We start from the raw sequence: 56929 nt of genomic DNA, 5'->3' as shown, positions 1-56929 counted from the left end.
TCACCGGCGCCGTGACCGCTTTGACCTTGTCCCAGATACCCGAGAAGAAACCCGCGACCGGTTCCCACAGCGCTGCCAGCGTTTCCAGCGGTCGCCAGTCGAGTACCGAGCGCAACGTCGCCATTGCACTGGCCCCGGCATTTTTCACGCCCTCCCACATTCCGGTGAAGAACGCGGATATCGGTGTCCAGTTGGCCACGATCAGTCCGGCCGCCACGGCAATGCCCATGGCGATCAGCATGATCGGGTTGGTCTTGAGCACCATGCTCATGACGTCCATCACCTGGGTCATACCGGTGACGGCGGTTTGCATGGCGGAAAACGCAATCGCCCCCGCTGCCAGGCCTTCGACCAGTTTCGGGTTGTCGGCCAGCAGGCTGCCGACCTGGGTCAGCATCGGCTCCAGTCCGACCACCAATGCACCCACCGCCGGCACCAGTGCGGCATCCACTGCAGCGGAGACTTTCTCCATGGACGCACTGAATACGTTCATGTTCTGCGCAGCGGCTTTGGGCGTTTCCGGCAGGTCGACGGTTTTTGCCGTCTCGCTGACTTCGCTCAGTTTGCCCTGAAACGCCGCAGCCGATTTGATGCCGTCCACGAACGGTGTAATCACGCTGCCGCCCTTGAACAGACCGCTGATGTCCAGTTTGCCGAGGCCGGTCTGTTCGAGGTTTTTCTTGAAGCTCTCGACCTTTACTCGCAGGGCACCGAGCTTGGGCGACAGTTCATCGATGCCCGTCAGCAGCACCGAGGTTTTCTCTTTCTTTTCTTCGTCTGCCATCACTGCACCTGCTGCATCGCATTGATCCGTTGCGCGTGCTCCAGCGATTCGCGAAGCACATCCAGTGGCCTGGCCATCATCTGTTCGGGGTCAACCTTCCAGAACCAGGCCAGGTCATAGGCGACCGAAATCAGGTCGGTGATGGCTCCGACGCCGCACTCATGAAAAAACTCGCAACGGCCCAGCTCAGCGCGTTGAGGTCAGCCAGGTCCAACTGGTTGACCGACGACGGCGGAATGCCGGCGCACACGGCGATGTATTTGGCCGCCACGTCCATGTCGAGGCTGACCTCTTCGCTCTTGTCGATCTTGTACGGCAGCGCCTTGATCGCTCGCACCTCCTGCACCGTCGGACGGCGCAGGACGAGTTCGGTCAGGGGCTCGCCGTGAGCTTCGATCGCAACTTGAAGCTTCACGGCGCCGCTCATTGCCAGGTCCCCTTGATGCCTTCGAATTTCAGTTCGATGGTGGCGTCATCGCCTTTGGAGACTGGTTCTTCGACCAGGTAGGCACCGGCCAGTACGTAGACTTTGCCGTTGCTGAATTCGCAGGTGACGGTGATGTCGGTGCCTTCGATCAGCTTCTTCAGCGGGAAGTCGGCGGTGTGCAGCGCGGTCACCTTGAACGATGGCGCGATGTCGGTTTCCTTGTAGAAACCCGGCACGACGGTTTCGCGTTTGACGGCCATCAGCGGGGCTTCGCAGCCGCCGTTGATGGTCAGTTGTGCGCCGTCGACCTTGACGTAGCAGGTGCCTGCAATCAGTTGACCCATGGTGTTACTCCCTTCAAATAAAAAGCCCACGCAAGGTGGGCTGGATTCACAGATTCAAACGGGCCGATCAGGCGACGTCGTCGTACTGCAGACGGAACTGGTTGAGCAAAGCGAACACGCGCAAACCGTTGATGTAATCCGGCGGGAACAGCACGTTCACGCGGCTCGGATCCTGCACGTCACGCTCGACGATCAGGTGCTCGGCGAACAGCTCGGCGTTCTCCACGTGGCCTTCCAGTTCGAGCTTGGCGTACTGGGCAATCAGCTCACCGCGAATGGTCGCCGGGGTGACGATCGGCTGGCCGGCGCCGAAACGGGTGCCGTCGGAGGCCAGTTTGTGGCGACCGTACTTGCTGGTGATCACGCTTTGCAGACGACGCACGATGAACGCCGACTGGTGCATGGTTTCGCTGTCCAGGTACGAGTTGTCGGCCTGGCCGTAGGCGTTCTTCTGATAGGTGGTGATCGAACGCTGGATGCGCACGTAGCCGCCTTCGTAGTACGCGGTAGCGATGCCGTAGTTGAGCAGCGACTGACGCTCGGTCAGGGTGAAGCGCTCGCTGGCCGGAGCCGGATCGACACCCGGCAGGCTGCCGCTCTGGGTCGGACGGCTGGCATCGGCGGAGATGAACACCGAAGTGCGTGCAGCCAGTGCAGCGGCTTGTACCCACACCGGTTGCGGAACGCCCGGCTCCAGCGCCTGAATGGTCATGTGCTGGTCGTTGCGCGCCTGACCGGCTGCCACCAGAGTGCCGACGGTGCCACGCTTGGCGCTGTAGACGTGACCGAACAGTTGCTTGGCCCAGGACCAGCGACCGGTGCTGTCGTCCATCACCGCTTGCCAGGTGTTGAGAGTGGCCAGGTCGGACCATGGCAGCGCGATGAATTCGAACGGCTCGTCACCCAGTGCGGCAACGGCCGCCACTTGATCCGGGACACCGACGCCGCCGGTCATGGCAGTGACGGCAGTGGTCAGGCCGGCCGGGGTTTCTTCGCCGTTGCTCTTGCCCAGGCGATTGAATTGCAGGCTGATGTCGTTGCCGCTCTCGCCGGTCCATTTGGCGTTCAGGGTTACCACGCCTTCGGCAGCCGCAGCACTCACCGGCAGATCGGCGGTGGCGTTGATTTTCTGTGCCAGGGCAGTGGCCGCCTGGGCAGCGGTGGCGCCGTTGACCACGGTAGCCTGCACACGCACGCCGCCGACATACAGGTTGAGCAAGCCAGCCTGGGTCGCGGTGCCGGTCAGGGTCAGCACGCCTTTGGCGATGGCGCCGGTGGCGTTGTGCAGCGGCAGGCACCAGATCTCACCGATCGGGTCGGCCTTGCGGAAAGTCTCGTACATCGACGCCAGCATCGAGCCCTGGCCGCCAATACTCTTGGCCAGTGCCACGCTGGAAACCAGCACCAGTTTGCCGACTTCGCTCGGGGCGATGTTGTCGTTGACCTGCGCCACGATCAGCCGGCGCATGGACGACGACGCGCTATTGGCGGCCGAGTTGTCCATTTCGGCATAGAACAGCGGTACACGAATGTCCGCAGGAATGTTGCTGAATCCGATCGCCATTATTTGGCTCCCTTTTGTTTAGCTGTTGCGGTTTTGAGGGTGATATCGCCGTCGGCCAGACGCCGGCGCCACCAGGCGCTGTCCAGCACTTCACGGCCTTCCAGTGGCAGCAGGTCGCCTGCTTCCGGGTCCGGCACGGCACGGCCGGCGGCCGGCACTACAGTGATGCGGTTGCTCATGGGGTTACGTCTCCAGAGAAAGTCATTTCCACGCGCCCGTCAGGGCCGGGGTGTTTCAGGTTGGGGTCGGCCGGGTCGATCGCATCGACCCGCACGGTGACCCCGGTAAAGGACGACAAACCGTCCAGTTCGCGTTCGTGCCAACTCTCCGCAGGCTGACTTGGCAGATTGCGGCCCAGCTGGAACTCGGCAAAAAAGCGCAGCCGGTAGAACGCGCGGCTGCTGTTGATCGAGACCGTTTCGCCGCCGTCATAAACGATGGCGCTGTAGTCGGAACCGGGTTTGAAACCCACCAGCGCACGCCAGATTTCGGCGCGCAGGTCGTGCAACAGATCCAGCGCTTTTGTGGCGTCCGCGGCGTCGAGCACCAGGATGATTTCGAAGCGGTCGCGGATCGGCTGGCTGGCGGAGTTTTGTGCGGTACTGGCGCTGGCCAGATCGGCCAGGGGTAAAACATGGGCCGACGGGGTCGGCAGATTCGGGTTGCCTTGCAGCAGCGCCAGGTCGACACCTGTCGCGATATGGCCGGCAAGGCTTGGGCATTGCGCACGCAGCTGCGTGAGGATCGGGGAGATCTTCATGGGGAGCGTTCCAGGTTTTGGGAGTGACCACCGTGAGGGGTGTGGTGGTGAGATCGGGGGATCAGCCCTTGGCTTTTGCCTCGGGATCCCGGCCGTTTGCTTCGATCAGGCAGCGATAGCTTTCTTCGGGCTTGCCGCTGGCAGTCACCTTCTCGATCGACCAGCGACCGCGCATGAAGTCCGGCCAGGTGTCATCGAGCACCAACAGCCCTTCGGCAACCAGCAGCGGATCGCCCGGACAGGTGACCTTCAGCTTGTATTTCTCGCGCAGCATCTTGCGCACTTCGGCTTCGCCGATAGCTTTGGCTTCTTCCACACTGGCCTGTTTCTGACGAACGACCTTGTAGGGCGCCGAGCCGGTTTTGACCTCCACCTGTTTGCCGGCATTGGGGTCCCAACAACAGACTTTACAACCCTGATTCTGGGTGCGGGCGGTCTCTTCCAGCGTGGCGCTGATGAAGGCGTGATCGCCCGGCCGATTGTTGTGGGTCACCGACAGCCTCACATCCGGTATCACCTGACCCGACAGGTTTTTGAGCTGCGCCGGTTTCGCCAGTACGTAGAGGTCGTTGAACGGCTTGGCCACCGCGTCGTACTTCTTCGCCAGTCGTGTGATGAAGCCCATGTCGGTTTCGTTCGACTGGTCGACATGAGCGATCCTGATCAGCGCCAGTTCGGGATCGACGCGCGGCGAGAAACCGTGCGGCTCGACCAGTTTGCGAAACAGCCCGCCAAGCGTCGTGGGGCCATGACTGGCCGTGCGCCGTTCCTTGAATCCGGTTTCATCCTTGCCGCTGAAAGGCGCGGCTGTCGCGACCAGCGTCAGGCGCAGCGGGAACAGCGTCGGTGTCAGTCGAGTGACCTTGAACTGGCCCTTTTCGACCAGTCCGGTCTCCAGATACCCCACCCGCAGGCCGATGGTCCCGCCCAGGGTCGGCAAGCCTTCAAGTCCTTCCAGGTCGAGTACCAGCGTCAATTGATCGGACTCCATCCCCGCGGCATCGATGTGTTCCCAACTGATCAGGCGCTGGTTCAGCAAGTCCTTGTTGGCGCCGTAGATTTCAATCGCCGGTGTAAATCCCTGTGCCATGCAGCCTCCTTAATCCCAGGCCAGAACCGGTCTGATCGCCGCCGGTTTGCTATCGAGTTCCGGGAGTGTCACCCAGACACCCGCCGACAGGATCGGACCGTGTTCGGCCAGTGTCGGGTTGAGTGTCCACAGGGCTTCTTCGGCGCTGTCATCGCTGCGACCGGTTTCGCGGTACAGCAGCAGATTCACCGAATCACCGGCCACGCTTCGTACCTTACGCATTGTTGAACTCCGTCAATACGATCACCCACTTGACCACCATCGCGGTGCCGTCATCGATGACCTCGCTCTGGTTTTCGTCGATGCTGGTGATCCGCCACAAACCCCAGTTGCGACCAATGCCGTCAATCAACGGCAGTGGCACTCTCAGCGCTTGCAGCGCACGCAGTTCATCGAGCCGTTCCATTGCCACGGCGTACATTGAGGTGCCGGAGATGGTCAGGGTTTCAGGTTTCTGTCCTGTCTGGTGGGATCTGGGTTTGCTGTTGAGGATCTGCAGCTCGGTCCAGCCGCCATCGGACTTTCGCGACAGCGTGCTGTACGCAAAATCCCGGGACAGTCCGAAGATGAAACTGCCCAGTGCCATTTGTTGTTTCATCGGGCGACTCCATCGGTCAGGGCTGCGTCACGGCGAGTGGCGAGCGGGTTGTTGGTCAACAGCGGCAGGAACTGGCCGTGGAACTGCCCGCTCAGTTGCTGCCCGATGATCGTGCGAATCTGCTCGGCAGTATCCGGTGCCGGGCAGGTGACCTGGATCAGTGGGGAGAAGGTGACTTGCTGGTTTTGACTTTGGGTGGGAGCGTTGACCAGGTTTTTCGCGACATCTCCCGGCGCAGCGAGTTTGTCGGCGGGCGGGTCTGCGAGTGCTTCTCCCACCAATGAGCCGAAATATCCACCCGCGATACTCCCGATGGCAGTACCGAAACCTGGAAGAATAAACGAGCCGACCAGAGCGCCAATGGCTGTCCCCGCCAGCTCACCTTTTGCGCTTCCAACCGCTTTTTCATCGCCTTCACGCACGCCTTTGAGCCCTGTGTAAGCGGCGTGCGCCACCATTAACGGGACAGCGACCTTACCCGCCAAGGGGCTCATCCGGGACAGCATCGGCATGACCTTGGCTCCGAAGCTGCGCACCGCTGGCATGACCTTGGCTCCGAAGCTCCGCACTGCAGGCAAGACCCTGGCAGACGCACGTTTGATCGAAGGCATGACCTTCATCGCGGCACCGCGCAATCGACTGCCCAGGCTTTGACGAACAGCGGGCGTGCGGGGTCGAGCACTTTTCGCAGAGGTTTTGGCCTGCTTGCCCTGACCCGACTTGCGAGCCGATCGTTTCTTTTTGCGACCGCCGCCGTTGTCATCGACACCGGTGATCATATCGCCGATTTCAGACGGTAAACGTGCCGCGGCCAGGCGCAGAAGTCTCGTGGAGACCGCATCAAGCACGGCCGACACGCCGGTTTTCAGAGCGCCCGCCACGAACGGCGTGGCAGCCACACCAAGCAATGTCAGTGCAGCGGTGACGAACGGGAAAGTTTCGGCGGCTGCGCTCAGTCCATTGACCACCGCAGTGAGCCCGATGGCAAAGCCGTCCGTCACCGGGGCCAATGCATTGCCAACTGCCGTGGACAGCCGGTTGAGACTCGCATCCAGCGCATTCCAGCGTCCCTGCGATGTATTGCCATAAGCCTCAGCGGTTTTTCCCGCCGAGTCTGCATACAGGGACTTGTCAGCAACCAGCTTGAACGCCGTTTGAACATCCTCAGGTTTCTTCAACAACTCGAGGATTGCATCGTTGTTGCCAAACAGCGTTTTAGTCAGCGAAGCCTGTTTCTCTTCAGGCTGTTTCTTGAGTTGTTCCAGAACCAGCTTGATCGTTTCGGGTGCATCGCCACTCAATCCACGCGCGAGCGACTCCGGGTTCAGACCTATGTCGGCCCAGGCCGAACGCTGTGCCGACGATGCGGACTCTCCCTTGCCCAGAACCGTCGTGAAATTCTTCAGCGCCGCTGCGGCATCTGTCTTGCTGGCGCCGCTGTTGAGGAACGCCGCCGCCAGCGCAGCCACTTGCTCGGGTGTCATCCCTGCCGCCTTGGCGCCCTCGCCGGCGATTTGAACGACGGAGCCGATGTCCGCGGCTTTGACGTTCAGGCCACTGTTGCCAAGGTAGTGGGTCGCGTCTGCCAGATTCTGGCTCTGCACCCGATCAAGCTTCAAGGCGGTGCGCCAGCCCGACAACATTTCGCCAGCCGCCTTGACGTCAATCTTGAAGGCCGAGGCATTGATGGCCGCATCACGGGAGAATTCCTGTAACGCCTCCGTTTTCTGCTCGCCCTGCAGGCCATCACTGATGCCGGACCGCAGCCCTGCGAGCTGCACTTGCAGCAGATCCGCGCCAGTAACCCCGCTGGGGGCAACCCGTTTGTCACTGGCGATTTCCAGGTTCTTTTCCGAGAATGCCTGAAGTGATTTGTTGCTCAGGTGCAGCACCTGATTCAACTCAACCAGCGCCGTCTCGTTGGCCATCGCCGATTGCAGTGTTTTCGGTGGTGGGCGCTGCTCGATTTCCGCCTTGAGTTTTGACTTCGGCTCACTATTGGCGGCTGGCGGTGCCGTGACGACCTTGAACAACGACTGCTGGCTGACCAGCAGTTCCCGCAGCTTGATCTGTTCCTGCGTGAGCAAGCGAATATCCACGCTGGCCAGGGACAGCGCCAGGTTCAGATCCTGCAGCGATTTGCCGGGGTTGGCCGTGAGTGCGTCCGCCGTATTGCCACTCTCACCGGCGTTCACGAGCGCATATCTGCTCTGTGCCATGCCGCACTACTCCTGTTTCACGCCAAGGCGAGTGATCGCTATGTCGTAGCGGCGCAACGCCTTTTCGGCGTCCCACTCCAGAATTTCCGCCTCACTTACCGGGTAAATGAGTGGCACGATATCGAGGATTACTTCGATGTCGCGTTCTGAAAGAAGGCCGCCGGCTGGTTTAAAAAATCGTCGATGCGCACCTGCAATTGCGTCCAGTCAGGGACGCTCATCAGAGCCAGATCGGGGATCATCAGGCCGGTGCAATGGGCGGTGATGAACTCGGCGCGTTCCTTGGCCGTTTTCAGTTTTTTCATCACTTTGGTGGCCCGCAGCGCCGGCATTTCCAGGCTCAGCGAGGTCACGGTGCGGCCGGTCACGGCGAGCGGCTGCAGCAGTTGCACCTGGTCAGGATCGTCGGATTTTTCCGCGTCTTCGACCTGGTCGAGAAAGTACGACGCCGGACGGGTCGACATCTCGTGTACGTACTGCGCGATGGTCACGTAGTCCGGGCGCTTGAGCTGGTCGAGTTCCTTGACCGACAAGCCGGTGGCCAGCAGCGCCAGTTCGAAGAACTGATCGTCCTCATCGTCGCCGGCGCGCTCCAGCGCTTCTTTCTGGGCGGCGTAGAACAGGGGCTTGAGCTGGATCGATTCGATCTGCGAGCCGTCGTCGCCGGTGATCGGCGACAGCAGGTCATGCTTGGGTGGCATCCACGACATGAATGAATTCCTTGGTGATTCTTGAGTACAACCTGTGGGAGCCAGCCTGCTGGCGATGGCGGCGGGTCAGTCAACATTGAATTTGAATGTGATGGCCTCATCGCGAGCAGGCTCGCTCCCACAGGGTGGGTTGTTGCCTTTCTGGCCGAGTCTTACGGCATCAGTACCGCACGACGGGCATCACCGAGGATGTCGACGCCGTTGAGTACGAACTTCTGGGTGCGCACGTCGATGTCGATCACCGGGATGCCGTTTTCCAGGCGGGTGTAGGTGCGGCAGGAGAGCTCCAGGGTGGTCTTGGGTTTCTCGCCCATTTTGATCGTGCCCTCATCGAGGATCTTCAGCTTGCCGCCCACGGTGTGGTAGGTGAACCAGGTGTTGCCGTCCTGATCCTGACCGGCTTCGCGCACGTTCAGCAGGATGTCTTCGCCCAGCTTCACACCCAGTGCAAGCATGATTTCCGGGCCGGTGCCCTGCAGGATCAGCTTGGCGCCGAGGGCCTTGGCGCTCTTGGCCATCTCCTCGACGATGAAGCGGCCGCCGGTCATGTTTTCCACGTCGAATTCGATCTTCGGCGGAGTGAATTCCTCCACGGTCGCCGACAGCGGCAGGCCCTGCAGGGTGGCCGCGATGGCCTGGCGATTACGGTTGGTAAACATTAGAGAACGTCCTCCAGGAACTGCTCGATGATTTCATCGCGGGCGTTGAGTTGATAAACCATGTGTTCGTTCGGCGCGTAGCGGCCGTAGTCGATGACCACGTACCAGGTGCCGTTCTTGTACTTCTCGACGCTGTTGAGTTCCGGGTGCAGGTACACACTGCCGCCGGGAATGGTTTCGTCGGCGACCAGGGTCTGCAGCCAGTCGTTGATGCGTTTGACTTCCTGATCCATGAACGACTTGGTCAGGTTCTTGGCCATGGCTTTCTGGCCGGCCTTCACCAGCTTGCGGCTGATGGCGTCTTCCAGACCGACGTAGCTGATGAACTTGCCGGTGATCGAGCGGTTGCCCAGCAGCGAGAAGCCGCCCAGCACGGTGCGGGCGTAGTAGCTGACACCGTAGCGGTTGAGCAGATCGCCTTCGGTGGAAGTGTCGAGGATGTTGTACTCAACGACCCGGGACACGTCTTCGGCGTAAGTCACCTGGTTGCCCGGGCTTTCCCATTGCTTGACCTTGGCCAGCGCGGCAATCGCCAGACTGGACGGCGCGAGGAAGACGTTTTTCTTCGCCGCTTTCGAGTAAACGGCAGGCATGTTGTGCACCACCAGGCAACGGTCGAAACCGAGGTCGGCGCCGCCCAGTTCCTGGCTGTAGGTCACCTGGTCGGCGACCGAAGCGTCCTTGCCGTCCAGCACCACACGGGCCTTGATGCGCTTGCCGAACGAGGCGAACTCGCTGGCTACCGCTTTAGTGCCGGTGAAGCCCGGCGCGCCGATGATGGTCAGGTCTTCCGGGACGCTGCCCAGTGCGGCCAGACCGAGCTTGCGGCCGGTGGTTGGATCAACGCCGCCAATCACTGCGTTGACGGTGTCGGACGGGGTCGCGCCCGCCTCGACGATCACCACGTACACCGGCACCTTGACCACTTTGAGGATCTGGTAGACCGCGTGGTACAGGGTGCCCTCTTCCGCACCGGTCGGATCGAGCAGCGCGTGGGTGGTGAAGCTGTTGATGCGAAACGGTGCGTTGCGCGGAATCAGCGGATCGGCTTTCGGCGCAGTGCCGACCAGACCGATGACGTTGTCACCCAGGCCACCCATGGCCTCGGGAGATTCGGTGGCATTGACGGTAATGCCGTTGTGCTCGAAGTTCAGAACCTCAGCCATAGTCAGTCAGCCTTCTTGGCAGCGGCCTTCACGGCCTTGGTGGTAGATGTTTTCAGCTCCAGTCGACCGGCGCTGTGCAGCGCACTGGCCTCGACATCGAGCAGATCGAGTTCCTGGCCGACGCTCGACCAGTGCCCACCGCCGGTGGGGAATGGAACGAGCACGGTGTAGGTTTGGCGGGTTGCCATTTTTCGTTTCTCCATAAACGGGAAAGCCCCTCAAAGGGAGGGGCTTGGCGGGTGTTGAGCTCTTTTGCGGATAAGAAAACGCCCCGGGGTACGGGGCGTTTATTCGAGATCAGCGGTATCGGGCGACGATGAATCCGGCCAGCCTTCGGCCAGCATTTCGTCGTGGTACTCGTCTGCCTCGATTGCGCGTAACAACGTCAGCTCGCGGTCAAAGCAGGCTTGCACGTGCGCACGCACGGCTTTCGCAATTTCGATGATCTGGGCAGCGCCAATCTCGACAAACCCCTTCACTGTTTTGAAATTGCAGCGGTATTCGGGATCGAGAATGGCTGAAAGCCCGGTGCTTGCGATCAGCGCCTGGCTGTCGCGGGTTGTCTCGATCAGAAGCTCACCGACCGACACGCCAGAGGCTTCCCGGCGGAATCGCTCGGCAGCGATGACGTCTTCTTTTGAGACCGGGATATTTCCGGTTTTTGAAGCGATATAGGCCAGATAGCGCTCATCGTCATCCGTAACGACGCCCTGGTTCGGCCAATACGCCTCAACTTGCGGCTCTGCAAAAACCGCCGTCACGGCAAGCTGGTGCTCGTCCGTAAATTGGACATAGATGCTCATAGGTCAGCCTTAAAATGTATATGCCGAGATGTTGATGCTAAAGGTTGCGATACCCACATTCGCCGTCAGGGTGTGATACAGCGTCTGAGGACTTGTCAGTGGCAGAAGCGGAAAAGGACTTTGAGGGCCGCCGTTTGCAGCGCCCGAGGGATTGCAAGCGAACTGTACGGAGCCCACACCATTTTCGCCGCCCAAGGTTCCATAGGTATTGGCACCAGCCGAGGCGTTGGAAAGCCCAATGAAGCCTTGACACTGCTTTGCATTCATCGGAACAGCGGAAGCCACCGAGAACGGCGTATAGCTGGACCTGCCGCCCTGTGTCGACAACACTTCCTTGCTATTACCGGAGAACATTCGGTTTTCCTGATAACCATTCGGAAACTGGCCGCTGGCGTTCGTTGGCCACACCCCGATCAGCGCCGAGTAGGTGTAACCCGCTGGTGGAGCCGATCCACCGTACATAACAGGCGCCACAGCCGACGTGCAGTTCCACGCCATCACGCCCTGAGCCTCGGTTACCGGGTTGTAGAAGGCATAGAGGGCCACATAGCCATTGACTGGCGCAGCCCCTGCATCCATGGCTCCGAGGCCCTTGGCTGCCGATGCCAGATCAACCAACTGGCTGAAGTTTCGCAGGGTGCGCGTCTTGCCATTGGCATTACCGACAACAACCTCCGCCACCTTGATCGTTCCGGACGACGACGCGACCGGAATCTGCATCTTGTCACCACGCATGCTCCCAACAAGCGGGCCATTGCTGGAGGCGGTTTCAATGGCCGCTGCGAGTGCGGCGATATCGATCGTTCCCTGATTGACCGGTGCGTTCCAGGCTTTGATGCACCACATCACCGCCAGGTTGCGAGGGCGGGTTTCTGTTCCGCCTCTGACACCCGTATTACCCATTTGTAGCGACTCACCCGAATACGCAGGCAACCCCGAAGAGGAAGTACCGTGATATGTCTGAATATTGGGGAACTCGTTACTCATGAAACCGGGACGGTTATTACCCGGTGGATGATTGTGAGACTTGAAATCATCCTCTTGATAGGTGCCAACACCTCGCCCGGTGTCAATGTTCCGACCATGATCCCAGCCTCGCAGGAATTCCCCACGTGACTCTGGCAATCGGAAATTCCCCGCCCCCTCATTTCCTTTGTTAAAGGTGGTGCCGAGATAAACAGCCAGATCCGGATAGGTCGCAATGCTCTGCACACTGCCATCCAGCTCAAGGTAACCGGCAGGAACGACACCTGTTGGAAACGACAAAACAGCACCTACAGGAACAGAAGACTTCAGCTGCGAGACTTCCTTCGCCAGCGCGGCTACGTCGATAGTTCCCTGATTGATCGGCGCGTTCCAGGCCTTTATGCACCACATGACAGCCAGGTTACGGGGACGAGTTTCACTTCCGCCTGTATTCGTCGTAGACCAGTTAGGCGTGCCCGTTGCAGAAAGAATGATGCCTGAGGAGCCACCAGATGCGGCGATGGATGTCGGGGCAGAGAAAGTGTGATTGTGAGATTTGAGATCGTCAGCCTGATAGCTACCCATCGCACGACCAGCATCCACACCGCGTCCATGATCCCAGCCGCGTAGAAATTCGCCACGAGACTCCGGCAACCGGAAATTCCCGGTCCCCTCGTCGCCCTTGTTGAATTTCGTACCGAGATACGCCGCCAGATCCGGATAAGTCGCAGTGCTCTGCACACTGCCATCCAGCTCAAGAAAACCGGGCGGCACAATCCCCGTCGGGAACGCCATGACAGCGCCCACCGGAACGGCAGATCCCAACCGCGAGACTTCCTTGACCAGTGCTGCTACATCAATGTTTCCCTGATTGACCGGTGCGTTCCAGGCTTTGATGCACCACATGACGGCGATGTTGCGAGGGCGGGTTTCCGTAGAAGTACGAGCTACCTTTGAAGCATCAAAGATCACACTGTGATAAGCGTCTTTCTGGGTAGTCTGCGTTAAGGACTTGCTCATGTTGCCTAAGCCGAAAACACCATTTGCGGTGGTGATATCGAGATAGCCATCAAAGATGCCGTAGAGGTTCTGCAGCGTGTCGCTCTGAGAGCTGCCGACTGCCCGGCTGCCATCGATGCCACGCCCATGATCCCAACCGCGCAAGAACTCCCCACGCGCCTCAGGCAACCGGAAATTCCCGACACCCTCATCGCCCTTGTTGAACTTGCCGCCCAGATAGGCGCTCAAGTCCGGGTAAGTCGCGCTGCTCCTGACGCTGTTGTCCAGCTCCAGAAAACCCGGCGGCGGTGTATCAACCGGGAACGCCACAATCGATCCCACCGGCAACGCCGAGGCCTTGGCAATCAGCGCTTCGACTTCAGCCTTGGTGTAGGAGTCCTTGATGCCGAAACCGGCCAGCGTGTCTGGATTCGAGCCGGCCGTCGCGCGGCCATATTCGTCGACGCTCAGACTTTTGTAGGTACCGGCAGCAATCCCGGTGCGCCCCGCGAGCATCTTGAATGTCAGCGCAGTGGTGCCGAGGGTGATCGGCGCGTTGGTGGTCAGGTGCCACAGCGAATCGCCGTTGAGCGTGCCCTCTTCCACCATCACCGTCAGGCCCGGAGTGACCTTGGCGCTGACGTTGGCATCGTTGGCTCGAACCCAGTCACCGTTGGCGACGATCCACAGGCCGTTGTCCTTGGCCAGGGTCTGGTTCGGCAGCAATACGCGGTCGCCGGCAATCACCGCCACACCGTCGATCTGCTGCGCACCGTTCAACACCACATTGGCGGTGGCGGCGACACGCACCGATTGCTTGCCATCGAGTTTGCCGAGTTCTTCGGCGAGGTAGCTCATGACCCACGCACGAGTGGCCTTGACCACGGTGTCGTCGATCAGCAGCGTCACCAGCGAGGCATTGCTGGTCTCGAAAATCGAGCGGATGTAGAACTCTTTGCCCGAGCCGGAGGTGGCCAGCACCGGTTTGAACGACTCCGGGTATTTGACGATGGCATAGAGAATCCCAGTGTCGGTCCACAGCCCGGCTTCGCGCACATACCAGCCGCCGACGTCCGGCGGAATGGTCACTTCGGCGAGCAGCCAGCTCGGATTCTTCTCGTCCTGGAACAGCGCGTTGAGCGGTCCGCGCCAGACTTCGCGCTTCAGCGCAGTAGCTGTCGCGGCCGGGTTGTAGACCGCGCCGCCACCATCGCCGACGGAAATCTGCGTCAGCTTGATCGGCACGCCCGCGGCCTTGCACGCCGTTTCGTAGGCAATCCCTGCGTTGGTGAGCAGGGTGTAATAGTCAGCCATTCAGGCCCCCTGAGGATAAATAGTGGATGTTTCGACGGTGTAGAGACCGGCCGCCATGAAGGCTTCACCGGAGGTTTCGAGGCCTTCGAGGAACACCGGATAGACCGTGGTCAGTTCGCCGCAGAAGGTCGCGGCGCCGATCACATGAGAGCCGAAGGCGCTGAGGCCGACCGACACCGACAGCACGTCCCGTTCGCTCTTGGCATCGGCCAGGCGTCGGTCGAGACGGGCGTCGATTTCTTCGCTGTAGGGTTGTTCGCTGAAGGCCCGCACCGAAAAACTGTAGGGTTCGCCGGGCGGAGTCTGTTCGTACCAGGCCCGGACTTCAGGCCTCAGTTGCAAACCCTTGGCGGCGTTCTCCAGCGCCTTGCGAGTGCCGGCCTGGCGCGCGGTGGGCCACGCCAGTTCGACAGTCAGGCGCTTTTCCGCCTCCGGTGCGTCGGTGCTCCATTCGGCCACGCCGCGATCCGCTGCGAGATACGGCAGGAACGCGACTGGCGTAGCGCTTGGATTCATCAGTTCGGGAAACGGCGGCACGATGCGGTCAAGCAAGGTGCCGAAACCGATATCGAGTGCCCGTTCCAGCGCCGAGCTGTTGGCCGGCAGCAGGGTCGGACGCGGTGTCTGGTCCGTCATAGCGTCTGCACCTCGACCTCGACCGCCGTGCAGTACGGTGCTTGAAACGCGGAGCACACGATGGGTGTCAGCGGTTCAAGAATCTGCAACTGAACGGCACCGGCGCTGTGCAGCGTGTAGTCGATCCAGCTCGGGTCGACCCGGCCTTCCAGACGATGGCAACTGTCGGCGTAGGCCTGCAAATGCTGCTCGGCAGCGACTTTGGTCAGGCCCGAATCCGGGCCGGAATTGATCTTCGCCACCACGCGGATCCTGTAGCGCTGAATATCGGCGCCCTTGACCGTGACCTTGTCGGTTTCCGGGCAGACATCGGGCCGGGCGAAGTGTTGGCGCACGCCGTCGAGCAATGCGGCGGACGGTGTGCCGTCGGCGTCGCGGGACAGCACAGTCACCTGCACTTCTCCGGGGGCTGTGCGACGGCCATTGCCATCCTTGACCTGTGCGGCGAGGCCGTCCGGGGCGAAGGTGTAGGTGACGTCGACGACGCCGGCATCGGTGGATTCGACTTTCACCACCGGCCGTTCACCGAGGGTGAAGACTTCGCGGCGGTACTGCATCCGCGAACCCGCCGCCGGCGCATGGGGCGCCAGGTAATAGCGCAACCGGGCATCATCGTCGCTTTCGTAAATTGCCGGCACCGGCGGGAATGCCGCCGGGTCGCCCGGATCGAGCAGCTGTCGCACCAGGCCCATGTCCGCCAGCCGCGCATCGAGGTTGCTGCCGGTGGCCCACCACGCCAGCATCTGCTTGATCCGGGCGTTGTATTTGCGTTCGTGGCTTTGCAGGCGAACGCAAAACGCTTCGAGCGCCATCGTCAGCAATTCGCTCTCGTTTTCCAGGCTGGTCTTGAGTTTCGAAGCACTCTGCGGCGAACGGGTACCGACGTACTCGAGGACGAAGGTCTTGAACTCGGCGAGCAAATCCTCGAAGGCCTCGACCTTGATCAGCGAAGGTTCGGCCAGCTGGTTCTGGCCAGGGATCAACATGCTCATGTCACGACCTCGAAAGTCTGTTGGCGGTTTTTCCAGGTACCGGCGAAACGCAACAGCAGGCCGGAGCCCTGTCGGGTGGCGACGATCACGCCGGGCTGGAAATCGCCGATGCCGTTCTGCGGGTTGTAGAACGCCTGCGCAGCGTGACTCTGGGCCAGAAGCAGTACGTCATCGCCGAGGTTCTGCCCCAGCAGCGTGGGGATCAACGAACCATAAAGGGGCCTTTTTTGCCGGGTGCCCAGCGGCGTGGTCAGGGCTCGTGTCGCGCGCTGCACGAATTGCAGCCAGTCGTCGACGGTGGCCCCGCTGTCTCTATCGATTCCGATCATGGGAGGCTCTTGATTCAGGGGCTGATGACGCGACCCTGGTGATCCACCAGCGGGCCGCTGAAGTGCACGCCCGAGGCGTCGATGGTCAGGCCGGTGGCGCCCAGTTGCAGGTTGATCGCTTGCGGCGTCATCGCCAGCCGCGCCGGGCCGATACTCAGTTCAAGCGCTTCGCGGGAGCCGCTGAAAGCCACAGGACCGTTTTGCCAGTGCAAGGTGTGAGAAGCGTCGTCGTAGCCGCTTTCGCTGCCATCGACATGTACCCGTCGCGTCAGCGTGGGGATGGTCGCAACAGGTGGAAAACGGTTACTGTTCAAGCCGAACAACGCCACGCTTTGCGCACCGCTTTCGCCGCTGCCGTAGTTGAACAGCAGACACTGCTCGCCCACGCTGGGAATCCGCGATTCGCTCTGGGCGCCGGCGCTCGGGTTGAAGAACTTGATCGCCGGGGTGAGCAATCCTCCGTGGCTGACCTTGCAGGTGTTGCTCGCAGCGTCGACCTCCTGACAGAGGCCGATACGGCAAAAACTCTCGGCGCGCCGGTGCAGGTCTTCGATCTCCGCTTCCATCTCCGCCAGGCGTTCGATGATCGGGCCCAGTTGCATGCGCAGTAACGCGTCGAACATCGGTCAGGCCTCCAGCGAGGTGTATTGGTCGGGGTCGTCGATGTCGCTGACTTCCCAGGTCCGGGCGAATTTCGGGGTGCCGAGCGGATCGTCGAGCAAGGTCGGGCCGAGGTAGAGGGTCTGGTTGAATGTCAGGGTCCAGGCCTTGTTGGGCTGATCAGCGCGAATCGCCAGTGACGGCAAACCATCAAGATTCACAGGCAGATCGCACTGATCGCCGGGCAGGCCCCAGCGGTTATCGGTGATCAGGTTTTTCAGGGCGGCGATCAGGTCACACGCGGCAAACGCGGTGGCGGAAACCGCCGGAATGACCTGCAGCGACAGCGTCAACACATGGGCAATCCGCCCGTTGGCAGCGCGTTCTCCCGGTGCATTTCGTTCGATGTCGATCAACACCCAGGCCTTGTCGCCGGGTGCCGTGAAGTCGTCGTGAGTGCCGACTTGCACGTTCAGGTCGGCGTTGTTGCGCAAGACTGTCGCCATCGCCGTGAACAGCTGCGAAGGCTGCTGAACGGGTGTGGGCATGCTTGACCTCCTTTTCTGATGTCCACGCGAAGTCCCGCCGCACAAGGTGCAGCGAGGCAGGAAAGTGAAAGATTTACTGTGAGTCGCGGGGCGGGATTTCGCAGACGCCGATGCGCTTGGCGGCCCAGCGTTCATAAAGACCGATGGCCACGTCGGCGCCGGCCATTGCCGTCAGGCAACCGATCGCACACGCGGCCCAGATGGACATACCGGCGGCATACAGCAGCATGATCGCCGACACCCCGCAGATAACGCAGGCCCCGGAACGCAACGCCAGACGCCTGATCAGCGCCCAGCCACGCGCGCCCTCCTTGTCGGCACGCCACATTTCGCCGGATACACCGCCCACCAGGGCGAGCAGGATGACCAGCCAGATCGGCATGTCCGCCAACGCTTGTTGCTCGTTTGTCATGTCACGCCTCCGTGGGTGATTGATGAGTGATGTGTGTTGGATTCAATCGTTTTCTCTTGAGGCAGGCATTCCAAAAAGCCCGGCGACGGGCCAGGCTTTTCAGCAATGCATTCCCGGAGGCGGGAATTGATCGGCGCTACGAATCAGAAGGGAGCAACCGGCCAGGTCACCGTGTAGGGGTAACCCGATTGTGTTTTCACTTCACAGACCGCTACGTAGTACTGCTTGTAAGCCAGTAGAGAGGCTTGCTCTTCCGGTGTGGCAATGCCCATATCCAGTTTGTATTGCAGCGGGTTGAGCATCAGCCAGCCTTCTGCGGCTCCCAGCAGGAAGCGAACGCGATTGGCAACGATATCGACTTGATCCTGGTAGGTTGGCTCGGAGAAGACCCAACCATTCACCGTGTACTCAGCTTTCCACCCGATTTGAATGGGCGTGTCGACGCTGGTCTCGACCCAGAAGCCCGATGCTCCTGGCGGGATCGATGGCATTTGCTCGGCATCCACAAATTGCAAAACCTTTGCAAAGGGGATCAGGTTGTTCGTTTCGATCAAGACATAACGAATCATTAATTCTTCCTTGTTGCTGATGATCAGCGCGGTTGTTTTCGAACTCTGCGAACCGGTGGTGCAAGTGACCATTTCAGGCAGGCATTCCAAAAAGCCCGGCGCAATGGCCGGGCTTTTCAGTAATGCGCTCCTTCGCCTTCCTTCAATCCTGTGTACGTGAAGGAAGCTGACTTTTCGGCGCTACTGGCGCGGTACGAGTCCGTTCAAATTGTTTTTCCGACCGCGGTCCCTGCCCGCCGGATAACTGCTTCTGGTGCTTTACGCTGCACACCCGGGTCAGTTGCCAACCCTCTGAACCGTTGAGGCCGGTTCATCGCTGCCTGTTCTTGTGGAACTAAAGAGCTGTTGTTGCCAGCCGCTTTGTCGAGCGGCTTGATGGCAAGAATATGCATGTATGCATATCCAGTCAATGCGTAAATGCATTTATTTATACATGAGAATTGCGCAGATGCATGGAAGCCCCGCCAATCAAGGGTTGCCCGGTTTTCTACAGGCGAAAAAAACCCCGCCGTGGGCGGGTTTTATCTGAGAGAGAGATCGTTACCGGGCGTACATGCCCCACCAGAAGACATGACCGAGGATGACGATCTGCTCTTCCTGCATATCCTGGAAGCTGTAGTCCTCATCCGGATGCTCGTCGCGATTGAAGCTGCGCAGGCGGATACCGGTTGGCAGGCGATAGAGCTGTTTCACCCGCAACTGACCGTTATGGTTGATCGCGTAAAGGTCGCCATCAATGATGTCGCCGATCCCGCACTTGCCCGCGTTCACACCAACGGTGGCGCCGTCACGCAGCACCGGCAACATGCTGTTGCCCCGTACGGTCACGCATTTGGCCTGGTCGAACTGCACGCCATTATGGCGCAGGCTGCGTTTGCCAAAGCGCAGGCTGGAGCGCTCGCTCTCTTCGATGACGAATCTTCCTGATCCAGCAGCCAATTCAACCTCGCGAAGGAAGGGCACCGACACCTCGTCGTCATCGACGGGCGTGTCATCGTCCCACAGGCTTATGTCCTTGAGTTCGGAATGCAACTCCTCGCGCCCGCCGCCCGCGACCGGCGCAACATCCGCGCGCCCGCGCAACTGATCGGTACTCACGGCGAAGTATTCGGCAATCTTCGAGATGTGCTTATCCGAAGGATCGACGATCTTCCCGCTGAGAATCCGCGAGAGAGTGGATTGAGGCACGCCGGTGCGACGGTGGAGCTCCGTGGGGGAGATCCCGTGCTGATCGAGCAGTGCCCTTAAGACGGAGGATACGTTGCGTTTTTGCATAACGCGCATAGTGCTTGAAGTTTTTCGGGAAGACAAATGCTGATTTGCATAAATCGTGCATAGTCGACCTTTTTACGCCAGATAGATGTCACCCGGCCGCGATGCCTGCGTCCGACAGACTGCCCATGGTAACCTTGCGCCCATCGCGGAAAAGCCCGGCGACTGCCCCGCTTTTGCCCCACACCTTCCAACGAGTTACCTGACAATCCGATGAATAAAGCCGTCTCCGACCTGTCCTCCCACACCCCGATGATGCAGCAGTACTGGCGCCTGAAGAATCAGCACCCGGACCAGCTGATGTTCTACCGCATGGGCGACTTCTACGAGATCTTCTACGAAGACGCGAAGAAAGCGGCCAAGTTGCTGGACATCACCCTGACTGCCCGCGGGCAGTCGGCGGGTCAGGCGATTCCGATGTGCGGGATTCCGTATCACGCGGCGGAAGGTTATCTGGCAAAACTGGTCAAGCTCGGCGAGTCGGTCGTGATCTGCGAGCAGGTCGGCGACCCGGCCACCAGCAAGGGACCGGTGGAGCGTCAGGTGGTGCGGATCATCACCCCGGGCACGGTCAGCGATGAGGCATTGCTTGATGAGCGTCGCGACAATCTTATTGCGGCGGTGTTGGGCGATGAGCGTCTGTTCGGCCTGGCGGTGCTGGACATCACCAGCGGCAATTTCACCGTGCTCGAGATCAAGGGTTGGGAGAACCTGCTGGCGGAGCTGGAGCGGGTCAACCCGGTCGAGTTGCTGATCCCGGATGACTGGCCGAAGGACCTGCCGGCAGAAAAACGCCGTGGCGTTCGTCGCCGTGCACCGTGGGATTTCGAGCGTGATTCGGCACTGAAAAGTCTTTGCCAGCAATTCTCGACCCAGGATCTCAAAGGCTTCGGCTGCGAAACGTTGACCCTGGCCATCGGCGCTGCCGGTTGCCTGCTGGCGTACGCCAAGGAAACCCAGCGTACCGCCCTGCCCCATTTGCGCAGCCTGCGTCACGAGCGGCTGGACGATACCGTGGTGCTGGACGGCGCCAGCCGCCGCAACCTGGAACTCGACACCAACCTGGCCGGTGGCCGCGACAACACCCTGCAATCGGTGGTCGACCGTTGCCAGACCGCCATGGGCAGCCGCCTGCTGACCCGCTGGCTGAACCGCCCGCTGCGCGATCTGACCGTGCTGTTGGCTCGCCAGAGTTCGATCACTTGCCTGCTCGATCGCTATCGCTTTGAAAGCCTGCAACCGCAGCTCAAGGAGATCGGCGACATCGAGCGGATTCTGGCGCGGATCGGTCTGCGCAATGCCCGTCCTCGCGACCTCGCTCGCCTGCGTGACGCACTCGGGGCCCTGCCTGCACTGCAAGTGGCGATGACCGACCTGGAAGCACCACACCTGCAACGCCTGGCCACCACTACCAGCACTTACCCGGAACTGGCGGCGCTGCTGGAAAAAGCCATTATCGACAACCCACCGGCGGTGATCCGCGACGGTGGCGTCCTGAAAACCGGTTACGACAGCGAGCTCGACGAGCTGCAATCGCTGAGCGAAAACGCCGGTCAGTTCCTGATCGATCTGGAAGCCCGCGAAAAGGCCCGCACCGGCCTGGCCAACCTGAAAGTCGGCTACAACCGCATCCACGGCTACTTCATCGAACTACCGAGCAAGCAGGCCGAATCGGCACCGGCGGACTACATTCGCCGTCAGACCCTCAAGGGCGCCGAGCGCTTCATCACGCCAGAGCTGAAAGAATTCGAAGACAAGGCGTTGTCGGCCAAAAGCCGTGCCCTGGCTCGCGAGAAGATGCTTTACGAAGCGCTGCTGGAAGACCTGATCAGCCAGTTGCCACCGCTGCAGGACACCGCTGGCGCATTGGCTGAACTGGATGTGTTGAGCAACCTCGCCGAGCGTGCGTTGAATCTCGATCTGAACTGCCCGACCTTCGTCAGCGAACCGTGCATGCGCATCACCCAGGGTCGCCACCCGGTGGTCGAGCAGGTGCTGACCACGCCGTTCGTGGCCAACGATCTGAGCCTGGACGACAACACCCGGATGCTGGTGATCACCGGCCCGAACATGGGCGGTAAATCCACCTATATGCGCCAGACTGCATTGATCGTGCTGCTGGCTCACATCGGCAGCTTCGTGCCGGCAGCCAGTTGCGAACTGTCGCTGGTGGACCGGATTTTCACCCGGATCGGCTCCAGCGACGACCTGGCCGGCGGCCGCTCGACCTTCATGGTGGAAATGAGCGAAACCGCCAACATCCTGCACAACGCCACCGAGCGCAGCCTGGTGTTGATGGACGAGGTCGGTCGCGGCACCAGCACCTTCGACGGTTTGTCGCTGGCATGGGCGGCGGCCGAGCGACTGGCACATTTGCGTGCCTATACTCTATTTGCAACGCACTATTTCGAACTGACCGTGTTGCCGGAAGCCGAGCCTCTGGTGGCCAACGTGCACCTCAACGCCACCGAGCACAACGAACGCATCGTGTTCCTGCACCATGTGTTGCCGGGGCCGGCCAGCCAGAGTTACGGCCTGGCGGTGGCACAACTGGCCGGTGTACCGAGCGAAGTCATCGTGCGCGCACGCGAGCATCTGAGCCGACTCGAAGACACCGCACTGCCCCATGAGGCGCCAAAGCCTGCCGCCAAAGGCAAACCGGCGACACCACAGCAAAGCGACATGTTTGCCAGCCTGCCGCACCCGGTACTGGACGAACTGGCCAAACTGGATCTCGATGACGTGACGCCGCGTCGGGCACTCGAAATGTTATATGCACTTAAGAACCGGATCTAAGCACCGAAGAACCGGATATAACGCAAACGGCTTCAAGCTGTTAGAATCTCGCGCGGTTCGGGATGCTGCTGGCTATTAGCCTGGCTGGCAGCCATCGCTCCCGAACCTGGCGACCCCAACCGTGAAGGGGCAACGCTGCCGCCGCCTGAGGAGAAAATTAGAAATGACCTTCGTCGTCACCGACAACTGCATCAAGTGCAAGTACACCGACTGCGTAGAAGTCTGTCCGGTGGACTGCTTTTACGAAGGCCCGAACTTCCTGGTGATTCACCCGGATGAGTGCATCGACTGCGCCCTGTGCGAACCGGAATGCCCGGCCGTCGCGATTTTCTCCGAGGACGAAGTTCCGGAAGAAATGCAGGAGTTCATTCAGCTGAACGTTGAGCTGGCCGAGATCTGGCCGAACATCACCGAGAAGAAAGAATCGCTGCCGGACGCCGAAGAGTGGGATGGCGTCAAAGGCAAGATCAAAGACCTCGAACGCTGATCTGTCCCGCGTTTGAAGAAAAGGCCCCTTGCGGGCCTTTTTGTTTTTCCGGGTTTTGCATTTCTGTGGGCAAAAAAAAGGGGCGGTTTGACCCGCCCACATTTTTTCCCTATTCCCTGTGTTCCTTTTCATCGTCCTGATGAATCGCGTCCTGCGATGTCCATTCCCTTCCTCCTTGAAGGGCGTGTCTATCCGTCGACACAACCCAGATACTAAAGAGTTCCCCGTTTCGGGCAACCGGCCCGTTCCGGTAAAACCTCCTGTCATAAGCATTTAATATTTATAAATATTTATATAAATCAATGTGTTATCAGAAGCCCTACAGCCCGATGGATGTCTTCCGCAGTGTAAAAATAACGAACACTTACGAAAGAGTAAGCCAGAGCTTACACCGCGAGACTACAAACCCGGGAAACGACGACCGGTCGTCAGGTTCCAGGCCGCTCGCCAGAGCCAGACAACAAAAAGCCCCGAACCAGTCGGGGCTTTTTCGGGCGGTCATGCAGGACGCTTACTGAAACAGCGACTCGCTCGACAGGCCGTTTTTCTCAAGAATCTCACGCAGGCGCTTGAGGCCTTCCACCTGGATCTGCCTCACCCGTTCCCGGGTCAGGCCGATCTCCAGGCCTACATCTTCCAGCGTGCTGCTCTCGTGACCGCGCAGGCCGAAGCGGCGTACCACCACTTCGCGTTGCTTGTCGGTCAGCTCCGAGAGCCATTGATCAATGCTCTGCGACAGATCGTCGTCCTGCAGCAGTTCGCATGGATCGGTCGGACGATCATCCGTTAGGGTGTCCAGCAGGGTTTTATCCGAATCCGGACCCAGCGAGACGTCGACCGAAGAAACCCGCTCGTTCAGGCCCAGCATGCGCTTGACCTCGCCCACCGGTTTTTCCAGCAGGTTGGCGATTTCTTCGGGTGAAGGTTCGTGATCGAGTTTTTGCGTCAGCTCCCGTGCGGCCCGCAGGTACACGTTGAGCTCCTTGACCACATGGATCGGCAGCCGGATGGTCCGGGTCTGATTCATGATTGCGCGCTCGATGGTCTGACGGATCCACCAGGTCGCGTAGGTCGAAAAGCGGAAGCCGCGCTCGGGATCGAACTTTTCCACCGCGCGGATCAACCCGAGGTTGCCCTCTTCGATCAGATCCAGCAGCGACAGCCCCCGATTGACGTAACGCCGGGCGATTTTGACCACCAGCCGCAGGTTACTTTCAATCATGCGCTTGCGCCCGGCAGGATCGCCACTTTGCGACAGACGCGCAAAATGAACTTCTTCTTCCGGGGAGAGCAATGGGGAAAAGCCGATTTCGTTGAGGTACAGCTGCGTGGCATCGAGTGCCCGGGTGTAGTCGATGTACTTGTGTTGCTTAAGTGAAGCGGAGTGTTTGGATTTGGCACGAACGGAAGGTGGAGCAGCCCCTTCATCATTCGACATCGAATCCGAATCGATGCCGGTCTCCATCAGGAGAACCTCATCGTCGATGTCAAACTCCGGCACTTCTTTACTGAGAGCCATTGTTATAGTCCTTTGGTGAGTTCGACCCCAAGCTCAAGCGACGCCTTTATCCTTGGCAACGCTGGAGCCTGTCCCCTCTACGCGACGGAACAGGCTGGTCTGCAAATCAACGTCTTGGCAGGAACTGCAGCGGATCTACAGGTTTACCTTGTCGGCGAATCTCAAAATGCAGTTTCACCCGGTCTGTACCCGTTGACCCCATTTCGGCAATTGTCTGTCCGACTTTGACCTGCTGCCCCTCCCGTACCAACAGCCGACGGTTGTGTCCGTAAGCACTGACGTAGGTTTCGCTGTGTTTGATGATGACCAATTCGCCGTAGCCCCTTAAGCCACTCCCGGCGTAAACCACCGTCCCATCAGACGCAGCTAAAACAGGCTGTCCCAAATCTCCGGCGATATCAATTCCTTTATTCAAACTACCGTTTGAAGAGAATTTACCAATCAGAATGCCATTAGATGGCCATCCCCAGCCGGTCGGGGCCGGGCCCGGTGGAGGCAATGGAGCCGGTGCCGGCTTGTTGGCGACGGACGGTACAACGGTCGTGGCAGCCGCCCCGGAACCCGTGGTTGTGGTGGTCGTCGTGCCATTCGCCTGGCGCCGGATTATCGTGGTTTTGCTCGACGAGGACGGCGCCGAACCGCTGTTGCTCACCACTGCCGTCGGCGTTGAACCCGGGCGTCCGTCGAAGCGAATCGTCTGACCCGGGTGAATCGTGTACGGCGTAGGAATATTGTTCCGGGCAGCGAGGGCTTTGTAGTCCCAGCCATAACGAAACGCGATGGAAAACAGCGTGTCACCCGGACGGACTACATACTGTCCGGTCGTCACTGTAGGACGCTGGGCGACCGCATTGTTGCGATCGACGACCCGAACGTTGTTCGATTTGGTGCTGGAGCAACCGACCAGCAAGGTGCTCAAGACAAGGCCAGTCACCAGGCGCTGAAAGCTCGTGTTACCCATACGCTGCGCAATGACTGTGAGACTCACCCGCCGCTCCCTTTGTGGTGGCTGAAAAATGTGGAATGCCGATTTCGGCGTGTAACTTCGCAAGTATAACGGGCGAATCCGGCTTTACCTTTAATGAAGCGTTATCGCTCGGCGCACACGTTTGCTCATGGACGATGAATTCTGTTTAAACAATCGGTGCCGCTGTAAGACAGATGCACTTGCAAGGAATTCAGCGCCGAAAAACAAATGCTCAGGCCAGCGGCCCATTGAGCAATGGCACGAAACGCACCGCCCCGAGAACGTGTCGGGAGAAGCCGTTTTCTTCGCGCACGATCAACATCAATTGCTGAACTTCGCCTGAGCCGACCGGGATGACCATCCGCCCGCCCGGTGCCAACTGATCGAGCAGCGCCTGGGGAACATCGGTGGCCACGGCCGTGACGATGATGCCGTTGTACGGTGCCAGCGCAGGCCAGCCTTCCCAGCCATCGCCCCAGCGGAACACCACGTTGCGCAGGTTGAGCTCGACCAGGCGTTCCTTGGCCCGGTCCTGCAGCACCTTGATCCGCTCGACGGAGAACACCCGCTCGACCAGTTGCGACAACACTGCGGTCTGGTAACCGGAACCGGTGCCGATCTCCAGCACCTTGTCCAGCGGCCCCGCCTCGAGCAGCAATTCGCTCATGCGCGCGACCATATAAGGCTGGGAGATGGTCTGGTTGTGGCCGATCGGCAGCGCGGTGTCTTCATAGGCCCGGTGCGCCAGCGCTTCGTCGACGAAGAGATGGCGCGGCGTGCGGCGGATCACTTCCAGCACGTTCGCGTTGGACAGCCCTTCTTCATACAGACGCTGAATCAGGCGCTCACGGGTGCGCTGGGAGGTCATCCCGATGCCGCTGCGCAACCGGTCGTCTTGTTCACGAGCCATCAGTTGAGCCCCTCCAGCCAGCCGTCGAGACTTCTGAAAGCATCATTGAAGGTGCGATCGAGCTGCAACGGAGTGATGGAAACGTAGCCCTGCATCACCGCATGGAAATCGGTGCCCGGCCCGCCGTCCTCGGCATCACCGGCGGCGGCAATCCAGTAACCGGCCTTGCCACGGGGATCGACCACTTTCATCGGCGCTGCCGCACGGGCGCGATGGCCCAGTCGCGTCAGCTGAATGCCGCGAATGTGATCGAGAGGCAGATTGGGGATGTTCACGTTCAGTACCGTGCGCGGTGGCAGATCGAGCCCGGCGTGGGCCTCGACCAGTTTGCGCGCAAAGTAGGCAGCGGTGGGCAGATTGTCTACCTGCCGGGAGGCCAGCGAGAAAGCAAAGGACGGGCGTTCGAGAAAACGGCCTTCAAGGGCTGCCGCCACTGTCCCGGAATACAACACGTCGTCGCCCAGGTTGGCGCCGAGGTTGATGCCCGAAACCACCATGTCCGGTTCGCGTTCCAGCAAACCGTTGAGCCCCAGGTGCACACAGTCGGTCGGCGTGCCGTTGAGACTGATGAAACCGTTGGCCAGGTATTGCGGGTGCAACGGACGATCCAGTGTCAGCGAACTGCTGGCACCGCTCTTGTCCTGTTCCGGGGCGATAACCACGCATTCGGTGTAATCCGCCAGCGCAGCATAAAGCGCGGCAAGACCGGGCGCAGTCACCCCATCGTCGTTAGAAATCAGAATACGCATGGGCTGTCCGTCTGCCCCACCGGCACCAGATCAACGAGTTCGCGCACCAATACGGTGGCGAAGCATCCGGCCGGGAGGACGAATTCCAGTTGCAGAATGTCAGGCTCGGGATAATGCCACGTCAACCCGCCAATGGGCAGCCGCAGGATACGACGTTCGTGGCTCATACCGGCATTAATCAACCAATCGCGCAGATCCGCCTCGCGTGCGGCGATTGCCTGCTCCAGATCATGGACAGCGCCGGTGGCCGGTGAGTCACCTTCGCCCCATTGCGGCCCGGTCGGATGCAGATCGAGAATTGCCAGGCGCGGGTCGCTGCATTCGGCTTCACCCGCCGGGAAAAAGCTGCGGCTGTCAGTGAACGCCAGCAGATCGCCGACCTGGGCGCGCTGCCAGGTACCATCGGCAACACGCGCCGCCAGCACCTGGTTGAACAGAAAACTGCGCGCGGTCGACAGCAGGCGCGAACGCACATTGCGCTGCTCCGGCAAAGCCTTTCGCGCCGCCCATGAACGGGCATCGACGACGTTGCCACCGTCATGACCGAAACGCTGTGCACCGAAGTAGTTCGGGATGCCTTGTTTGGCAATCAGTTGCAGACGCTCGTCGATGGCGGCCTTGTCGCCATTGAACTGGGTCAGGCGCAAGGTGAAACCATTGGCCGAATGCGCACCGCGTTGCAGCTTGCGCTTGTGGCGGGTGGTCTTGAGGATCTTCAGCGTGTCGTTTTCCGCCGCCGACAGATCCGGGTCAGCCTTGCCCGGCAATTGCACGCTGAACCACTGGCGGGTCAGCGCCTGACGGTCTTTGAGACCGGCGTAACTGACCGTGCGTAACGGCACGCCGGCCGCCTTGGCGATGCGTCGAGCCGCTTCTTCGGTGTTCAGACCGCGCTTTTCCACCCAGATCCACAGGTGCTCGCCATCACCGCTGAACGGAATGTCGAGGACTTCATCGACCTGGAAATCTTCGGCGATGGCTTTCAGTACCGCGGTGCCGAGGACGTCGCCATAAGCCCGCGGGCCGAGCAGTTGCAGTTCGTTCATGCGCGCAGCAACAAGGCAACGGAATGCACGGCAATACCTTCTTCGCGGCCGACGAAGCCAAGCTTCTCGGTAGTGGTGGCTTTCACGTTCACTTGATCCAGTTCTACTTGCAGATCCGCGGCAATCAGCGCGCGCATCGATTCGATATGGGGGGCCATTTTCGGGGCCTGGGCAACGATGGTGTTGTCGACGTTGCCGATTTTCCAGCCTTTGGCGTGGATCAGGCTGACCACATGACGCAACAGCACTCGGCTGTCGGCGCCCTTGAATTGCGGGTCGGTGTCCGGGAAATGCTTGCCGATATCACCCAGCGCCGCCGCGCCGAGCAAGGCATCGCTCAAGGCATGCAGCAGGACGTCACCGTCGGAGTGAGCGAGCAGCCCGAAGCCGTGTGCGATTCGCACGCCGCCCAGAGTAATGAAATCGCCTTCAGCGAAACGATGCACATCATAGCCGTGGCCAATACGCATAAAAAAACGCCCCGAATTTTGTCAGGGCGTGATTCTACCTGCTTTGTCAGGCGTTAGGCGCCTAGAGCGCGCGCGTGATGCTGCAAGTGGTCGTCTATGAAGCTGGCGATGAAGAAATAGCTGTGGTCATAGCCCGGTTGCAGACGCAATGTCAGCGGATGCCCCGCCTGTTTTGCCGCTTGTTGCAGGGCTTCGGGCTTGAGCTGGGTGGCGAGGAAATCGTCGCGATCACCTTGATCGACCAGCAATGGCAGTTTCTCGTGCGCCTCGGCGATCAGCGCACAGGCATCCCACTCGCGCCATTTCGAACGGTCTTCGCCCAGATAACGGGAGAACGCCTTCTGGCCCCACGGGCAATCCATCGGATTGTTGATCGGCGAAAACGCCGACACCGACTGGTAACGCCCCGGATTGCGCAACGCACAGACCAGTGCACCGTGACCGCCCATGGAGTGCCCGCTGATGCTGCGCTTGTCTGACGCCGGGAAATGCGCTTCAACCAGTGAAGGCAATTCCTGCACGACGTAGTCATGCATCCGATAGTGCCGCGACCATGGTTCCTGCGTGGCATTCAGGTAGAACCCGGCACCCAGACCGAAATCCCACGCACCATCAGGATCGCCCGGTACATCGGCACCACGAGGGCTGGTGTCCGGCGCCACAATGATCAGCCCCAGCTCCGCCGCCACGCGCATGGCACCGGCCTTCTGCATGAAGTTCTCGTCCGTGCAGGTCAGGCCCGACAGCCAGTACAGCACCGGCAGCTTGCCGCCCTGCTCTGCCTGCGGCGGCAGATACACGGCAAACACCATGTCGCAGCCCAGCACTTCGGAGCGATGGCGATAGCGCTTGTGCCAGCCGCCGAAACTTTTCTGACAGGAGATGTTTTCCAGACTCATGTAGGACTCCTACGCAGCCACGACTGCACATTGGCAGCCGTGACATCGCGATTGATCAGAAATGAATGACGGTGCGGATGCTCTTGCCTTCGTGCATCAGGTCGAAGGCCTTGTTGATGTCTTCCAGGCCCATGGTGTGGGTGATGAAGGTGTCCAGCGGGATTTCCCCGCTCTGGGCCATGTCGACGTAGCTTGGCAATTCGGTACGACCACGCACGCCACCGAACGCCGATCCGCGCCAGACGCGACCAGTCACCAGCTGGAACGGACGGGTAGCGATTTCCTGACCAGCACCGGCTACGCCGATGATCACCGACTCGCCCCAACCTTTATGGCAGCACTCGAGGGCTGCGCGCATCAGTTGCACGTTGCCGATGCATTCGAAGGAGAAATCGACGCCGCCATCGGTCATGTCGACGATCACTTCCTGGATCGGACGATCGAAGTCTTTCGGGTTCACGCAGTCGGTAGCGCCCAGTTGCCTGGCGATTTCGAACTTGGCCGGGTTGATGTCGATGGCGATGATGCGCGAGGCCTTGGCCTTCACCGCGCCAATCACCGCCGACAGACCGATGCCACCGAGACCGAAGATGGCCACGGTATCACCCGGTTTGACCTTGGCGGTGTTGATCACCGCACCGATCCCGGTGGTCACGCCGCAACCGAGCAGGCAGACCTTTTCCAGCGGTGCATCCTTGGAGATCTTGGCCACGGAGATTTCAGGCAGCACGGTGTACTCGGAGAAGGTCGAAGTACCCATGTAGTGGAAAATCGTTTGGCCCTTGTAGGAAAAGCGCGAAGTGCCGTCCGGCATCAGGCCTTTGCCCTGAGTGGCGCGAATCGCCTGACACAGGTTGGTCTTGCCCGACTTACAGAATTTGCACTGGCCGCACTCCGGGGTATACAGCGGGATCACGTGGTCGCCGACGGCCACCGAGGTCACGCCTTCGCCAATCGCTTCAACGATGGCACCACCTTCGTGACCGAGGATCGACGGGAAGATACCTTCCGGGTCAGCGCCGGACAGGGTATAGGCGTCAGTGTGGCAAACGCCGGAAGCCACCACGCGCAGCAACACTTCACCGGCCTTGGGCATGGCGACATCGACTTCTACGATTTCCAGCGGCTTCTTGGCCTCGAAGGCAACGGCGGCGCGCGACTTGATCATGCTGACTCTCCAGTGAATCCATTGAATAAAAAAACAGACTGGCAGTGTAGTCCAGCGCCGATTGATGAATAATCCGGACAAAAGCAAAACATTATTGCCATACAGGGATAATCCCGATGTCCGAAAACCGCTGGGAAGGCATCGACGAGTTCGTTGCCGTTGCCGAATGCAGCCAGTTCACCGCGGCTGCCGAACGCCTGGGCGTGTCTTCCTCGCACATCAGTCGACAAATCGTACGGCTGGAAGAACGTTTGCAGACGCGTCTGCTCTATCGCAGCACCCGGCGCGTCACGCTGACAGAAGCCGGCCAGACCTTCCTGCAACATTGCCAGCGCCTGCAGGACGGTCGCGAAGAAGCATTGCGCGCAGTCGGCGATCTGACCAGCGAGCCCAAAGGCATGTTGCGCATGACCTGCGCCGTGGCGTATGGCGAGCGCTTCATCGTGCCACTGGTGACCCGGTTCATGGGGCACTATCCACAACTGCGTATCGATATCGAACTGACCAACCGGCAACTCGATCTGGTGCACGAAGGTCTGGATCTGGCGATTCGTCTCGGGCGTCTTCAGGATTCCCGATTGGTAGCAACGCGCCTGGCGCCCCGGCGCATGTACTTGTGCGCATCTCCTTCCTACCTGGAACGGTACGGTCGGCCACACAGTTTGTCGGAACTGAGCCGGCACAACTGCCTTATCGGCAGCTCGGACATTTGGCAACTGGAACAGAACGGGCGGGAATTTTCCCAGCGGGTACAGGGAAACTGGCGCTGCAACAGTGGGCAAGCGGTGCTGGATGCCGCACTGCAAGGCGTGGGTTTGTGTCAGTTGCCGGACTATTACGTGCTGGAGCATCTGCACAGCGGCGCGTTGATTTCTTTGCTGGAGGCGCATCAACCGCCGAATACGGCGGTGTGGGCGCTGTATCCACAGCAACGGCACTTGTCGCCGAAGGTGCGCAAACTGGTGGATTTTCTCAAGGAAGGTCTGGCCGAACGGCCGGAGTACCGGATTTAACGACGGTTGGCCCAGCGCTGGCGCAACCATTCGAGGTCTTCCGGGCGGGTGACTTTCAGGTTATCCGCACGGCCCTCGATCAGGCGCGGCGCCATGCCGGCCCACTCCATCGCCGAGGCTTCATCGGTGATCACCGCATCGGCCACCAGACTGTCTGCCAGCGCGCGGTGTAGAGCACCGAGGCGGAACATCTGCGGCGTATAGGCCTGCCAGATCACGCTGCGATCCACGGTTTCGACCACACGACCGTGCTTGTCGACCCGCTTGAGTGTGTCGCGCGCCGGCACGGCCAACAGGCCACCGACCGCATCGTTTGCGAGTTCAGCAAGCAATTTGTCGAGATCATCACGGCTCAGATTGGGCCGTGCCGCATCGTGCACCAGCACCCAATCCTCATCGTCGGCACCTTGCGCGTGCAGATGCAGCAAGGCGTTGAGCACCGAACCGGAACGCTCGGCGCCGCCATCGACCCGTTGAATTCGCGGATCGCTGGCGCTGGCCAGGCTCGGCCAATAAGGATCATCAGCGGCAAGACTGACCACCAGGCCCTTGAGGCTCGGGTGATCAAGGAAACAGCCGAGGCTGTGTTCAAGAATTGTGCGCCCGCCCAGTTGCAGGTATTGCTTGGGACGGTCAGCGGCCATACGGGCACCGACGCCCGCGGCAGGAATCACGGCCCAGAAGGCCGGCAGGGAATCGATCATTGGGCCAACTGGTAAAGGGTTTCGCCGTCCTTGACCATGCCCAGTTCGTGACGAGCCCGCTCTTCAACGGTCTCCATGCCTTTCTTCAACTCGCTGACTTCAGCGTCCATCACCCGGTTGCGCTCCAGCAGGGCTTCGTTCTCGGCGTGCTGATCAGCAATCTGCTGATTCAGTTCGGCAACTTGCGCCAGACTGCCATTGCCCACCCACAGGCGGTACTGCAGACCGGCCAGCAGCAAGAGCAAGACGAGAAACAACCAGTAAGGACTGCGCATCGAATATCAGGTATCCAGTGAAAAAAGACAGCCACGCAAAAACTTTGAAGCATCTGATAGCACGAAGCCTGGAATATCCAGGCTTGTGCATATAAGGCATCAGATTAGTGGCAAATCCATCGCTGTCACGACTTTTCCGACACAATCCGGTGTCTTTTTAACATGTAGCGATCAGCCGCGGAACTCGGAGCGACCGTTGTACTTGGCTTTGCCATTCAACTGCTCTTCGATACGCAGCAGTTGGTTGTACTTGGAAACGCGGTCGGAACGGCACAGCGAGCCGGTCTTGATCTGGCCAGCCGAAGTACCCACAGCCAGGTCGGCAATGGTCGAATCTTCGGTTTCGCCCGAACGGTGCGAGATTACGGCGGTGTAACCGGCAGCCTTGGCCATCTGGATGGCTTCCAGGGTTTCGGTCAGGGTGCCGATCTGGTTGAACTTGATCAGGATCGAGTTGGCGATCTTTTTATCGATGCCTTCTTTCAGGATCTTGGTGTTGGTCACGAACAGGTCGTCACCAACCAGTTGGGTCTTGGCGCCGATCTTGTCGGTGAGGATCTTCCAGCCAGCCCAGTCGGACTCGTCCAGACCGTCTTCGATCGAGATGATCGGGTAACGCTCGGTCAGACCTTTCAGGTAGTCGGCGAAACCTTCAGCGGTGAACACCTGGCCTTCGCCGGACAGGTTGTACTTGCCGTCTTCGAAGAATTCGCTGGCTGCGCAGTCCAGAGCCAGGGTCACGTCGGTGCCCAGCTTGTAACCGGCGTTGGCAACAGCTTCGGAGATCACTTTCAGTGCATCTTCGTTGGACGCCAGGTTCGGCGCGAAACCGCCTTCGTCACCGACGGCAGTGCTCAGGCCACGGGCCTTCAGAACAGCTTTCAGGTGATGGAAAATCTCGGTGCCCATGCGCAGACCTTCCGAGAAAGACTTGGCGCCAACCGGCTGAACCATGAATTCCTGGATGTCGACGTTGTTGTCGGCGTGTTCGCCGCCGTTGATGATGTTCATCATCGGAACCGGCATCGAGTACACACCCGGGGTGCCGTTCAGGTTGGCGATGTGTGCGTACAGTGGCAAGTCCTGATCCTGTGCAGCCGCCTTGGCCGCAGCCAGGGAGACGGCGAGGATGGCGTTGGCGCCCAGGGTTGCCTTGTTTTCGGTACCGTCGAGCTTGATCATCGCGTGGTCCAGGGCTTTCTGGTCGCTCGGGTCGGTGCCCAGCAGCAGATCGCGGATCGGACCGTTGATGTTGGCTACCGCCTTGAGCACGCCCTTGCCCAGGTAACGGCTCTTGTCGCCATCACGCAGCTCGAGCGCTTCACGCGAGCCAGTGGATGCACCGGACGGCGCGCAAGCGCTGCCGATGATGCCGTTGTCGAGAAGCACGTCCGCTTCCACGGTGGGATTGCCACGGGAGTCGAGAACTTCACGACCTTTGATGTCGACGATTTTTGCCATTGTTGTAAACACTCCAAAGTTGACGAAAACGACGCAGCTAGAGGAAATCTTTTGACCGTCGGCAAGTGGTGTACAGCGGGCAGCTTGCAGACGACAACGCTCATGCCCGAGGGCATGAGCGACAAATCGTGCGGTACTTTACCGGAGAATTGAGGTTTACGCGGTTTCTACCGTCGGAAAACTCTTCACCAGTTCGTCCAGGGCTTTGAGCTGGGCCAGGAATGGCTCCAGTTTGTCCAGACGCAAGGCACAAGGGCCGTCGCATTTGGCGTTGTCCGGATCCGGGTGCGCTTCGAGGAACAGGCCCGCCAGCGACTGGCTCATGCCAGCCTTGGCAAGGTCGGTGACCTGGGCGCGGCGACCGCCGGCGGAGTCGGAACGACCGCCAGGCATTTGCAGCGAATGGGTCACGTCGAAGAATACCGGGTACTCGAACTGCTTCATGATGCCGAAGCCGAGCATGTCCACCACGAGGTTGTTGTAGCCGAAGCTCGAACCGCGCTCGCAGAGGATCAATTGATCGTTACCCGCTTCCACGCACTTGTTCAGGATGTGTTTCATTTCCTGGGGCGCGAGGAACTGGGCTTTCTTGATGTTGATCACAGCGTTGGTCTTGGCCATCGCGACGACCAGATCGGTCTGGCGCGACAGGAAGGCCGGCAGCTGGATGATGTCGCAGACCTCGGCGACAACCGCGGCCTGGTCAGGCTCGTGGACGTCGGTGATGATCGGCACGCCGAAGGCTTGTTTGATGTCCTGGAAGATGCGCATGCCCTCTTCCAGTCCAGGACCGCGATAGGAGGTCACAGAAGAACGGTTGGCCTTGTCGAAGCTGGCCTTGAACACGTAAGGGATACCGAGCTTTTCGGTGACCTTCACGTACTCTTCGCAAACCTGCATGGCCATGTCACGGCTTTCCAGCACGTTCATGCCGCCGAACAGCACCATGGGTTTGTCGTTGGCAATCTCGATGTCGCCGACGCGGATGATCTTCTGTGCCATCGGGTTACGCCTTCTTCTGGTGTTGAGCCAACGCTGCTTTCACGAAACCGCTGAACAGCGGGTGACCGTCACGCGGAGTCGAGGTGAATTCCGGGTGGAACTGGCAAGCGACGAACCATGGATGATCCGGGGCTTCGACCACTTCGACCAGCGCTGCATCGGAAGAACGACCGGAAATCTTCAGGCCGGCTTCGATGATCTGCGGCAGCAGGTTGTTGTTCACTTCGTAACGGTGACGGTGACGCTCGACAATCACATCCTTGCCGTAGCAGTCGTGCACCTTGGAGCCGGCTTCGAGCAGGCATTCCTGAGCGCCGAGGCGCATGGTGCCGCCCAGGTCGGACGCTTCGGTACGCACTTCAACGGCACCGGTGGCGTCTTCCCACTCGGTGATCAGGCCGACAACCGGATGACCGCTGGCGCGATCGAACTCGGTGGAGTTGGCGTCTTTCCAGCCCAGCACGTTACGGGCGAACTCGATGACCGCCACTTGCATGCCCAGGCAGATACCCAGGTATGGAACCTTGTTTTCGCGAGCGTACTGAACGGCGGTGATCTTGCCTTCCACGCCGCGCAGACCGAAGCCGCCCGGTACGAGGATCGCGTCGACGCCTTCCAGCAGCGCAGTGCCCTGGTTCTCGATGTCTTCGGAGTCGATGTAGCGCAGGTTGACCTTGGTGCGGTTGGTGATGCCGGCGTGACTCATCGCTTCGATCAGCGACTTGTAGGCGTCCAGCAGCTCCATGTACTTGCCGACCATCGCGATGGTGACTTCATGCTCAGGATTCAGCTTGGCATCGACGACCTTTTCCCATTCGGACAGGTCGGCGCCATTGCATTGCAGGCCGAAACGCTCGACGACGAAATCGTCCAGACCCTGGGCGTGCAGCACTGCCGGGATCTTGTAGATGGTGTCGACGTCTTCCAGGGAGATCACCGCACGCTCTTCAACGTTGGTGAACAGCGCGATCTTGCGACGCGACGACACATCCACCGGATGGTCGGAACGGCAGATCAGCACGTCTGGCTGCAGGCCGATCGAACGCAGCTCTTTTACGGAGTGCTGGGTCGGCTTGGTCTTGGTTTCGCCAGCGGTGGCGATGTACGGAACCAGGGTCAGGTGCATCAGCATCGCGCGCTTGGAACCGACTTCCACACGCAGCTGGCGGATGGCTTCGAGGAACGGTTGCGATTCGATGTCGCCAACCGTACCGCCGATTTCCACCAGGGCCACGTCGGCATCGCCGGCACCCTTGATGATGCGACGCTTGATTTCGTCGGTGATGTGCGGAATCACCTGGATGGTTGCACCCAGGTAGTCACCACGGCGCTCTTTGCGCAGCACGTGCTCGTAGACACGGCCGGTGGTGAAGTTGTTGTTCTGGGTCATGGTCGTGCGGATGAACCGCTCGTAGTGGCCCAGGTCCAGATCGGTCTCGGCGCCGTCGTGGGTGACGAACACTTCACCGTGCTGGAACGGGCTCATGGTGCCCGGGTCGACGTTGATGTACGGATCCAGCTTCAGCATGGTGACCTTAAGCCCCCGCGCCTCCAGGATGGCCGCCAATGAAGCCGATGCAATGCCTTTCCCCAAAGAAGAAACAACACCGCCCGTGACGAATATGTAGCGCGTCATGAAAAACCCTAGAAGTCTGCGTTAAAGCGGTCCGAGCCGCCGGGGAAAGCGAAGGAAGGCCGAAGCCCCCGATCACCTGCATTAATCACAGTGCACCTTTCAAAAAAACCGCCGCGTTGGGACAGACCGGAAGTGAAAACACCGGTACGTTGCTCGCTACACATTTTTTGGAATCGCCCAGCAAAGACTGCTTGGTAATCGGCAACTCCTGCAATTCAGGCGAATCCACAGAAGTTGTATCAAGAAGGGAGCGTAGTCTACCGGAATGCCCCCTTCATCTCAAACCTTGATCTTCGTCAGAAGGCTGCCAATGCAATCGCCAGCCTTCCAGCGCATTGCTGTCGAGCCCCGGCAGGTTCGCCACGGCGAGCAATTCTTCACCGCGAAACAGCAGCGGCAATCTGCCACGCACGAAGGCCGGCACCGCGCGCTCATTGAGCAGGCGCTTGAGATCGCGATGTCCGCGATCCGCCAGATGCATCACCTCGCCGCCCTGCCGATAGCGGATCTGCAGCGGCCCTGCGGGAGTCTGACCGCTGAACATGACACGCCCGTTATCGGGCAAGCGTAGCGCCAGCGACGTCTCGCGCCAGTCGCCGCTGACCACCGGCGTGCGCAACCACTGGCCACTGAGCCACCACAGGCGACCGGCGCTGCGGTGCAACTCGCCATCTGCCAGACGCCACACCGGAGCGGCATCGTGACCGGCATCACGCAGATCGATCCAACCCGACCAATGGTCGGTATCCGGCAGTCGGGTGAGCGGTTCAAGCCAGTGACTGAGTGCATTGCGCTGGCGCGCATCGGACAACCCGGCGATGGCCGTAAATTCCAGTGATGACAAACCTAGCCACTCGAAATCATCGGACATGGTCGCTTGAGCCAGATCGATCTGCGCCAGCTCATCGAGCAAACCTTGCGCCTCCCGCAAATGCGCCGCACTGCGGGCCATGCTGGCGTGTGCCTGCGGCCAGCGACCGGTCAGCAGCGGCAAGACCTGATGACGCAGGTAGTTGCGCGAGAACTGTCGATCCTGATTCGACGGATCCTCCACCCAACGCAGATCATGATCCCGCGCGTAGGCTTCCAGTTCGGCACGCGAGATGTCGAGCAACGGCCGAACCAGACTGCCCGGCCCCAACGTTCGCTGCGCCGGCATGCCGGACAGACCGCGCACCCCGGCGCCACGCAGCAACCGGAACAACAGGGTTTCTGCCTGGTCGTCGCGGTGCTGGCCCGTCATCAACACATCATTGATCCGGGTCGCTGAAGTGAATGCCGCGTAACGCGCATCCCGCGCCGCACGCTCAAGGCTGGCGCCCTTTGGCACGGTCACGTGAACGATCTGCAATGGAATGCCCGAGGCGTCACAGACAGCCTGGCAATGCGCCGGCCACGCATAGGCCGCGGCCTGAAGGCCGTGATGGACATGGATGGCGCTAAGCGCCGGAAGGGATTCGGATTTGGCGAGCGTTGCCAGAAGGTGCAGCAGGACGGTGGAGTCGAGGCCGCCCGAGAATGCAATGCGCCAATGGGCCGCACCGAGCCAGGGCTTGAGATTGCGCAGAAGCCTGGAAGGCAAATCAATCGTCGACTGATCCATTTTTTTCCTTGGCACAAATCAAATGTGGGAGCGAGCCTGCTCGCGATAGCGGTGCAACAGCCAACTCATTGGTTGAATGTTACCCCCTCATCGCGAGCAGGCTCGCTCCCACATTGGGTATTGCGCGGTCGACTTAGAGACCGTAGCTCATCAGACGATCGTAACGACGCTTGAGCAGCGCTTCGTTGTCGAGCTTCTTCAGCATCGCCAGTTGCGAACTCAGCTCGGCACGGATCGAGGCAGCGGCAGCCGCCGGATCGCGGTGGGCACCGCCCAGAGGCTCGCCGATCACTTTGTCGACGATGCCCAGGCCTTTCAGACGCTCGGCGGTAATGCCCATCGCTTCAGCGGCATCCGGCGCCTTTTCTGCGGTTTTCCACAGAATCGAAGCGCAGCCTTCCGGCGAGATCACCGCATAGGTCGAGTACTGCAGCATGTTCAGCTGGTCGCAGACACCGATTGCCAGTGCGCCGCCGGAACCACCTTCACCGATCACGGTGGCGATGATCGGGGTTTTCAGACGAGCCATGACGCGCAGGTTCCAGGCAATCGCTTCGCTCTGGTTGCGCTCTTCGGCGTCGATGCCAGGGTAGGCGCCCGGAGTGTCGATGAAAGTCAGGATCGGCATCTTGAAGCGCTCGGCCATCTCCATCAGGCGGCAAGCCTTGCGGTAGCCTTCCGGGCGCGGCATGCCGAAGTTGCGGCGTACCTTTTCGCGCACTTCACGGCCTTTCTGGTGACCGATCACCATCACTGGCTGGTCTTCCAGACGTGCCACGCCGCCCACAATGGCCGCGTCGTCGGAGAAGTGACGGTCACCGTGAAGTTCGTCGAACTCGGTGAAGATGTGCTCGATGTAGTCCAGGGTGTATGGACGTTTCGGGTGACGTGCCAGACGTGCGATCTGCCAGCTGGTCAGCTTGCCGAAGATGTCTTCGGTGAGCGTCTTGCTCTTGTCCTGCAGGCGGGAGATCTCATCGCCGATATTCAGCGAATTGTCATTACCGACCAAGCGCAACTCTTCGATCTTGGCTTGCAGGTCGGCGATCGGCTGTTCGAAATCCAGGAAATTCGGGTTCATAGGCGTCCGTCTTGGGTCGTGTCCCAAGTGAGCTTGGGGCCGGCCGGTTGTCTATTCGCGCCCTACCTTAAGGGAGAGGCGCGCTGAGGTCGAGATTAAAAATTCAGGTTGTGGGCAGGCGGTTCGGTCTCACCTGCCGGTCAACGGTATTGGAGGAAGACGTTGTCTCGCCCGAACTGGTCACGCAGGGCTTGAATCAAGGCATCCGCCGGGTCGATCCGCCAGGTCTCGCCAAACTGCAGCAAGGTCTTCGCATCCGGGCTGGTGTATTCCATGGTGATCGGACACGCCCCGCGATGACGCTTGAGCAAATCCCCCAACCAGCGTAGCTGATCGCCTTTCAGGTCCTGAGTCTGCAGCTTCAGGCGCAGGCTCTCGGCCAGATTGGTGCGCGCATCTTCCATGCTCATCACCCGCTTGACCCGCAGGCGCAGGCCGCCGGAGAAGTCATCGTTGCTGACCTCGCCTTCGACCACCACCATCGCATCGGTCTGCAGCAGCGATTGCGCGGAGTGGAACGCATCGGCAAACAGCGACGCCTCGATCCGCCCGGAGCGGTCGTCGAGGGTGATGAAACCCATCTTGTCGCCCTTTTTGTTCTTCATCACCCGCAGGGCAATGATCATCCCCGCCACGGTCTGGGTGTCCCGGGCCGGTTTCAGGTCGATGATGCGCTGGCGGGCAAAACGGCGGATTTCGCCTTCGTATTCGTCGATCGGGTGACCGGTCAGGTACAGGCCGAGGGTGTCTTTTTCACCCTTGAGGCGTTCCTTGAGCGTCAGCTCCTTGGCCTTGCGATGCAGCGCGTAAACGTCTGCGTCTTCCTCGACAAACAACCCGCCGAACAGGTCGGCGTGACCACTGTCGCGGGTGCGTGCAGTCTGTTCGGCCGACTTGATCGCCTCTTCCATCGCCGCCAGCAGCACCGCGCGGTTGCGGTCGATGTTGGCCTGATACGCCTTTTGCTCGTCATGGAAGTACGGGCCGAGGCGATCCAGCGCGCCGCTGCGGATCAAGCCGTCCAGCGTACGCTTGTTGATGCGCTTGAGGTCGACCCGGGCGCAGAAGTCGAACAGATCCTTGAACGGACCGGCCTGACGGGCTTCGGTAATCGCTTCCACCGGGCCTTCGCCGACGCCTTTGATCGCGCCCAGGCCATACACGATGCGGCCCTCGTCGTTCACCGTGAACTTGAACTCCGAAGTGTTCACATCCGGCGCGTCGAGGCGCAGCTTCATCGTGCGCACTTCTTCGATCAAGGTCACGACCTTGTCGGTGTTATGCATATCCGCCGACAGTACCGCAGCCATGAACGGCGCCGGGTAATGGGCTTTCAGCCAGGCAGTCTGGTACGACACCAGACCGTAAGCGGCGGAGTGGGATTTGTTGAAGCCGTAACCGGCGAATTTCTCTACCAGGTCGAAAATGTTACCGGCTAGATCCGCGTCGATATTGTTCGACGCACAACCCTCGATGAAACCGCCACGTTGCTTGGCCATTTCCTCGGGTTTCTTCTTACCCATCGCCCGACGCAGCATGTCCGCACCACCAAGGGTGTAACCGGCCATGACCTGGGCGATCTGCATCACCTGTTCCTGATACAGGATGATGCCGTAGGTCGGTGCCAGCACCGGCTGCAAGCCTTCGTACTGGTAATCCGGGTGCGGATACGCCAGTTCAGCGCGACCGTGCTTGCGGTTGATGAAGTCATCCACCATGCCGGACTGCAGCGGCCCCGGACGGAACAGGGCCACCAGTGCGATAAGGTCTTCGAGGCAGTCGGGCTTGAGCTTTTTGATCAGCTCTTTCATGCCACGGGATTCAAGCTGGAACACCGCGGTGGTTTCAGCTTTTTGCAGCAACTGATAGGTCGGCTTGTCATCCAGCGGGATGAACGCGATATCCAGCGGCGGCTCGTTGACCTTGGCGCGGTCGCGGTTGATGGTTTTCAGCGCCCAGTCGATGATCGTCAGGGTGCGCAGGCCAAGGAAGTCGAACTTCACCAGACCCGCTGCTTCCACGTCATCCTTGTCGAACTGGGTCACCAGACCGTCGCCGGCCTCGTCGCAATAGATCGGCGAGAAGTCGGTCAGTTTGGTCGGCGCGATCACTACACCGCCGGCGTGTTTACCGACGTTACGCACCACGCCTTCGAGTTTGCGCGCCATCTCCCAGATTTCCGCCGCTTCTTCATCGACCTTGATGAAGTCGCGCAGGATTTCTTCCTGCTCGTAGGCTTTTTCCAGGGTCATGCCGACTTCGAACGGAATCATCTTCGAGAGACGATCCGCCAGACCGAACGACTTGCCCTGGGCCCGCGCCACGTCCCGCACCACAGCCTTGGCCGCCATGGAACCGAAGGTGATGATCTGGCTTACGGCGTTGCGGCCATATTTTTCGGCCACGTAGTCGATTACCCGGTCGCGGCCGTCCATGCAGAAGTCGACGTCGAAGTCGGGCATGGATACCCGTTCCGGGTTAAGGAAACGTTCGAAAAGAAGGTCGTATTCCAGCGGGTCGAGGTCGGTGATCTTCTGCACATAGGCCACCAGCGATCCGGCACCCGACCCCCGGCCCGGGCCCACCGGCACGCCGTTGTTCTTGGCCCACTGGATAAAGTCCATCACGATCAGGAAGTAACCGGGGAATCCCATCTGGATGATGATATCCAGCTCGAAATTCAGCCGGTCGACATAGACCTGGCGCTTGGCCTCGTAATCTTCGGTGGTGTCCTTGGGCAGCAGCACGCTGAGGCGCTCGTCCAGACCATCGAACGACACCTTGCGGAAATACTCGTCGATGGTCATGCCATCGGGAATCGGATAGTCCGGCAGGAAGTGCTTGCCCAGCTTCACGTCGATGTTGCAGCGCTTGGCGATCTCGACGGTGTTTTCCACCGCGTCGGGCAGGTCGCTGAACAGCTCGGCCATTTCCTCGGCGCTTTTCAGGTACTGCTGGTCGCTGTAATTCTTCGAACGACGCGGGTCGTCGAGGGCCCGGCCCTCACCGATGCAGACGCGGGTTTCGTGGGCGGCGAAGTCTTCCTGCTTGATGAAGCGCACATCGTTGGTGGCGACCAGCGGCGCGCCGAGTTTCTCGGCCAGGGCCACAGCTCCGTGCAGTTGCTCTTCGTCGTTCGGGCGATTGGTACGCTGGATTTCCAGATAGAAACGATCCGGGAAGACCGACATCCACTCACGGGTCAGGACTTCGGCCTCGGCGGGGTTGCCGCCGATCATCGCCATGCCGATCTCGCCTTCTTTCGCGGCGGACAGCATGATCAGTCCTTCGTTGGCCTCGGCGACCCACTCGCGCTCGATGATGACCATGCCGTTGCGCTGACCGTCGATGAAGCCACGGGAAATCAGTTCGGTGAGGTTGCGATAGCCCTGAGCATTCATGACCAACAGGCTGATGCGGCTCAAAGGCCCGTCCGGGTCCTTGTTCGACAGCCACAGGTCGGCGCCGCAGATCGGCTTGATCCCGGCGCCCATGGTGTTTTTATAGAATTTGACCAGCGAACACATGTTGTTCTGGTCGGTAACCGCAACGGCCGGCATGCCCATGCCGGTCAGGGCCTTGACCAGCGGCTTGATCCGCACCAGCCCGTCGACCAGGGAGTATTCAGTGTGCAGGCGTAGATGAACGAATGAAGCCGGCATAGTGATCCTGTCCAGTTACATAGAGACAACAAGGCCCGGATTGTACCGGGCCCCGAAAAAAACATCAGCCTCGCCGCTAAACCTGCGTGAGACCTTCAAGCGCCTCGTAAGCCTGCCGCACGGGGGCAAACGAACGCCGGTGAATCGGCGTCGGCCCGAGGCGCACCAGCGCTTCCAGATGAACGGGCGTCGGATAGCCTTTATGGCCGCCGATGCCGTAACCCGGGTAGATCAACTCGAACGCCGCCATCTCGCGGTCGCGGCTGACCTTGGCCAGAATCGATGCGGCGGCGATGGCCGGTACCTTGCTGTCGCCCTTGACCACCGCTTCGGAACGCATCGGCAGTTTCGGGCAGCGGTTGCCGTCGATCATCGCCAGTTTCGGCTGGATATGCAGACCCGCGACGGCCCGCTGCATGGCCAGCATGGTGGCGTGCAGGATGTTCAGTTCGTCGATTTCTTCGACTTCGGCGCGGGCGATGCACCAGCTCAACGCCTTTTCGCAGATTTCGTCGTAGAGCTTTTCACGCTTGGCTTCGGTCAGCTTTTTCGAGTCGTTGAGACCAAGAATCGGCCGGTTCGGGTCGAGGATCACCGCTGCCGTAACGACCGCACCGCACAACGGGCCGCGACCGACCTCATCAACGCCGGCCACCAATTCTTCGACTTCGGCGACCAAAGTGAAATCCAGGCCCATCTGCATGCTTGTCTTGCTCATCGTGTTTGACCGATCAGGTTCAGAACGGCGTCAGCCGCCTGATTGGAGGCGTCCAGGCGCAGGGTGCGGTGGATTTCATCGAAGCCACGAGTCTGTTCTTCACCGCCGTCGATCAGCGGCGACAGGGTCTGGGCCAAGGCTTCGACCGTCGCGTCATCCTGCAACAATTCCGGTACCAGCAGTCGCTGTGCCAGCAGGTTCGGCAGAGAGACATACGGACTCTTGACCATGCGCTTGAGAATCCAGAACGTCAGCGGCGCAAGACGGTAGGCCACGACCATCGGGCGCTTGTAGAGCAGCGCCTCAAGGGTCGCCGTGCCCGACGCGATCAGGACCGCGTTGCACGCTGCCAGCGCCAGATGGGACTTGCCGTCGAGCAGGGTCACTGGCAAATCGCGACCGGCCAACAGTTCTTCAATCTGGGCACGACGCTCCGGGTTGGCACATGGAATGACGAAGCGCAAACCCGGACGCAAGGTTCGCAGGCGTTCGGCGGTATCGAGAAACAGCGCACCCAGACGACTGACTTCGCCGCCCCGGCTGCCCGGCATCAAAGCCACCAGCGGACCGTCAGGCAAACCCAGTTCGGCTCGCGCAGCGGCGCGATCGGCTTCCAGTGGAATGGTATCGGCCAGCGTATGGCCGACGAATCGCACCGGCACGCCCTTCTCTTCGTAAAACCTGGCTTCGAACGGCAGCAGCGTGAGCATCAGGTCGCAGCCTTCGCGGATTTTCAGCACCCGCTTCTGCCGCCACGCCCATACCGACGGGCTGACGTAGTGCACGGTCTTGATTCCGGCCTGACGCAGCTTGAGTTCGATATTGAGGTTGAAATCCGGCGCATCGATGCCGATGAACACGTCCGGCTTCTGGGCGATCAGGGTGGCGATCAGGTCTTTGCGGCGCTTGAGCAGCTCACGCAGCCGACCGAGAACCTCGACCAACCCCATGACCGACAGGCGCTCCATGGGGAAATAGGATTTCAGGCCCTCGGCCTGCATCAGGGGGCCGCCGACGCCGATAAACTCGACCGCCGGATGCTGTGCCTTGAGGGCACGCATCAGACCGGCGCCCAGAATATCGCCGGAAGCCTCACCCGCCACCAGCGCAATACGCAGATTGGCCATGATCAGCGAGTGATGCCGCGAGACGACGACTGGATGGAGTCACGGAACACCGCGACTTCCGGGAACTGGGCGGCGGGCTCGGCCAGTTCGGCCAGCGCTTGCTCGACAGTCAGCCCCTGGCGATAAACGGTTTTGTAGGCGCGGCGCAGGGCGTGAATGGCATCCTCGCTGAAACCACGACGACGCATGCCTTCAAAATTCATGCTGCGCGCTTCGGCCGGGTTGCCGAACACCGTAACGAACGCCGGGACGTCCTTGCCGATGGCCGTTCCCATGCCGGAAAAGCTGTGGGCACCGATGTGGCAATACTGATGCACCAGCGTGAAGCCGGACAGGATCGCCCAATCCTCGACATGCACGTGGCCGGCAAGTGCCGTGTTGTTGACCAGAATGCAATGGTTGCCGATGACACTGTCGTGACCGATGTGGGCGTAAGCCATGATCAGGTTGTGATCGCCCAGGGTGGTTTCCGAGCGATCCTGAACCGTGCCACGGTGAATCGTCACGCCTTCACGGATAACGTTATGGTCACCGATCACCAGACGGGTTTCTTCACCCTTGTACTTGAGATCCGGCGTGTCTTCGCCTACCGAGGAAAACTGGTAGATGCGATTGTGCTTGCCGATTCGGGTCGGACCTTTGAGGATCACGTGCGGCCCGATCACTGTTCCCTCGCCGATTTCCACACCTGCGCCGATGATCGACCACGGGCCGACCTCGACACCCTCGGCCAGTACGGCCGAAGGATCGATGATTGCGCGAGGGTCAATCAAACTCATAGCTTGCGTTCCGCACAGATGATTTCAGCGGAGCAGACCGGCTTGCCATCGACCGAAGCCTGGCATTCGAACTTCCAGATCTGACGCTTGCAGCTGATGAACTTGGCTTCGAGGATCAACTGGTCACCCGGCAGCACCGGCTGACGGAAACGCAGTTTGTCGGAACCGACGAAATAGTAGAGGGTGCCATCGGCCGGTTTCACATCGAGCATCTTGAAACCGAGGATCCCGGCAGCCTGAGCCATTGCTTCAATGATCAACACGCCCGGCATGATCGGGTGCGCAGGAAAGTGGCCATTGAAGAACGGTTCGTTGATGCTGACATTCTTGTAGGCGCGAATGCGCTTGCCTTCCGTATCCAGTTCCACCACCCGGTCCACCAGCAGGAACGGGTAACGGTGAGGCAGGTATTCGCGAATCTCGTTGATGTCCATCATTTCGGGGGGAAGCCTATGTAAAGATTGGGAGCGCGACTGACGCGCACTCCTCTAGCAAATCAAGGAGGCAGTCCAGAGGCTGTGCACACTTGATATGGAAATGGTATCAGCCTTCAGATGAAGCGTTACCGCCAGGGGTCACTTCCCCTGCCTGCTTTTCCAGCTGTCGCAAGCGTCGCGCGATGTCATCGAGCTGACGGATGCGTGCCGCGCTTTTGCGCCACTCGGCAGCCGGCTGCATGGCCGTACCGGAAGAATAGGCGCCCGGCTCGGTAATCGAGTGAGTCACCATGGTCATCCCGGTCAGGAATACGTTGTCGCAAATATCGATGTGCCCTACCAGGCCGACACCACCGGCGAGCATGCAGTGCTTGCCGATCCTGGTGCTGCCGGAAATCCCCACGCACGCGGCCATGGCAGTGTGATCACCGACCTGAACGTTGTGGGCGATCTGAATCTGGTTGTCGAGCTTGACGCCGTTGCCGATCACGGTATCGGCCAACGCACCGCGGTCGATGGCGGTGTTCACGCCGATCTCCACATCGTCGCCGATGGTCACGCCTCCGATCTGGGCGATTTTCTGCCAGATGCCTTTCTCGTTGGCAAAGCCGAAACCCTCACCACCAAGCACTGCACCTGACTGAATCACCACTCGCTTGCCGATACGTACGTCGTGATACAGCGTGACACGCGGAGCCAGCCAGCCGCCTTCGCCGATTTCGCTGCGGGCACCGACAACGCAATGTGCGCCGAGCGTCACGCCCGCCCCGATCCGTGCACCTGCCTCGATCACCACAAAGGGACCGATGCTGGCAGTCGGATCGACCACGGCATCCGGAGCGATCACTGCCGACGGATGGATACCGGCTGCAGCTTTCGGCTTCGGATCGAACAGGTGAGAAATGCGTGCGTAAGCCAGATAAGGATCCGGCACCACCAACGCATTCCCGGCATAACCTTCGGCATCAGCCGCCTTGAGCAGCAATGCCGCCGCTTGCGAGCCGGCCAGGTATTTGCGGTATTGAGGGTTTGCCAGAAAGCTCAACTGAGCTGGGCCAGCCTCCTGCAAGGTGGCTAGCCCAGTAATTTGCTTCTCGGGATCGCCACTCAGGGTGGCACCGAGGAACTCGGCCAGCTGGCCGAGTTTGATAGTCACGGTCATGGGTTACTTCAGCTGATTCATGCGCTCGATGACCTGGCGCGTGATGTCGTACTGAGGTTTGACATCGATCACTGCGCCACGCTCGAACACCAGGTCAAAACCACCTTTCTTGATGACTTCTTCCACTGCGCTATCCAGTTTCGGCTTGAGCTGCTTGAGCATTTCACGGTCAGCAACAGCTTTGGCTTCGTTCAGTTCCTTGGACTGGAACTGGAAGTCACGGGCCTTTTGCTTGAATTCCAGCTCCAGACGCTCACGCTCGCCCTGCTGCATCTTGTCGCCGCCCGCCATCAGACGATCCTGGATACCCTTGGCGCTGCTTTCCAGCGTCTTCAGCTTGGTCAGTTGAGGACCGAACTTCTTCTCGGCATCCACGGCGTACTTCTTGGCCGCATCGGACTCCAGCAGAGCCATCTGATAGTTCAGAACAGCGATTTTCATGTCGGCAAATGCCGGGCCTGCCACCAGTACGGAGGCCAGGAGAACCAATTGAGTCAACTTACGCACGATGCACTCCTACAAAATCCATTGTCGTTATCTTGGGTCAGACGCTTAGAACGTCTGGCCGAGGGAGAATTGGAACACTTGAGTTTCAGCGTTATCCGGTTTCTTGATCGGTGTGGCCAACGCGAAGCTCAAAGGACCCAGTGCGGTAACCCAGGTCACGCCGACACCGACGGAACTGGCCATGTTGCTCAGGCTGATGTCGTTGCACTGTGTATTGGCCTTGGAACCATCGGCGTTGGTGGTCGACTTGCAAGTCGAGTCAAACACGTTACCGACGTCCCAGAATACCGATGTACGCAACGAACGCTGATCCTTCACGAACGGCAGCGGGAACAACACCTCGACACCACCCTGGATCAACACGTTACCACCGAATGGCAGCGGATCCTGATCCGGGTCGGCAAGCGTACCGGCGTTACCGGTAACCGCCTGACCGCGGCTCGGCGTACTGCGCGGACCCAGGGTACTGTCTTTGAAACCACGTACCGAGTTGAAACCACCAGCATAGTAGTTCTCATAGAACGGCAAGCCGTCCGTCGAACCGTAACCGTCGCCATAACCCAGCTCGGTGTGCAGACGCAGGGTGTAGTTTTCGGTCAGTGGCTGGAACAGCTGGCCACGGTAATCCAGTTTGTAGAACGACAGGTCACTGCCAGGAATCGTCGTTTCCAGGGTCAGGCTCTGCGAGCGACCGCGGGTTGGCAGCACGCCTTTGTTCAGAGTGGACTCGGACCAGCCGGCCGACGCCTTGAAGTTCAGGTACTGGTCGCCCTCGCGCTTAACGAAGTCGAAAATCTCGTCAACGGTGTAGGTACCGGTCTTGATCTTGTCCTGTTGAGCGGAAAGGCCGAAGGTCAGGCGCGAAGTCTCGCTGATCGGATAACCGACGTTCACGCCGGCGCCCAGGCTGTCTACCGCATAGCTTGCTACGTCGACGTCGAGGTCTTTGTAGTCGGTGGTGCGATAGAACGCGTTATAACCCAGGCTCACGCCATCGGCGGTCCAGTAGGGGTCAACGTAGCCGAAGTTGTAACGGCTCTGGTATTGGCTACGGGTCAGGCCGACGCTGACGCGGTTACCGGTACCGAGGAAGTTGTTCTGGGTGATCGAGCCACCGAGGATCAGACCGGCACTCTGGGCAAAACCGACGCTGGCAGTGATCGAACCGGAAGCCTGCTCTTCAACCGCATAGTTCACGTCAACCTGGTCGTCGACGCCCGGAACAGCCGGAGTCTCGACGTTGACTTCCTTGAAGAAGCCCAGACGCTCAAGACGGGTCTTGGACTGGTCGATCAGGTACGTCGAAGCCCAGCCACCTTCCATCTGACGCATTTCACGGCGCAGCACTTCGTCTTCGGACTTGGTGTTGCCACGGAAGTTGATGCGATTGACATAGGCACGCTTGCCCGGATCGACAGCGAACAGGATGTCTACGGTGTGGTCGTCATCGTGCGGCTGCGGAACGCCATTGACGTTGGCGAAGGTGTAACCCTCGTTACCCAGACGACGGGTGATCAGTTCCGAGGTGGTGGTCATCAGCTTGCGCGAAAACACCTGGCCCTTTTGCACCAGCAGCAGCGACTTGACCTGGTCTTCAGGGACTTTCAGGTCACCGCTGAGCTTGACGTCACGAACGGTGTACTTCTCGCCTTCGTTGACGTTGACGGTGATGTAGACGTGCTTCTTGTCCGGGGTGATGGACACCTGGGTCGAAGCGATATCCATGTTGATATAGCCGCGGTCCAGGTAGTAGGAACGCAGACGTTCCAGGTCACCGGAAAGCTTTTCACGGGCGTACTTGTCATCGTTCTTGAAGAACGACAGCCAGTTGGTGGTCTTCAGTTCGAACAGGTCGGTCAGGTCTTCCTCAGGGAAAACCGTGTTGCCCACCACGTTGATGTGCTGAATGGCGGCGACGGTGCCTTCGTTGATCTTCACTTTCAGGCCGACACGGTTGCGCGGCTGCGATACCACTTCGGTATCGACGGTAGCCGAGTAACGACCTTGCGCAACGTACTGGCGTTGCAGCTCGTTACGCACGCCTTCGAGGGTCGCACGCTGGAAGATCTCGCCTTCGGCCAGACCGGATTGCTTGAGGCCCTTCATCAGGTCTTCGGTGGAGATCGCCTTGTTGCCTTCGATCTCGATGCTCGCGACCGATGGACGTTCAACGACCGTGATCACCAGAACGTTGCCTTCGCGGCCCAGCTGGATATCTTGAAAGAAACCGGTTTTGAACAACGCACGAGTGGATTCCACCAGGCGACGATCATCCGCCTGCTCGCCGACGTTCAACGGCAAGGCACCAAAGACGCTACCCGCGGAGACCCGCTGGAGGCCGTTGACGCGAATATCAGAGATAGTGAAGGACTCGGCGTGAACTTCGGCGATCATCAATACGGTGAGAACCGCAGTTAGCAGCAGACGTTTCATGAAGTCCTTTCTTATTCCAACTGGCAATAAACAAACTGCCGCAAAATGCGGCAGATTCGCAATTCAGCGAAGCGTTACAGTCGACCCAGATCGTTGACCAGAGCAAGCAACATCACCCCGACCACCAAACTGATACCGATCTGTATCCCCCAACCTTGCACCCGATCCGACAAGGGACGACCACGCGCCCACTCGATCAGATAAAACAACAAATGCCCCCCATCCAGTACAGGAATAGGCAGCAAATTCAGAACCCCCAGGCTAATACTCAGATAAGCAAGGAAATTCAGGAAATCAGCAACGCCCGACTGGGCAGAAGCGCCCGCCACTTTAGCAATGGTTATCGGTCCACTCAAGTTTTTTACCGAGAGCTCGCCGAACAGCATTTTCTTCAGTGAATCCAGCGTCAGGACACTCATGGTCCAGGTACGACGGGCACCCTCGCCAATCGCGGCCAAAGGACCATAACTGACCTCGCGGATCATCTCCCGTGGCCAGTCGACAGCTTTCACTCCCGCCCCCAGGTAACCGCTTGGCGACTTGCTCTCGCCGCGCGCCGCCAGCGTCACGGGGACGTCGATTTGAGCACCGTCGCGCTCGACGTGCAGCATGATTTTGGTATCAGGACGCGTACGAACGGTGTCGACCACTTGCTGCCAGTCATCCAGCGCCTTGCCGTCCAGCGCCAGCAGACGGTCACCGGTCTTCAACCCGGCCGCCTGCGCCGGGCCTTTCGGATCGAGCTCAGCGAGAATCGGCGGCAAAGCAGGACGCCATGGACGGATACCCAGAGAGCGAATCGGATCCGGCTCGTCAGCACCCTTGAGCCAGTGATCCAGCGCAAGCTCACGCGGCGAATCAGCCGTAGAGCCCTGCTCACGCACCAACACCTGCAAGGAACCGCTTTCCCCCAGGCGACGTACCAGTTGCAGATTGACCGCTGCCCAGCCCGAAGTCGGCTCGCCGTCGATGGCAACGATTTCCTGACCTGCATTCAGACCGGCTTTCGCAGCGATACTGCCGGACTCGACAGCACCGATGACGGGACGTACCTGTTCGCTGCCGAGCATGGCCAGCACCCAGAAGAACACCATGGCCAGCAGGAAGTTGGCGACCGGGCCAGCAGCCACGATAGCAATACGCTGACGAACGGACTTTCGATTGAAAGACAAATGAAGCTGATCAGCGGGCACTTCACCTTCACGCTCATCGAGCATCTTGACGTAGCCACCCAACGGAATGGCAGCGACGACAAACTCGGTCCCCTGCTTGTCATGCCAGCGCAGCAATGGCATGCCGAAGCCCACGGAAAAACGCAGGACCTTGACGCCACAGCGACGCGCGACCCAGAAGTGGCCGAATTCGTGAAAGGTGACCAGCACACCCAGGGCGATCAGGGTGCCGGCAATCATATAGAGCGCGCTCATCTACTTTCTCCGCAATCCTGTTCTATGCCGCGTGAAGCCATGTACCGCACAGGGTCTATCGACCGTGACGAGTCAGCCACTGCCCGGCGAGCGTACGTGCTGCCGCGTCCGCCGTGAACACCGCATCGAGATCATTCAGAGCAACCACCGGCTCGAGGTTCAAGACTTCCTCGATGATACTCGCGATTTCGAGGTAGCGAACCCGCCCGTCGAGAAACGCCGCCACCGCGACTTCATTCGCGGCATTGAGCATGGCAGGTGCACTGTCGCCGGCCTCGGCAGCCTGACGGGCGAGCCGCAGGCACGGGAAGCGTTCTTCATCGGGCGCTTCGAAGTCCAGGCGCGCGATGGCAAACAGGTCCAGTGGCGCCACGCCCGAATCAATGCGTTCAGGCCAGGCCAGCGCATTGGCGATCGGCGTACGCATGTCGGGATTACCCAACTGCGCCAGTACCGAACCATCTACGTAGTCGACCAGAGAGTGAATCACGCTCTGTGGATGGATCACCACTTCGACTTGCGACGGCCGGGCATCGAACAGCCAGCAGGCTTCGATCAGTTCGAGCCCCTTGTTCATCATGCTGGCCGAATCCACGGAAATCTTGCGACCCATGGACCAGTTAGGATGGGCACAGGCCTGGTCGGGAGAAACATGCGCCAGTTCGGCCATCGGCGTCTGCCGGAAAGGACCGCCCGAGGCCGTCAGCAAAATCCGACGCACGCCGACATTGCTCAATCCACGAGCAAAATCCTGGGGCATGCACTGGAAAATCGCATTGTGTTCACTGTCGATGGGCAGCAGGACCGAACCACTTTTGCGCACAGCCTCCATGAACAAGGCGCCCGACATGACCAGCGCCTCCTTGTTCGCCAGGAGAATTTTCTTGCCCGCCTCGACAGCGGCGAGGGTCGGGCGCAGGCCGGCGGCGCCGACGATGGCCGCCATCACGGCATCCACCTCAGGGGCTGCCGCGACCTGACACAGACCTTCCTCACCCACCAGCACACGGGTCGACAGACCGGCGGCACGCAAATCGTCTTGCAAACCACGGGCTGCCACGACTTCCGGCACCACAGCGAACTGCGGCACATGGCGTACGCACAAGGCAAACAGCTCGCTCAGACGCGTAAAGCCACTGAGTGCAAATACCTGATAACGGTCAGGGTGACGAGCGATGACATCCAGAGTGCTCAGACCGATCGAGCCGGTTGCCCCCAGAACGGTAACCTGTTGCGGCCGGCTCACGGTGCAGCCATCCACAACAGCACGGCGAATACCGGGATCGCGGCGGTCAAGCTGTCTATGCGATCCAGTATGCCGCCATGACCCGGCAGCAGATTGCTGCTGTCCTTGATACCGGACTGACGCTTGAACATGCTTTCAGTCAGATCGCCCACCACCGAGATGAACACGATCAGCGCAGCGCCAATCAGGCCTTTGAACAGTTGCGCCACTGTCCAGTCACGAAACAGAGCGACCAGCGTGGTGATGACGAGGCTCAGCGCCAGGCCGCCATACACGCCTTCCCAGCTTTTGCCCGGGCTGACTTGCGGGGCCAGCTTGCGCTTGCCGAATGCACGTCCGGAAAAGTAGGCCCCGATATCGGCGCCCCAGACCAGCACCATCACCGCCATGATCAACCAGTTACCCAGCGGGTATTGCTTGATCTGAACCAGCCCCTGCCAGGCCGGCAGGAGAATCAGCAGACCGATCACCAGCTTGCTGGCGGCACTGGCCCAGCGCTCGCTGGAGCGCGGATAGGTCAACACCAGCCAGGTCGCTACCGCCCACCAGATCACCGAAGCACCGAGCACCCAGGGCGCCAGCCCCGGCAGGATGTACATGACGAACAGCATCAGCGCGACGACTGCCGCATAACCAACGCGAAACGATTGCGCGGTGAAACCGGCCAGGCGCGCCCATTCCCAGGCACCCAGACTGACAACCAGGCCGATGAACAGCGCAAAACCGGAACCCTCGAGCAGGAAAAATCCGCCCAGTGCGATCGGCAGCAGGATCAGCGCAGTGATGATTCGTTGTTTAAGCATTAAACCCGGGCTCCAGCTTCGATCTGCTCGCTCGTTTTACCGAAACGACGCTGACGCGAAGCGAAATCGGCCAGTGCGTTACGCATGGCATCGTGTTTGAAGTCCGGCCAGAACAGGTCGGAGAAATACAACTCGGCATAGGCCAGTTGCCACAGCAGGAAGTTGCTGATGCGGTGCTCGCCGCCCGTACGGATGCACAAGTCCGGCAACGGCAGGTCGCCGGTCGCCAGACAGGTTTGCAGCAGATCAGGCGTGATGTCTTCCGGCCGCAGGTGCCCGGCCTGAACTTCACGAGCCAGGCGCTGCGCAGCTTGCGCGATATCCCACTGACCGCCGTAGTTGGCGGCGATCTGCAGGATGAAGCGATTGGCACCCGCAGTCATTGCCTCAGCTTCACGCATGGCGGCCTGAAGCTCGGGATGAAACCGCGAACGGTCACCAATGATGCGCAGGCTGATGTTGTTGTCATTGAGGCGCTTGGCCTCACGACGCAGCGCCTTGAAGAACAGATCCATCAGGGCACTGACCTCATCGGCCGGGCGCTGCCAGTTTTCACTGGAGAAGGCGAACAGCGTCAACACCTCGACCCCGGCCTCGGCACACACCTCGATCACCGCCCGCACAGCATCTACACCCGCTTTATGCCCGGCGACACCCGGCATAAAGCGTTTTTTCGCCCAGCGATTGTTGCCATCCATGATGATCGCGACATGGCGCGGCACCGCGGACGGCGCAGTCTGCTTGGTCTTTTCCATTTAAAGCTCGACCCTTATACGGCCATCAGATCCGCTTCTTTTTCCTTGGTAGCCGCGTCGATATCAGCTTCAGCCTTGTCGGTCAGCTTCTGGATATCAGCCGCCGCACGGCGCTCTTCGTCTTCGCTGATTTCCTTGTCCTTGACCAGCTTTTTCAAGTCACCCAGTGCATCGCGGCGAATGTTGCGCACGGCAACACGAGCATCTTCAGCCGCTGCGCGCGCCTGCTTGGTGAAGCCCTTGCGGGTTTCTTCGGTCAGCGCCGGCATGGAAACCAGCAGCAGCTCGCCAAGGTTGGTCGGATTGAGGTTCAGACCGGCGTTCATGATCGCCTTGTCGACCGCCGTGAGCATGTTGCGCTCGAACGGCACGACCTGCAGGGTCCGGGAGTCTTTCACCGTAACGTTCGCAACACCGCTCAAAGGGGTATCGGCACCGTAGTAAGGCACCATCACGCTACCCAGAATGCTCGGGTGAGCCTTGCCGGTACGAATCTGGCCGAATGCATGACTCAGCGACTCGATCGACTTCTTCATGCGCTCTTGGGCGTCTTTCTTGATTTCGTTGATCATTGTTGAACTTCCTCGATCAGGGTTCCTTCAGCGCCGCCGTGCACGATGTTCAGCAGGGCGCCGGGCTTGTTCATGTTGAATACGCGCAATGGCATCTTGTGGTCGCGGCACAGGCAGATGGCCGTCAGATCCATTACGCCCAGCTTGCGATCCAGTACTTCATCGTAAGTCAGATGATCGAACTTCTCGGCATGCGGGTCTTTGAACGGGTCGGCGGTGTAGACGCCATCGACCTTGGTTGCCTTGAGCACGACGTCCGCGTCGATCTCGATGGCACGCAGGCAGGCTGCCGAATCCGTGGTAAAGAACGGATTGCCGGTACCGGCCGCGAAAATCACCACGTCCTTGGAGTTCAGGTGGCGCATGGCCTTGCGACGATCATAGTGATCGGTCACACCGACCATGGAAATGGCCGACATCACGATGGCCGAGATATTGGCACGTTCCAGCGCATCGCGCATGGCCAGGGCGTTCATCACAGTGGCCAGCATGCCCATGTGGTCGCCGGTGACCCGATCCATGCCGGCCTTGCTCAGCGCTTCACCGCGGAACAGGTTGCCGCCGCCGATCACCAGACCGACCTGAACGCCGATGCCGACCAGCTGGCCGACTTCCAGCGCCATGCGGTCCAGCACTTTCGGATCGATCCCGAACTCTTCCGAGCCCATCAGGGCCTCGCCGCTAAGCTTGAGTAGAATGCGTTTATAGCGAGCCTGATAACCACTGCCCTGCTGAGCCATTGCGAATCTCTCCTGCGGCGTATTTAAAAATTCTTTGCGAGCTGTTTGCAGCTGCGTTCACTCTAGCGTGGCGCTGCTTCAGCGCCATCGGAACATGGCTTTGTAAGTCAGTTCCAAGGGGAAACCAATTAAAAATTGGTAACCCTATCTGAAAAGAGGCTGCGCGCGTGAGCGGGCAGCCTCTTTCGGGCGACAGTTGAAGAACCGTCTTACTGCTTGGCGGCAGCCACTTGAGCGGCAACTTCGGCAGCGAAGTCGTCAACTGGCTTCTCGATGCCTTCGCCTACTTTGAAGTAGGTGAAGGAAACGATTTCGGCACCGGCTTTCTTGGCCAGCTCGCCAACCTTGACTTCAGGGTTCATGACGAAGGCTTGCTCTTTCAGCGAGGCTTCGGCTTTGAACTTGGTGATACGACCGTTGATCATGTTCTCAACGATGTTTTCCGGCTTGCCGGCGATCTTGTCGGCATTCAGCTGCAGGAATACGTTCTTCTCGCGCTCGATGGCCTCGGCGGAGATTTCCGACGCATCCAGGAACTCCGGGTTCGAAGCTGCAACGTGCATGGCGATGTTCTTGGCCAGGTCGACGTCGCCGCCTTTCAGAACAACCACAGCACCAATCTTGTTGCCGTGCAGGTAAGCGCCTACAACGTCACCCTCAACACGCGCCAGACGACGGATGTTGACGTTTTCGCCACACTTGGCAACCAGGGCTTCACGAGCAGCTTCACGCGAAGCGATCAGCGGAGCCGCGTCGGTCAGCTTCTGAGCGAAGGCTTCTTCGAGGCTTTCGCTGACGAAGTTCTTGAAGTCGTCCTGCAGGGCCAGGAAGTCGGTCTGCGAGTTCACTTCCAGCAGAACGGCGGATTTGCCGTCAGCCTTGACAGCGATGGCGCCTTCAGCGGCAACGTTGCCGGCTTTCTTGGCAGCCTTGATCGCGCCCGAAGCACGCATGTCATCAATGGCTTTTTCGATGTCGCCGCCAGCCTTTTCCAGGGCTTTCTTGCAATCCATC

At 60.0% G+C, this 56929-nt stretch carries 58 protein-coding genes (2 of these 58 only partly in view); 3 read left to right on the top strand and 55 right to left on the bottom strand.

The window, feature by feature from the left end; translation table 11 throughout:
* The 25 genes from DXT77_RS07570 to DXT77_RS07450 all read right to left on the bottom strand — a co-directional run.
* Positions 1-784, bottom strand: partial view of a phage tail protein gene (locus tag DXT77_RS07570; protein WP_119427194.1) — the 5' portion only. Its footprint begins 1115 nt before the window's first position; 784 of the gene's 1899 nt are visible here — the first part of the coding sequence; the start codon lies at positions 782-784; its stop codon lies off the left edge, out of view.
* Positions 785-914: 130 nt separating this feature from the next.
* Complete coding sequence (locus DXT77_RS07565) at positions 915-1211, bottom strand: phage tail assembly protein (RefSeq protein ID WP_003222226.1); 297 nt, start codon at positions 1209-1211, stop codon at positions 915-917.
* On the bottom strand, positions 1208-1555 hold the full coding sequence (locus DXT77_RS07560) for a phage tail tube protein (protein ID WP_007908779.1): 348 nt from the start codon (positions 1553-1555) through the stop codon (positions 1208-1210). The genes DXT77_RS07565 and DXT77_RS07560 overlap by 4 nt, the downstream gene beginning before the upstream one ends.
* Positions 1556-1622: 67 nt before the next feature.
* Positions 1623-3119 carry a phage tail sheath subtilisin-like domain-containing protein gene (locus DXT77_RS07555; protein WP_119427193.1) on the bottom strand — a complete coding sequence of 499 codons (1497 nt, stop codon included), beginning with the start codon at positions 3117-3119 and terminating at the stop codon, positions 1623-1625.
* The gene (locus DXT77_RS07550) at positions 3119-3298 is read right to left on the bottom strand and encodes a DUF2635 domain-containing protein (RefSeq protein ID WP_007954893.1); all 180 of its coding nucleotides are present in this window, start codon (positions 3296-3298) and stop codon (positions 3119-3121) included. The genes DXT77_RS07555 and DXT77_RS07550 overlap by 1 nt, the downstream gene beginning before the upstream one ends.
* Positions 3295-3879, bottom strand: coding sequence for a hypothetical protein (locus DXT77_RS07545; protein ID WP_119427192.1), 585 nt, complete (start codon positions 3877-3879; stop codon positions 3295-3297). Before DXT77_RS07545 ends, DXT77_RS07550 begins: the two co-directional genes overlap by 4 nt.
* Positions 3880-3940: 61 nt before the next feature.
* Entirely contained in the window at positions 3941-4969 is a 1029-nt protein-coding gene (locus tag DXT77_RS07540; protein WP_119427191.1) for a phage late control D family protein, read from the bottom strand.
* A 9-nt stretch (positions 4970-4978) separates the two neighbouring features.
* Positions 4979-5191, bottom strand: a complete 213-nt coding sequence (locus DXT77_RS07535; RefSeq protein ID WP_119427190.1) for a tail protein X — start codon at positions 5189-5191, stop codon at positions 4979-4981.
* Positions 5184-5567 carry a phage tail protein gene (locus DXT77_RS07530; protein WP_119427189.1) on the bottom strand — a complete coding sequence of 128 codons (384 nt, stop codon included), beginning with the start codon at positions 5565-5567 and terminating at the stop codon, positions 5184-5186. Before DXT77_RS07530 ends, DXT77_RS07535 begins: the two co-directional genes overlap by 8 nt.
* Complete coding sequence (locus DXT77_RS07525; protein ID WP_119427188.1) at positions 5564-7786, bottom strand: phage tail tape measure protein; 2223 nt, start codon at positions 7784-7786, stop codon at positions 5564-5566. The genes DXT77_RS07530 and DXT77_RS07525 overlap by 4 nt, the downstream gene beginning before the upstream one ends.
* 128 nt (positions 7787-7914) lie before the next feature.
* Complete coding sequence (locus tag DXT77_RS07520; RefSeq protein WP_119427187.1) at positions 7915-8496, bottom strand: phage tail assembly protein; 582 nt, start codon at positions 8494-8496, stop codon at positions 7915-7917.
* A 152-nt stretch (positions 8497-8648) separates the two neighbouring features.
* On the bottom strand, positions 8649-9155 hold the full coding sequence (locus tag DXT77_RS07510) for a phage major tail tube protein (RefSeq protein ID WP_085712871.1): 507 nt from the start codon (positions 9153-9155) through the stop codon (positions 8649-8651).
* Complete coding sequence (locus DXT77_RS07505; RefSeq protein WP_119427186.1) at positions 9155-10321, bottom strand: phage tail protein; 1167 nt, start codon at positions 10319-10321, stop codon at positions 9155-9157. Before DXT77_RS07505 ends, DXT77_RS07510 begins: the two co-directional genes overlap by 1 nt.
* A gap of 2 nt (positions 10322-10323) precedes the next feature.
* Positions 10324-10509, bottom strand: coding sequence for a hypothetical protein (locus DXT77_RS07500; protein WP_085612311.1), 186 nt, complete (start codon positions 10507-10509; stop codon positions 10324-10326).
* A 99-nt stretch (positions 10510-10608) separates the two neighbouring features.
* Positions 10609-11124, bottom strand: coding sequence for a DUF4376 domain-containing protein (locus tag DXT77_RS07495; protein WP_119427185.1), 516 nt, complete (start codon positions 11122-11124; stop codon positions 10609-10611).
* 9 nt (positions 11125-11133) lie between these two features.
* Positions 11134-14403, bottom strand: coding sequence for a phage tail protein (locus DXT77_RS29885; RefSeq protein WP_178083448.1), 3270 nt, complete (start codon positions 14401-14403; stop codon positions 11134-11136).
* Positions 14404-15039, bottom strand: coding sequence for a phage tail protein I (locus DXT77_RS07485; protein ID WP_119427184.1), 636 nt, complete (start codon positions 15037-15039; stop codon positions 14404-14406). It abuts the gene before it with no gap.
* Entirely contained in the window at positions 15036-16031 is a 996-nt protein-coding gene (locus DXT77_RS07480; protein WP_119427183.1) for a baseplate J/gp47 family protein, read from the bottom strand. Before DXT77_RS07480 ends, DXT77_RS07485 begins: the two co-directional genes overlap by 4 nt.
* The gene (locus DXT77_RS07475) at positions 16028-16360 is read right to left on the bottom strand and encodes a phage baseplate protein (RefSeq protein ID WP_119427182.1); all 333 of its coding nucleotides are present in this window, start codon (positions 16358-16360) and stop codon (positions 16028-16030) included. The genes DXT77_RS07480 and DXT77_RS07475 overlap by 4 nt, the downstream gene beginning before the upstream one ends.
* Positions 16361-16374: 14 nt before the next feature.
* Complete coding sequence (locus tag DXT77_RS07470) at positions 16375-16983, bottom strand: phage baseplate assembly protein V (RefSeq protein ID WP_119427181.1); 609 nt, start codon at positions 16981-16983, stop codon at positions 16375-16377.
* 3 nt (positions 16984-16986) lie between these two features.
* Positions 16987-17508 (bottom strand): hypothetical protein, encoded by a 522-nt coding sequence (locus DXT77_RS07465; protein ID WP_119427180.1) that lies wholly within the window; start codon positions 17506-17508, stop codon positions 16987-16989.
* 73 nt (positions 17509-17581) lie between these two features.
* Positions 17582-17920: a phage holin family protein gene (locus DXT77_RS07460; RefSeq protein ID WP_064593815.1), complete on the bottom strand. Its 339-nt coding sequence runs from the start codon at positions 17918-17920 to the stop codon at positions 17582-17584.
* 143 nt (positions 17921-18063) lie between these two features.
* Positions 18064-18489 carry a tail fiber assembly protein gene (locus DXT77_RS07455; protein WP_119427282.1) on the bottom strand — a complete coding sequence of 142 codons (426 nt, stop codon included), beginning with the start codon at positions 18487-18489 and terminating at the stop codon, positions 18064-18066.
* Positions 18490-18692: 203 nt separating this feature from the next.
* Positions 18693-18881 (bottom strand): hypothetical protein, encoded by a 189-nt coding sequence (locus DXT77_RS29700; RefSeq protein ID WP_147406987.1) that lies wholly within the window; start codon positions 18879-18881, stop codon positions 18693-18695.
* 148 nt (positions 18882-19029) lie between these two features.
* Complete coding sequence (locus DXT77_RS07450) at positions 19030-19764, bottom strand: XRE family transcriptional regulator (RefSeq protein WP_085712860.1); 735 nt, start codon at positions 19762-19764, stop codon at positions 19030-19032.
* A 210-nt stretch (positions 19765-19974) separates the two neighbouring features.
* On the opposite strand from DXT77_RS07450, the gene mutS reads away from it, so the two are divergent.
* The gene (gene mutS, locus DXT77_RS07445) at positions 19975-22557 is read left to right on the top strand and encodes a DNA mismatch repair protein MutS (protein WP_119427179.1); all 2583 of its coding nucleotides are present in this window, start codon (positions 19975-19977) and stop codon (positions 22555-22557) included.
* Positions 22558-22720: 163 nt separating this feature from the next.
* A complete protein-coding gene (gene fdxA, locus DXT77_RS07440) occupies positions 22721-23044 on the top strand; it encodes a ferredoxin FdxA (protein WP_007908827.1) in 324 nt (107 codons plus the stop codon).
* A 511-nt stretch (positions 23045-23555) separates the two neighbouring features.
* Here fdxA and rpoS read toward each other — a convergent pair.
* The 8 genes from rpoS to DXT77_RS07400 all read right to left on the bottom strand — a co-directional run bounded on the left by rpoS (position 23556) and on the right by DXT77_RS07400 (position 30772).
* Positions 23556-24563 carry an RNA polymerase sigma factor RpoS gene (rpoS, locus tag DXT77_RS07435; protein WP_007954831.1) on the bottom strand — a complete coding sequence of 336 codons (1008 nt, stop codon included), beginning with the start codon at positions 24561-24563 and terminating at the stop codon, positions 23556-23558.
* 106 nt (positions 24564-24669) lie between these two features.
* Positions 24670-25551, bottom strand: a complete 882-nt coding sequence (locus DXT77_RS07430; protein ID WP_119427178.1) for a peptidoglycan DD-metalloendopeptidase family protein — start codon at positions 25549-25551, stop codon at positions 24670-24672.
* A 211-nt stretch (positions 25552-25762) separates the two neighbouring features.
* Positions 25763-26398 carry a protein-L-isoaspartate(D-aspartate) O-methyltransferase gene (locus DXT77_RS07425; RefSeq protein WP_169432601.1) on the bottom strand — a complete coding sequence of 212 codons (636 nt, stop codon included), beginning with the start codon at positions 26396-26398 and terminating at the stop codon, positions 25763-25765.
* Positions 26399-26439: 41 nt separating this feature from the next.
* Entirely contained in the window at positions 26440-27189 is a 750-nt protein-coding gene (gene surE, locus DXT77_RS07420) for a 5'/3'-nucleotidase SurE (RefSeq protein ID WP_085712856.1), read from the bottom strand.
* Positions 27177-28235 (bottom strand): tRNA pseudouridine(13) synthase TruD, encoded by a 1059-nt coding sequence (truD, locus tag DXT77_RS07415; RefSeq protein ID WP_119427177.1) that lies wholly within the window; start codon positions 28233-28235, stop codon positions 27177-27179. The genes surE and truD overlap by 13 nt, the downstream gene beginning before the upstream one ends.
* Positions 28232-28705 carry a 2-C-methyl-D-erythritol 2,4-cyclodiphosphate synthase gene (gene ispF / locus DXT77_RS07410; protein WP_042606995.1) on the bottom strand — a complete coding sequence of 158 codons (474 nt, stop codon included), beginning with the start codon at positions 28703-28705 and terminating at the stop codon, positions 28232-28234. Before ispF ends, truD begins: the two co-directional genes overlap by 4 nt.
* Positions 28706-28758: 53 nt before the next feature.
* A complete protein-coding gene (gene fghA, locus DXT77_RS07405; RefSeq protein WP_119427176.1) occupies positions 28759-29604 on the bottom strand; it encodes an S-formylglutathione hydrolase in 846 nt (281 codons plus the stop codon).
* 55 nt (positions 29605-29659) lie between these two features.
* Positions 29660-30772 carry an S-(hydroxymethyl)glutathione dehydrogenase/class III alcohol dehydrogenase gene (locus DXT77_RS07400; RefSeq protein ID WP_065259207.1) on the bottom strand — a complete coding sequence of 371 codons (1113 nt, stop codon included), beginning with the start codon at positions 30770-30772 and terminating at the stop codon, positions 29660-29662.
* A 116-nt stretch (positions 30773-30888) separates the two neighbouring features.
* Here DXT77_RS07400 and DXT77_RS07395 point away from each other — a divergent pair, with 116 nt between their 5' ends.
* Complete coding sequence (locus tag DXT77_RS07395) at positions 30889-31785, top strand: LysR substrate-binding domain-containing protein (protein WP_085712852.1); 897 nt, start codon at positions 30889-30891, stop codon at positions 31783-31785.
* Here DXT77_RS07395 and ispD read toward each other — a convergent pair.
* The 22 genes from ispD to tsf all read right to left on the bottom strand — a co-directional run.
* The gene (gene ispD, locus DXT77_RS07390) at positions 31782-32489 is read right to left on the bottom strand and encodes a 2-C-methyl-D-erythritol 4-phosphate cytidylyltransferase (protein ID WP_119427175.1); all 708 of its coding nucleotides are present in this window, start codon (positions 32487-32489) and stop codon (positions 31782-31784) included. The genes DXT77_RS07395 and ispD overlap by 4 nt on opposite strands.
* Positions 32486-32764, bottom strand: coding sequence for a cell division protein FtsB (gene ftsB / locus DXT77_RS07385; RefSeq protein WP_003222158.1), 279 nt, complete (start codon positions 32762-32764; stop codon positions 32486-32488). Before ftsB ends, ispD begins: the two co-directional genes overlap by 4 nt.
* A gap of 171 nt (positions 32765-32935) precedes the next feature.
* Complete coding sequence (eno, locus tag DXT77_RS07380; RefSeq protein ID WP_085697340.1) at positions 32936-34225, bottom strand: phosphopyruvate hydratase; 1290 nt, start codon at positions 34223-34225, stop codon at positions 32936-32938.
* A gap of 156 nt (positions 34226-34381) precedes the next feature.
* Positions 34382-35227, bottom strand: a complete 846-nt coding sequence (gene kdsA, locus DXT77_RS07375; RefSeq protein WP_007954807.1) for a 3-deoxy-8-phosphooctulonate synthase — start codon at positions 35225-35227, stop codon at positions 34382-34384.
* 4 nt (positions 35228-35231) lie between these two features.
* Complete coding sequence (locus DXT77_RS07370; RefSeq protein ID WP_011332696.1) at positions 35232-36863, bottom strand: CTP synthase; 1632 nt, start codon at positions 36861-36863, stop codon at positions 35232-35234.
* A 274-nt stretch (positions 36864-37137) separates the two neighbouring features.
* Complete coding sequence (tilS, locus tag DXT77_RS07365) at positions 37138-38466, bottom strand: tRNA lysidine(34) synthetase TilS (protein ID WP_119427174.1); 1329 nt, start codon at positions 38464-38466, stop codon at positions 37138-37140.
* Positions 38467-38599: 133 nt separating this feature from the next.
* A complete protein-coding gene (locus DXT77_RS07360) occupies positions 38600-39547 on the bottom strand; it encodes an acetyl-CoA carboxylase carboxyltransferase subunit alpha (RefSeq protein WP_085712849.1) in 948 nt (315 codons plus the stop codon).
* Positions 39548-39687: 140 nt separating this feature from the next.
* Positions 39688-43209, bottom strand: a complete 3522-nt coding sequence (dnaE, locus tag DXT77_RS07355; RefSeq protein WP_119427173.1) for a DNA polymerase III subunit alpha — start codon at positions 43207-43209, stop codon at positions 39688-39690.
* 76 nt (positions 43210-43285) lie between these two features.
* The gene (gene rnhB / locus DXT77_RS07350) at positions 43286-43912 is read right to left on the bottom strand and encodes a ribonuclease HII (RefSeq protein ID WP_085712847.1); all 627 of its coding nucleotides are present in this window, start codon (positions 43910-43912) and stop codon (positions 43286-43288) included.
* Positions 43913-43923: 11 nt separating this feature from the next.
* Positions 43924-45054: a lipid-A-disaccharide synthase gene (lpxB, locus tag DXT77_RS07345; protein WP_119427172.1), complete on the bottom strand. Its 1131-nt coding sequence runs from the start codon at positions 45052-45054 to the stop codon at positions 43924-43926.
* 2 nt (positions 45055-45056) lie between these two features.
* Positions 45057-45833 carry an acyl-ACP--UDP-N-acetylglucosamine O-acyltransferase gene (gene lpxA / locus DXT77_RS07340; protein ID WP_085712845.1) on the bottom strand — a complete coding sequence of 259 codons (777 nt, stop codon included), beginning with the start codon at positions 45831-45833 and terminating at the stop codon, positions 45057-45059.
* Positions 45830-46270 (bottom strand): 3-hydroxyacyl-ACP dehydratase FabZ, encoded by a 441-nt coding sequence (gene fabZ / locus DXT77_RS07335; RefSeq protein WP_003222142.1) that lies wholly within the window; start codon positions 46268-46270, stop codon positions 45830-45832. The genes lpxA and fabZ overlap by 4 nt, the downstream gene beginning before the upstream one ends.
* A 106-nt stretch (positions 46271-46376) precedes the next feature.
* Positions 46377-47432 (bottom strand): UDP-3-O-(3-hydroxymyristoyl)glucosamine N-acyltransferase, encoded by a 1056-nt coding sequence (gene lpxD, locus DXT77_RS07330; RefSeq protein ID WP_119427171.1) that lies wholly within the window; start codon positions 47430-47432, stop codon positions 46377-46379.
* 3 nt (positions 47433-47435) lie between these two features.
* Entirely contained in the window at positions 47436-47939 is a 504-nt protein-coding gene (locus DXT77_RS07325) for an OmpH family outer membrane protein (RefSeq protein WP_003222140.1), read from the bottom strand.
* 45 nt (positions 47940-47984) lie between these two features.
* Positions 47985-50372 carry an outer membrane protein assembly factor BamA gene (gene bamA / locus DXT77_RS07320; protein ID WP_114881640.1) on the bottom strand — a complete coding sequence of 796 codons (2388 nt, stop codon included), beginning with the start codon at positions 50370-50372 and terminating at the stop codon, positions 47985-47987.
* 74 nt (positions 50373-50446) lie between these two features.
* Positions 50447-51799: a sigma E protease regulator RseP gene (gene rseP / locus DXT77_RS07315; protein WP_119427170.1), complete on the bottom strand. Its 1353-nt coding sequence runs from the start codon at positions 51797-51799 to the stop codon at positions 50447-50449.
* A gap of 55 nt (positions 51800-51854) precedes the next feature.
* Positions 51855-53045 carry a 1-deoxy-D-xylulose-5-phosphate reductoisomerase gene (ispC, locus tag DXT77_RS07310; protein WP_119427169.1) on the bottom strand — a complete coding sequence of 397 codons (1191 nt, stop codon included), beginning with the start codon at positions 53043-53045 and terminating at the stop codon, positions 51855-51857.
* Complete coding sequence (locus DXT77_RS07305; RefSeq protein ID WP_085712840.1) at positions 53042-53848, bottom strand: phosphatidate cytidylyltransferase; 807 nt, start codon at positions 53846-53848, stop codon at positions 53042-53044. Before DXT77_RS07305 ends, ispC begins: the two co-directional genes overlap by 4 nt.
* On the bottom strand, positions 53848-54603 hold the full coding sequence (uppS, locus tag DXT77_RS07300) for a polyprenyl diphosphate synthase (RefSeq protein WP_085712839.1): 756 nt from the start codon (positions 54601-54603) through the stop codon (positions 53848-53850). Before uppS ends, DXT77_RS07305 begins: the two co-directional genes overlap by 1 nt.
* 14 nt (positions 54604-54617) lie before the next feature.
* Entirely contained in the window at positions 54618-55175 is a 558-nt protein-coding gene (gene frr, locus DXT77_RS07295; RefSeq protein ID WP_085688727.1) for a ribosome recycling factor, read from the bottom strand.
* Positions 55172-55915, bottom strand: a complete 744-nt coding sequence (pyrH, locus tag DXT77_RS07290; protein WP_011332683.1) for a UMP kinase — start codon at positions 55913-55915, stop codon at positions 55172-55174. The genes frr and pyrH overlap by 4 nt, the downstream gene beginning before the upstream one ends.
* A gap of 209 nt (positions 55916-56124) precedes the next feature.
* A protein-coding gene (gene tsf, locus DXT77_RS07285) for a translation elongation factor Ts (protein WP_085712838.1) crosses the window boundary here: on the bottom strand, positions 56125-56929 show its 3' portion. 59 nt of this gene lie beyond the right edge of the window; 805 of the gene's 864 nt are visible here — the last part of the coding sequence; its start codon lies off the right edge, out of view; the stop codon is at positions 56125-56127.

The organism is Pseudomonas sp. 91RF (assembly GCF_003576265.1).
Lineage (GTDB): Bacteria > Pseudomonadota > Gammaproteobacteria > Pseudomonadales > Pseudomonadaceae > Aquipseudomonas > Aquipseudomonas kribbensis.
The sequence above is the reverse complement of the archived record's forward strand: the minus strand, read 5'-3'. Positions and strand labels throughout refer to the sequence as shown.

Bases quoted from the DNA above. Each gene is read 5' to 3' on its own strand.
- DXT77_RS07470 (WP_119427181.1), bottom strand. From the start codon at position 16,983: ATGTTCGACGCGTTACTGCGCATGCAACTGGGCCCGATCATCGAACGC.
- DXT77_RS07360 (WP_085712849.1), bottom strand. From the start codon at position 39,547: ATGAACCCGAATTTCCTGGATTTCGAACAGCCGATCGCCGACCTGCAA.
- DXT77_RS07520 (WP_119427187.1), bottom strand. From the start codon at position 8,496: ATGTCGTGGATGCCACCCAAGCATGACCTGCTGTCGCCGATCACCGGC.
- DXT77_RS07465 (WP_119427180.1), bottom strand. From the start codon at position 17,508: ATGCCCACACCCGTTCAGCAGCCTTCGCAGCTGTTCACGGCGATGGCG.
- DXT77_RS07530 (WP_119427189.1), bottom strand. From the start codon at position 5,567: ATGAAACAACAAATGGCACTGGGCAGTTTCATCTTCGGACTGTCCCGG.
- ispD (WP_119427175.1), bottom strand. From the start codon at position 32,489: ATGATCGATTCCCTGCCGGCCTTCTGGGCCGTGATTCCTGCCGCGGGC.
- lpxB (WP_119427172.1), bottom strand. From the start codon at position 45,054: ATGGCCAATCTGCGTATTGCGCTGGTGGCGGGTGAGGCTTCCGGCGAT.
- DXT77_RS07425 (WP_169432601.1), bottom strand. From the start codon at position 26,398: ATGACCTCCCAGCGCACCCGTGAGCGCCTGATTCAGCGTCTGTATGAA.
- DXT77_RS29700 (WP_147406987.1), bottom strand. From the start codon at position 18,881: ATGCATATTCTTGCCATCAAGCCGCTCGACAAAGCGGCTGGCAACAAC.
- truD (WP_119427177.1), bottom strand. From the start codon at position 28,235: ATGAACGAACTGCAACTGCTCGGCCCGCGGGCTTATGGCGACGTCCTC.
- DXT77_RS07400 (WP_065259207.1), bottom strand. From the start codon at position 30,772: ATGATCAAGTCGCGCGCCGCCGTTGCCTTCGAGGCCAAGAAGCCGCTG.
- DXT77_RS07550 (WP_007954893.1), bottom strand. From the start codon at position 3,298: ATGAGCAACCGCATCACTGTAGTGCCGGCCGCCGGCCGTGCCGTGCCG.
- DXT77_RS07455 (WP_119427282.1), bottom strand. From the start codon at position 18,489: ATGATTCGTTATGTCTTGATCGAAACGAACAACCTGATCCCCTTTGCA.
- pyrH (WP_011332683.1), bottom strand. From the start codon at position 55,915: ATGGCTCAGCAGGGCAGTGGTTATCAGGCTCGCTATAAACGCATTCTA.
- ftsB (WP_003222158.1), bottom strand. From the start codon at position 32,764: ATGCGCAGTCCTTACTGGTTGTTTCTCGTCTTGCTCTTGCTGCTGGCC.
- DXT77_RS07535 (WP_119427190.1), bottom strand. From the start codon at position 5,191: ATGCGTAAGGTACGAAGCGTGGCCGGTGATTCGGTGAATCTGCTGCTG.
- bamA (WP_114881640.1), bottom strand. From the start codon at position 50,372: ATGAAACGTCTGCTGCTAACTGCGGTTCTCACCGTATTGATGATCGCC.
- rseP (WP_119427170.1), bottom strand. From the start codon at position 51,799: ATGAGCGCGCTCTATATGATTGCCGGCACCCTGATCGCCCTGGGTGTG.
- DXT77_RS07480 (WP_119427183.1), bottom strand. From the start codon at position 16,031: ATGAGCATGTTGATCCCTGGCCAGAACCAGCTGGCCGAACCTTCGCTG.
- rpoS (WP_007954831.1), bottom strand. From the start codon at position 24,563: ATGGCTCTCAGTAAAGAAGTGCCGGAGTTTGACATCGACGATGAGGTT.
- uppS (WP_085712839.1), bottom strand. From the start codon at position 54,603: ATGGAAAAGACCAAGCAGACTGCGCCGTCCGCGGTGCCGCGCCATGTC.
- DXT77_RS07495 (WP_119427185.1), bottom strand. From the start codon at position 11,124: ATGAGCATCTATGTCCAATTTACGGACGAGCACCAGCTTGCCGTGACG.
- DXT77_RS07370 (WP_011332696.1), bottom strand. From the start codon at position 36,863: ATGACGCGCTACATATTCGTCACGGGCGGTGTTGTTTCTTCTTTGGGG.
- lpxA (WP_085712845.1), bottom strand. From the start codon at position 45,833: ATGAGTTTGATTGACCCTCGCGCAATCATCGATCCTTCGGCCGTACTG.
- DXT77_RS07395 (WP_085712852.1), top strand. From the start codon at position 30,889: ATGTCCGAAAACCGCTGGGAAGGCATCGACGAGTTCGTTGCCGTTGCC.
- DXT77_RS07305 (WP_085712840.1), bottom strand. From the start codon at position 53,848: ATGCTTAAACAACGAATCATCACTGCGCTGATCCTGCTGCCGATCGCA.
- fdxA (WP_007908827.1), top strand. From the start codon at position 22,721: ATGACCTTCGTCGTCACCGACAACTGCATCAAGTGCAAGTACACCGAC.
- dnaE (WP_119427173.1), bottom strand. From the start codon at position 43,209: ATGCCGGCTTCATTCGTTCATCTACGCCTGCACACTGAATACTCCCTG.
- eno (WP_085697340.1), bottom strand. From the start codon at position 34,225: ATGGCAAAAATCGTCGACATCAAAGGTCGTGAAGTTCTCGACTCCCGT.
- DXT77_RS07475 (WP_119427182.1), bottom strand. From the start codon at position 16,360: ATGATCGGAATCGATAGAGACAGCGGGGCCACCGTCGACGACTGGCTG.
- DXT77_RS07545 (WP_119427192.1), bottom strand. From the start codon at position 3,879: ATGAAGATCTCCCCGATCCTCACGCAGCTGCGTGCGCAATGCCCAAGC.
- rnhB (WP_085712847.1), bottom strand. From the start codon at position 43,912: ATGCAGATGGGCCTGGATTTCACTTTGGTCGCCGAAGTCGAAGAATTG.
- DXT77_RS07565 (WP_003222226.1), bottom strand. From the start codon at position 1,211: ATGAGCGGCGCCGTGAAGCTTCAAGTTGCGATCGAAGCTCACGGCGAG.
- surE (WP_085712856.1), bottom strand. From the start codon at position 27,189: ATGCGTATTCTGATTTCTAACGACGATGGGGTGACTGCGCCCGGTCTT.
- tilS (WP_119427174.1), bottom strand. From the start codon at position 38,466: ATGGATCAGTCGACGATTGATTTGCCTTCCAGGCTTCTGCGCAATCTC.
- DXT77_RS07500 (WP_085612311.1), bottom strand. From the start codon at position 10,509: ATGGCAACCCGCCAAACCTACACCGTGCTCGTTCCATTCCCCACCGGC.
- DXT77_RS07505 (WP_119427186.1), bottom strand. From the start codon at position 10,321: ATGGCTGAGGTTCTGAACTTCGAGCACAACGGCATTACCGTCAATGCC.
- DXT77_RS07540 (WP_119427191.1), bottom strand. From the start codon at position 4,969: ATGGCACAGGGATTTACACCGGCGATTGAAATCTACGGCGCCAACAAG.
- frr (WP_085688727.1), bottom strand. From the start codon at position 55,175: ATGATCAACGAAATCAAGAAAGACGCCCAAGAGCGCATGAAGAAGTCG.
- DXT77_RS29885 (WP_178083448.1), bottom strand. From the start codon at position 14,403: ATGGCTGACTATTACACCCTGCTCACCAACGCAGGGATTGCCTACGAA.
- lpxD (WP_119427171.1), bottom strand. From the start codon at position 47,432: ATGACCGTGACTATCAAACTCGGCCAGCTGGCCGAGTTCCTCGGTGCC.
- fghA (WP_119427176.1), bottom strand. From the start codon at position 29,604: ATGAGTCTGGAAAACATCTCCTGTCAGAAAAGTTTCGGCGGCTGGCAC.
- kdsA (WP_007954807.1), bottom strand. From the start codon at position 35,227: ATGGCACAGAAGATCATCCGCGTCGGCGACATCGAGATTGCCAACGAC.
- fabZ (WP_003222142.1), bottom strand. From the start codon at position 46,270: ATGATGGACATCAACGAGATTCGCGAATACCTGCCTCACCGTTACCCG.
- DXT77_RS07560 (WP_007908779.1), bottom strand. From the start codon at position 1,555: ATGGGTCAACTGATTGCAGGCACCTGCTACGTCAAGGTCGACGGCGCA.
- DXT77_RS07460 (WP_064593815.1), bottom strand. From the start codon at position 17,920: ATGACAAACGAGCAACAAGCGTTGGCGGACATGCCGATCTGGCTGGTC.
- DXT77_RS07450 (WP_085712860.1), bottom strand. From the start codon at position 19,764: ATGCAAAAACGCAACGTATCCTCCGTCTTAAGGGCACTGCTCGATCAG.
- mutS (WP_119427179.1), top strand. From the start codon at position 19,975: ATGAATAAAGCCGTCTCCGACCTGTCCTCCCACACCCCGATGATGCAG.
- DXT77_RS07510 (WP_085712871.1), bottom strand. From the start codon at position 9,155: ATGTTTACCAACCGTAATCGCCAGGCCATCGCGGCCACCCTGCAGGGC.
- ispF (WP_042606995.1), bottom strand. From the start codon at position 28,705: ATGCGTATTGGCCACGGCTATGATGTGCATCGTTTCGCTGAAGGCGAT.
- DXT77_RS07555 (WP_119427193.1), bottom strand. From the start codon at position 3,119: ATGGCGATCGGATTCAGCAACATTCCTGCGGACATTCGTGTACCGCTG.
- DXT77_RS07525 (WP_119427188.1), bottom strand. From the start codon at position 7,786: ATGGCACAGAGCAGATATGCGCTCGTGAACGCCGGTGAGAGTGGCAAT.
- DXT77_RS07485 (WP_119427184.1), bottom strand. From the start codon at position 15,039: ATGACGGACCAGACACCGCGTCCGACCCTGCTGCCGGCCAACAGCTCG.